The sequence below is a fragment of the Streptomyces sp. NPDC007905 genome (assembly GCF_042959345.1).
GTDB lineage: Bacteria > Actinomycetota > Actinomycetes > Streptomycetales > Streptomycetaceae > Streptomyces.
In genome coordinates this window covers 1-57539 of record NZ_JBIBKS010000026.1, presented here as the reverse complement: position 1 = coordinate 57539, position 57539 = coordinate 1, and the positions used below count along the sequence as shown (strand labels likewise).

Sequence of the window (57539 nt, the reverse complement as noted above, 5' to 3'; positions counted from 1 at the left end):
ATGAGTCGGGCGTTCGACTCTCGACCGGCCGCACCGGCCAGTGCTGGGACAACGCACTGGCCGGTGCGTTCTTCGCCACCCTGCAGAGCGAACTGATCGGCGACCGCCCCTCGCCCGGCCGGGCCGGCCACACCGCGGTCGTCGAATGGGGCGAAGGCTGGTACAACGTGCACCGGCTGTACAGCAGCCCCGGCTACCGCAGTCCCGCCGACTACGAGGCCGCCCTGGCGGCTCGGCCACCACACCGGTGGCGTCCGCCCAAGCGAAGGTCGCTCAGGTCCGCCCGCTGCCCCGGTTCGATGTCAGGGGCACGTCCGAGCCGGGAGACCGCGGATCATGTCCGCCGCCTTTTCCGCGATCATGATCGTGGGCGCGTTGGTGTTGCCCCGCACCACGGTGGGCATCACTGAGGCGTCCACCACCCGCAGGCCCCTCACGCCGTGCACGCTGAGCCGGGAGTCCACGACGGGGCCGATGGAGCAACTGCCCGCCGGGTGGTAGAGGGTCTGCAACTCGCGCCGGGCGAAGTCGAGCAGGCCGGCGTCGTCCGTGGAACGCGGTACGCGGAAGTCGGCTCGGCGGTGCTTGCGCAGGCTGGGCCGGCCGGCGATGTCGAGCAGCATCCGGAGCGCCCGGATCATCGTGGCGCGGTCCTCTTCGGTGGTCAGGTAATTGTGCAGGATGCGCGGTTTGGCGCTGGGGAGCGCCGACCGCAGGGAGACCTTGCCCCGGCTCGTGGGGGCGAGCAGCACCGCACCGAACATGAAGGCGTGGTCGGTCACGGGGCTGATGCCCTCCTCGTAGAACATCACCGGCGTGGCGTGCACCTGGACGTCGGGGGCGTCGAGTCCCTCGCGCGTGCGGTGGAAACCGCCGGCCTCGCCGATGTTCGAGGTGAGCGGGCCGCGGCCCTCGGTCTCCAGCAGGCGCACGTTGTCCGGTGTCTCGGCGGTGAACAGCGACTCCGTGTCAGTCAGGTAGCACAGCCCGACATGCGGATGATCCTGCAGATTCTCCCCCACTGGAAGATCGACGCGGGGCGTGATGCCGTGGGCGGCCAGCTCACCGGCCGGACCGATGCCGGACAGCATGAGCAGCTGCGGCGAGTTGTAGGCACCGGCCGACAGCACGACCTCACCTTCCGCGTGCAGGCACAGCAGTTCGCCGTCCCGTTCCACCTCGACGCCGGTTGCACGCTCGCCGTCGAACAGCACGCGGGTGCACTCAGCACCGGTCAGCACATCGAGGTTCGGCCGGGACAGGGCCGGCCGCAGATACGCGTCCGCCGTGCTGCAGCGCAGACCGTCGCGCTGAGTGAGGTGGTAATAGCCGACGCCGTCCTGTTCGAGGCCGTTGAAATCGCTGGTGGATGGGTGCCCGGCCTCCTGAGCGGCCGCCACGTACGCGTCCGTCAAGGGATGCCGGGAACGGCCCTCGCTCACCGTGAGCGGCCCGCCGGTGGAATGCCACGGGGACGTGGCTCCCGTGAAGTCCTCGGCGCGAAGGAAGTACGGCAGGACTTCCGGCCAGCTCCACCCGTCTGCGCCGGCCGCCGCCCAGGCGTCGTAGTCGCGGCGATTGCCGCGGATGTAGACCATCGCGTTCATCGACGAACAGCCGCCGAGCATCCGGCCGCGGGGCAGATAGCGGCGGCGGCCGTCCAACCCGGGCTCGCACTCGGTGAGGTAACTCCAGTCGTACTTCGTCTGGAAGAGTTTGCTGAACGCGGCCGGAACGTGGATCTCCGGGGCATCGTCCACCGGGCCGGCCTCTATGAGAAGAACGCGCGTCCTCTCGTCCTCGGTCAGACGGCCGGCCAGGACGCACCCCGCCGACCCGGCACCCACAATGATGTAGTCGTACACCTGTCCCCCTCACTCCACGTGTTTGCTCGACTCCCTCACTCAAGCCGCATCGGAGAGCGGACGACACCCTGCTGTCAGCCATTGTCGACGCCGTGCTCCTGTGGTCCGTGGCTGTGCCCCGTACCACCGATCGCAGCGCCGCCCGGCGACGGACGGACCGCTGCGCATCAATCGGCTCTCCCGGTCTCGTGCAGGGAGACGACGGCCTCCACCAGGGCATCGGGATCTTCCCAGTTGATCATGTGTCCGGCGTCCGGCACGGTGACCAGCCGCGCGCCCGGTATCCCTGCGGCCAGGCGCCGGGAGTGGTTCGGCGGTGTACTGCGATCGGCTGTGCCGACCATGACCACGGTGGGCACCGTGATCTCGCCCAGGCGTGGGTAACGGTCCTCGCGGGCGAAGGCTCGCACGATGGGCAGGAGCGGAGTGTGAGCCTGGCGGAGGAAGACTTCCAGGAAGACGGCGATCATCCCTGGGGAGGGGCGCTTGCCGCACTGGAGTGCGCCGAAGAGGATTCCGCCGGTGCGGGTGCGTGCCAGCCGCTGCAGGATGCCCGCCTGCAGCAGGGGGATCTGCAGCCGGTTGCAGGGCGCTCCGTCGTAGATGCGGCCCGCCCACGTCGCGAACAACACCAGACCGCGCAGCCTCCGGCCGACGCCGGGGTGGTCGAGGAGAGCACGTATGGCGAGGAACCCGCCCATGGAATGTCCGACCAGCACCCCGTCCTGTACGTCGAAGTGCTCCAGTACCGCCAGGTAGTCCCGCGCCATGGGGCCGGAGCCGATACCGTCCGAGCCGACCGTCGAACCCCCGTGGCCGCGCTGGTCGAAGACGATGACACGGTGGCCGCGTACCACCAGGGCGTCCTGCACCAGATTCCACTCCAGGAGCGACACGCCGTAACCGTGCGCCAGCACCACCGGTGGCCCCTCCCCCGCGACGACGGCGCGCAACACCGTCCCGTCGGGACGGCGCAGAAACACCCCCTCGCCCTCGGGCTCACGACGGAGCCGCTCGTAGGGAACAGGATCCGGTCGGCGTTCGACCCCGGCAGCCGCTGCCCGTGCGGCGACGACTGCGAGGCCCACCGCGGCGGCACCGCACGCAATGCGCCACTTCATGAGTTCCCCCCTCCACCCTCGACGCCTCCGCGGCGAGCGACAGAGCCGCGCCGCAGAACGTGATGGCTTTCTCCCGGAGAGTCTCTCAGGCACCCAAGTCCCTTGAGACGAGCCGGCCTCCTGCTCCGTCACCTTCCGCCGCACGCCCATCTCACGTCAACACCCCCTGCGCTCGGCCCCGGTGATGATGTGCCCCAACAGCAAGGACGCGATCCCGCTGCGCTTACGTGCCCGGCGTGATGGCATCGACTTCAGTTCCGCGTGGTCCGAATCCAGCCCCTTCACTGCCCCGCAACCCACCAGGCTCTCGCCATCCCTCACCGACCAGAACGTGGTTTCGGGTTTGCGGAGGGCGCCGAGACCGAGGGCGTGCTTTTCTCTCCAGCGGCGAGATGGATACGTTCGGCGGCGAGGGCAAACACGACGGTGCCGGCACGGACGCCGTCTTCGCGAGACCGAGGCGTACGACACCGTCCACGACCGCTGGCGACGACTCACCCCGACGCCGGTGCCGCGCCACGGTACGGCCGCCGTGGCCGTAGGCGGCACGATCCACATCCCCGGAGGCGGCATCGCGGGCGGTGGCAGCCCGGTGGACGTCAACGACGCCTACCGGCCCGCCCAGCGGTGAGCCCGCGGCCATCCGCACCGATGACCCTGTTGGTGACCGGGGACGTCGGTTGCGCTCCACAGGCCGACTGGTGCAGGCGTTGCATTGTCCGGGGACGGTGACAGCGTCATCACGGGTCGACGTTGTTCCTCGTCTCGGCCCGCTCCCCTCCTGCATCGTGGTCACAACGACCGAGCACCACAGGGCACCGGGCATCCGCCACCGGCCCTTTTCATGAACTCATGCAAGAATTCCAGAAAACGGGGACATACCATCATGGCTTCCACCCTCCACACGAGGTCCTTACTCGTCGCCGCCGCATTCCTCGCCGGCACCACGCTGCTGACCGCCTGCCAGGACAATGCCACGGGCGTCCGCTCCTCGGCGAAGACCGATGCTCCCGCGGCGTCGGCGGAGACGACGGCGGCAGCGGCGAAGTCCTCGTCGAGCAAGCCCAAGGGGGTCAGCGGGACCTTCACGGGCGGCACGGTGGAATACCTCGCACCCGGCAAGCACATCGTCAAGGCAGGCGGCAAGGAGCAGCAGTTCTTCGTCGCCGAGGACACCAAGATCTACGGCGCGGGCACCATCTGCGGCAAGTACAACCCCGCCGCCAACACACCCTGCACGGCTGACGACTTGGACAAGGCGCTGAAGAAGGGATCCATCGCCGCAGACGTGATCATGAAGTACGGCGCTGCCGTCACGGTCACCGAGCGCCCGGCACCGGACGAGAGCACCTCTGCCGAGGGCGGGGACGCCAACAGTTCGGACTCGACCATCGACGGCATCAACAAGGGCAAGGGCGTTTCCGGCACCTGGTTCGGCACCGTGACCTACCTGGCGCCGGGCAAATACACGGTGTCGGACCTGAAGGGCACCGAGCAGCAGTTCCTCCTCGCCGAGGACACCAAGATCTGGGGCTGGGGCGACATCTGCGGCGACGCCAACGGCGAGGAGGGCGGCCAGGGCGGCAGCCAGTGCACCGAAGAGGAACTGGAGGCGGCCGCCAAGGGAGGCGGTGTGTCCGCGAAGGTCGTCGTGGTGAACGGCATCGCCACCACCATCACCGACGACCACTGACCCAGATCTCGCCGTGCCGACTGCGGGACGGGTGCCCGGAGACGGAACGGCCGGTGCCGCGTGCCGCGGTGCGGAAGGAACGCCTACGCGACCGCCGTGCGGTGGACGCCGGCTCGTTCGGGAGAACGCGGGGATCGACCGACCGCGACACGCACCTTGATCTTCTCGAGGACGGGGATGAAGCGCGGGCCGTCCGCGTCCTGCCCGGGTGAGCATGATGGACAGCGGGCGGCAGCAGCAGTGCGGTGGGGTGTGGTGTGGTGTGGTGTGGTGTGGTGTGGTGTCGTCCGGGGCGGTTGAGCCGGTCGTGCAGCCCTTGCTCGCCTTCCGCCCGCCAGCGGTGGATCCACTGATGGGCCGTGGCGCGCGAGAAGCCCATCTCGGCCGTCACACGCGCGACCTGACGACCAGGGCAGACACGTGCGACGAGCAGTCGCCTGCCGTGCACGGTCAGCCGGGCATGACGGTGGGACACGAAGACCTCCGGTGCGGGCCCTGACCGCGCCATCGGCACTCGATGACGCTCACGTACACGTGGGCGCCGAGGTCGGGCCGGTTGTCGACGCCCGTGCGCAGTGCGTTGCCGCGGCCGCAGGACGGGCAGCGTCTGCGCTCGGCGCGGCTGCGTTTCGCGGCGTGCTGGGGTCCGCTGTCGCGGCGGGTCTGACCCATCACAGCTGCTCAGCGCGGGTCTGGGTGCCGCGTCTGGCGTGCGGCTGGTCCATCGGGCGGGGTGTGCGTTCGGGGCGTGGCCAGGCGGCCCGGGAGAGGGGGTTGTGTGGTCACCACTCCCCCGCGCCGGTGCCCCCTACCGTGGCGTGGCGGCGGGCAAGGCACGCACCCCTGCCCGCCGGACGCGGCGTGAGGGCCAGAAAGGCGGCCAGCGCGGGGAGGTCGAACCCACCCCGGCTGGGTGTCTCGTCGGACGCGGCTCGCGCCTCTACGCCGACAGCATCAGGACCCAGTGAGTCGTCACCTGGTGCAGGCGATCCCGGTGGTCCGCGATCCAGTCGTCCGCTGGAACCAGTGGCACGCGCACGGTGACCATGGATCCCGACTCGTCCTCCACGACCACCTCTGGACAGTCACGTTCCCCGGTGAGCTGGATGAAGACGGATGGCCCCCTGTCCCGCTCCAACCATGCGACGTCCTCGCCGGCGTCGAGCCTGTCGAGTGCTGCCGCCCACTCCTCCAATCTGGACGCCGAGAGCGCCAAGCCGATGCGGCCGGAAACGAAGGGCGTCCTGACGACGATCTCGGCGTCGAGCCCTGCGGTCCGCCTCGCGCTGCGCCCCAGCACAGTGACCGTGACGCTATTCCCCTCGTCGTCGGCGAGAGAGATCAGCTCCCTCGGCGCGATGTCGCTCACGGCTCCCCCTTCCTCAATGCGTCCGAGTGATCATCGCAGTGTCGGGAACGCGTCCGGACAGTGTCCCGGCAGAAGGTCGCCGGCACCACCTTCGTCCGGGCGTACGTAGCTGAGGAGGTCATATGGGGATGGGTCGCAGGTTGGAGGCTGTCGAAAACGGCACTCGCGGGCATCCTTGGGGCACCTTGATCGCAGCGTTCCTCGCCGTCTACTTGCTGACCGGCACCGTGATGACCGTGACCGGTTCGTCGGTCAGTCAAGCCTGGCTGGCACCGCTGCCCGCGCTGCTCGTGGTCGGAGGCGGCATCGGTGCAACCCGAGCCCGTCCCCGATGATGAGCCGAAGAGGACGTTGCCGATGCGTCAGGTGGCTGTCCCAGGGAACCTGTGCTGCCGATGCCAATGTACGGGGGGGAGCGGTCGTCCCGGTCGCGCAGGTCGCCGATGCGACGGTGCGCCGGAGCGGCCCGTCAGATCCGCACCGGTCGGAAGGGTGAAGCGATGAGCAACACGGAGGACAACGACACGCCGCAGGTCGACGAGGAGACCAGGGAGCGGTCCGCAGAGCAGCGGAACATCACCGCGCCCACCCCGCCGGACGTGCGTGACAAGGGCCAGGACGACGAGACCGATCCGGCGGTGTGGGAGCCTCGGCCCGACGACGGTCACGGATGACGGAAGGGCCGGTGGTGCGAGCGGCAGCCGGCGAACGACTCCGGTCCGAGTGATCGGGCTCGATGCTCATTCGTCCCGCTCAGTGTCGGCGCGGGGTCGGCGGCGGTGGAGCCGGGCCGTCGACCGCCGCGCGTGCAGGACAGCGACCACCTGTTGGGCGCCGAAGTGGAGGTGGGAGGCCCACAGGGACGGGGTGAGAGGCAGCCGGGCCAGGGCGCCGGACCCCTTGAAGCGGGTCCCCAGCGAGTTTCCCGGGGAGTTGAGGAACATGGCGCGGTCGGGGTGGTCGGCGGGGGCCGCTTCCACAGCCCAACGACCGGTGAGGACGGCCTCGTCGAGGTCGGTGAGGGCGTCGGACCTGTCGAAGCGTGCCGCAGGGGGTGCCGATGACGTGGGCGAACCCGGCGAGCTGGAAGGCGGCGGTCAGGTGGATGGACTCGTCGACGCTTCCAGCGTCGGCCTGGGTGAGCAGTGGCGTGAACAACCGCTGCAGTCACCTGCCATCATTCTCTGCATGTCACAGACGACCCCAGGCATAGCCAGACAGGTCATCGCACCCCGCCGTGTCCATCCCGCTCTCGGCACCGCTGTCGGGGCCGTTGCCGGCGCGGCGATCACTGGAACGGTGTGGTGGGCCACCTCGGCGGGGCAGTCGATGCCCCCAGCGGGCCTGCGTTCACGGCGTCCGGCAAGGTCACGGTCTTCCGTTCCTGGGTGAACGGCCAGGAGGGTGAAGGATGCGTCGGCACGGAAGACTTCGCCGATCTGCGTGGCGGCACCCCAGTGACCGTCTTTGATCTGGACGGGGACAAGCTGGCCCAGGCGCGCTCGCCGACGGCGTTCAGGGCGAAGTCGTCGGGGACAGCTGCACTTGGGCTTTGTCCGTCAGAGGCGTCCCCAGCGGGGCCACGCAGTACCGCGTTCAGGTCGGCGACCGGGACCCAGTGGTCAAGGTACCCGAGCGGCTCAAAGCGGGAGTCAAGCTCTCGTACGGTCAGCAACAGTGAATCTCGGCGGCGTTGTGCCGCTGTCAAGGTGCGGGACTCTACTGGCGGTGGGCCAGCACAACCCCGCCCGCACATCCCAGCGGCGGTGCGGGCCGCACTCCGTGCCGCCCTGAGGTGCCCGGTGCCCCCGCTGCTCCCAGCCCCCCGACGTCGGCGAGGGTCTCGGCGCGCACCGCAGCCTCGTGGGCGTCGAGCATGGCCTTCGCCTGGTCGTGGTAGACGGGGCCACCGGCGACCGGGGGCCACGAGGGGGTTGAAGACCGGGCGGCGAGTTCTCTCCCCGTGCCAGTGCACTGCCGGCAGGCTGCTACAGCTCGAACTCCAGGTGCTCGATGTCGGTGAAGCGGACTTCCTCCAGCATTCCGGCGCGGCGGCCGTTGTCCTGGAAGTAGACCTCTTTGAGTGCCTCGGCGGCGATCTCCTGCATCTCCTGGTCGGTGGCGCCGGCTTCCTGGGCCTCGAAGAGGCGGGCGACGTGGCGGGGCGGCAGGGCGACGGTGAGGTGGCGGATGCGGTCCTGGTCCGTCGATCCGATCGGCGCGGTGTAGCCGAGGCGGGCGCGGGTGTCGATGATGATGCCGCCGGTCGTCGCCGCCTTCTGGCGGGCCTTGGCCCGCACCTGGGGCTGCCACCGGCCCTTGACCTCGCGTTCCAGGCGCGCGGCGAGCTCCGGGCGCGGCTTCCTGATCTGGCCCTTGACGTATCGTTCGACGGTGCGCTGGGAGATCCGCAGCATCTGGGCGACCGGCTTGGTGCCCTTGAGCTGCTTGACCAGGTACCGCATCTGCGCGGGCGCGCTCTTGGGCGCCGGGCGGGTGAACGCCTTGTGCACCGCGGCGTCCAGGCCGTCCCCGAACAGGCTCATCGTCGCCTTCTCCTACTCTCCGTTGTCGACGTCGGTGACGGTGCCGTCCTTGATGTACCGGGCGAGGTTGAGCTCCGGGGCATTGAACCGCTCGCGGACCTCTTCGCCCCACAGGACGCTCTGGGTGCCCTCGTGCTTGACCAGTCCGGGGTTGATGCCGAGCTTGAAGCCGCCGGGCAGCGCCTTGCCGTCCCGGTAGGGCAGGAAGTCCAGCGGGCTGGTGCCGTCGGCCGCGTACACGACGCAGTCGGACAGGATCGCCACCGGGTACTGCCCGGTGAACGCCGCGTGCTTGACGATCTTGCGGTGGAGGTTGATCCGTGTGCGGGAGATGACAGCCGCGCGGATGTCCGGCCGCCACGTCGGACGGGACAGCGCCCGCCATGGCTCGCCCGGCCGCCAGCCCCCGCCCCGCGGGCGCTCGCGCAGCTTGCCCAGGCCGCCCTTGACCGTCGCCTTGGTCGCCGAGACGACGATCGCCAGCTCCGGGTCGCGCTCCTGGTAGCCGTCCATCGCGGCCAGGAAGTCGGCCGGCGCCATGTCCGAGTGCACGCCTAGGTCGGCCATCGTGGCCAGGTAGGCGTCGCGCAGCCGGTTGTACCAGCCGTCCAGGTAGCGGCCGTTGTCGTGGCGCACCCACGCCTCGACCGGGTGGACCTCGTATCCGAGCTCGACCGCGTAGGCGACGGTGGGTGTGGCGTACCAAGCCGGACCGTCCGGGCGCTCGCCCTTCGGCGTGAACGGGCTGGGCAACAGTGCGCCGTTCAGCTCCACCCACTTGTCCTTGCCGACCTTCACCCGGGACAGGTCGACGTGAGACAGATCAACCAGCCACGCCCCGGGCAGCTTCGGATCGAACACCGGCGCCTTGACATGGGTGGGCGCACCGAGGCCGACGATGAGGCCGTTGGCGCCGGCGGCGAAGGCCATGTTCACATCGATGCCGACCAGGTAGCGGTGCCGGCATTCGTCGTCGGTCATCGGGCGCGCCCAGTCGTACGCCTCCTCGAACAGCTTCTCGCCGGGGCCGCGGACGTGGAAGCGCGGCAGGTCCTTCAGCAGCGGGTGCCCGTCGGGGGCCTCGCACGGCGCGCAGTCCACCGGGTCCTTGCCCAAGCTGCCGGGGTTGTGCTGGGAATGCCGCTTGCCGTCGGCGTCGGGCTCGGAGGCACGGGTCGGCGGGTGCAGCGCGGTCATCAGCTCCAGGCCCGTCACTGCCGTGGAGCCGCGCGGCGTCATCACGCGAGAGGCGTACACACTCAGCACGCGGGCCAGGTCGGCCGGCGCGAGCTGTCCGACCTGGCCCCAGTGCCGGGAGTCCAGCGCGCGCCAGGACGGAATGCACAGCTGAACGCAGGCCCGCTCCGAGCCCTGCGCGGGGCGGTAGATCCGCGCCCACGGCCCGAAACCGCGCTTGGTCAGCTTCCACTCCGCACGCGCGAGCTGCTTGACGACCTTGTGGCCCTCCGGGATCCGTCCGGCGAGCCGCTCCTCATCCGTGAGGGCGACCGGCAGGCCGTAGCGCTCCAGCGCGGCCTCGGTGAGCACAAGCAGCGGGTCGGCGTCCTTGCCCGGCCCGGACAGCTTCGGCTGCCCAAGCTTCGCTTCCTTGAGCGTCCAATCGACCAGGGCCGGGATGGACTTGGCGGGCACGTCCAGGACGAGGCCGCCGGCGCAGTACGCCAGGACCTGCCCGTCCGTGTCGACGTCGATGACCGCCAGCGGCCCGTTCTCAAAGCGCGGGTCGGTGCCGCCCGCCGGGGTGCCAGCGGGAGCGGCCTTCTTCGCGCCCGGGCGGCGCGAAGAAGGCCTGGTGGTGTGCGCCGGGCTGGAGGCGGCTTCTGAGGCAGAGGCGGGAGCGGGGGCAGGGCGGGACTGGGGGTGCGCAGGCGCCTGCGGCGCTTGCGGTGCCGGGGCTGGGGCGGTGACCGTCTCTGGTACCGCATCGTCATTCTGCGCCGTGCCACTGGAGGCGGGGTAGAGCGTCGCGAGGCCGTCGAGGAGCCGCGCGTACGCATTCCGCTCCGGCGGCCGCGGTTCCGTCTTGCCGGACTCCCAGCCGCTTACCGTTGCCCGACGCACCTGCAGGGCGGCGGCAACTTCCTCGACCGTCAGGCCGTGGGCTCTGCGCAGGCGCTTGCGCTCCTCAGGCGGCGGCAGGGCGGCGCGGGATGCGAGCAACGCGTCGACCGCATCGAACAACTCGGACATGAAACACCTCCTCATGCACACCGTACCCCAGTAACCGCACAGAAGGCGTACGTTGTCCACCCATTCTGCGTTCGAATTACGTCCCTCTACCGGACTGGGGCGCCGGGGCAGTACGAAGCCGGGCGTTCCCGGTAGGGCGGATGTGCGGCCGAGCGGCGGCGGATCGGGCCGGGACGCTCGCTGCGGAGCGAGCTGCGGGCCCGAGATGAGTGCGAGAGGGCGCGCCACTCCGGCGCCCAGGGAGCTGGTCTCCCACTCCGGCGCCCAGAGAGCTGGTCTCCCGTCGATCAGGAGGCATGAGGGGCAAGCCCTGGCACACCTGGTACCAACTAGGTACCCTCGGGGCATGCCATCACTGAATGTGTCTTTCTCCGACGAGGAGATGGAGGGCGTCCGTGCCGCCGCCGCCGCAGAGGGCAAGAGCCTGAAGCAGTACCTGCACGACCTCGGCGTACGCGAGATGCACCGCAAGCGATTCGTCGCCGGCGCCGTCGCATGGGCCGACAGGCTGCGTAGCGAGTTCGACGACGCGTTCCCCGACGAGGTTCCCCCCTCGCAGCGTGGCGACGGAGCTGCGGCAGCCTGATGAATCTGCACATCGACGTCTCGTGGCTCCTCGACGTCCAGGAGGCGGCCCTGGGGCACGAGGACGTGACGGTGACGGACTACTCGGCGCTGGTCGCGGCGGTCGCGCGGCACAAGACCAAGTTGCCGACTCTCGAGACGGCCGATCCGGATGCCGCCTGGCGCGCAGCCGCCCTGTTGCACACGATCGTGCGACTTGAGCCCCTTCCACACCGGAACAGTCTCTTCGCTGCTTTTGTCGCCGCCCAGTACATGGACGAGTCCGGGGAAGGCATCGATCCGCCCTACGGGGCGCTGTCCGATCTTGTGCGCAAGGTCCGGGACACCCGCCTGAGTGTCTATGCCGTCGCCGAGGCACTGCGTTCCTGGAAGCTCTGAAGCCGGCGCCGCGGTGAGCCGGGCCGACCCTGGGCTGCCAGGTGTCGTGTGCGGACGTGCGTGACGGGCGGGCCGTGGCGAAAGCGCCGGGTGGCCGCCGGGCGCGCCGCTGGGCTTCGTGGAGGGCGGTCAGACGGCAGCACGGCGCAGCACGTTCGTCAGGGACTCCCCGTTGGTGGTGATGCGGGCGAAGTGGATGAGGTTGTCGAGGCTGTCCGCGGGATCGGTGGCCGCCAGGTAAAAACAGTCCCGGCGACGATCTGCGTGCGGCGGACGTGGAGGGCGGCCCCACGCTCGACGCCCTGCGCCGGAAGCCGGAGTCGAGTGCAGCCGCCACCGCTGCAGCTCCCACGGAGGAGTCGGAGGCCCGAGGAGTCGGCACATCTCCTCCCAGCGCTCATCCGACCAGAGAGGGGCCTGGAAAAGTGGTGTTGAACCCACTCATGATCTCTCACAGCCTCTTGCTGCCGACGGTGGTCGACCTTGGTCAACTGGTAGGCCGTCAAAGGCACGCCACGGTGTGGATATTCGGCCTCCATCTCAGTGACGGTAGGCGCAACGGAGGGCACCAGTCTGCGACGAGTCCTCAGAAGTCCACCCGTTCGGATGGCGCACTGGGTATCTGTCGCCGAAGGACCCACCGGGAGCATGCGGCTTCTTCCGCGACCGCACCGCTCACCCCGGCCGCCTACGCCGCCCGCGAGGCCACGACCGTCTCCCCTCCTCTGCTTGGTTGACGATCTCGGTGGTTTCCGGCTGGGTCTCAGCTGACGGCTTCGATGGTGACGTCGGCCGTGCCGTCGTACTTCTCGAGGGCATCGGCGGTTTCAGAGCCCGATCGACTACGAACACGACTACAGGGCCAGCCTCGGTGAGGGGCTGGCCGCATAGGAAGGTCTCCACGATTCGAGGGGATTGGCAGGTCTCCGCGGGACTGGCGGAGTAGGAATCGCGTGGTCACGCGCTCAGGGGGTAACGGATCTACCAGGAGATCCCGGAAGGGCCGTCGGCTGGAAGGGCTGCCACGTGGAACGCGCCGACTGGCTGCTCACCCCCACTCAGCGGGGGAATCCCGCGTCGCGGGTGGACCGCCGTCATGCCGACGGTGCGGCGTGGTCCACGGGCAACGACGTCCGCCCCCTGGTACACGGGGCGGTGTACTTCGCCGAGCTGCTCGCGGCCGTGCGGGCGCAGCGGGCCGGCGACATATTGATGTTCACGGACTGGCGGGGTGACCCTGACGAGCTGCTGGATGGTCCGAAGAGCGCTATCGGCCATGTGTTGTGCGACGCCGCACGCCGGGGTGTCGTCGTGAAGGGGCTGGTGTGGCGCTCGCACCTGGATCGGTTCCAGTTCAGCGAACAGGAGAACTATCACCTGGGGGAGGAGATCGAGGAGGCGGGAGGGGAGTGCTTGCTCGACATGCGGGTGCGGCCGGGTGGCTCGCACCATCAAAAGTTCGTGGTGCTGCGCCACCCGGGTCGACCCGAGCGGGACGTCGCCTTCGTCGGCGGGATCGATCTGTGCCACAGCCGTCGGGACGACGCCGCCCATCAAGGTGACCCGCAGGCGCAACGCATCGCCGATGCCTACGGATCCCGTCCGCCCTGGCATGACATCCAGCTGGCGGTGCGCGGGCCCGCCGTGGGCGATATCGAGGCCACGTTCCGTGAGCGGTGGACGGACCCGGCTCCGCTCAGTCGTAGCCCGCGCAGCCGGCTGCGGGCGGCACTCCGGGGCGAGGACACCCAGGCGGATCCGCTCCCGGTACAGCAACCCGACCCGGGCCCCCGCGGTTCCCACACGGTCCAGATCCTGCGCACCTACCCGAACCGCCTCAGGGGCTATCCGTTCGCTCCCGACGGTGAACGCAGCATCGCCCGCGCTTACATGAAGTCCCTGCGGAGGGCACGCCGACTGATCTACCTAGAGGACCAGTACTTGTGGTCAGAGAGTGCCGTCCAGCCGTTCGCTCAGGCTCTCGCAGATCATCCGGGCCTGCGGATGATCGCCGTCCTGCCACCACTGCCGGACCAAGAAGGGCGGATCAGCACACCGATGAATCTGCTGGGCCGGATCCGCGCCCTGGAAGTCCTGCGACGGGCCGGCGGTGACCGGGTGGCCGTCTACAGCCTGGAGAATCACGCCGGGACGCCCGTGTACGTCCATGCCAAGGTCTGTGTCATCGACGATGTCTGGGCCTCGGTCGGTTCCGCCAACGTCAACCGACGCTCCTGGACCCACGATTCGGAACTCAGCTGCGCTGTCCTCGACGAGACCCGTGACCCCCGTGAACCGATGGACCCCGGCGGCCTGGGTGACGGCGCCCGCGTCTTCGCGCGCGAGCTGCGGTTGTCGTTGAATCTCGAACACCTTGACCGCGATGGGGACGGGGAAGCGGCTGCGCTCTGCGACCCGGGCCGCGCCTTTGCGGCCTACGCCGACTCGGCCGCCGCTCTGGACGCGTGGCACGACGGCGGCCGTCACGGTCCACGACCGTCGGGACGGCTGCGCACCTATCACACGCCGCTTCTGTCCCGCATCACACGGGCCCTGACCGACCCGCTCTACCGGGTCGTCGCCGATCCCGACGGCCGACCGCGCTCCCTGCGTCGGCAGGGTGCCTACTGACAGTGTCCCGGAGGTGGACCAGGCAGGACAGCCGGGCATACCCCAGTCCGGAACTCCTGGCGGGGGAATGGCGACTGTCCGACTGGCAGCCGTGGCAGATGATGGTCCTCCGCACCGAGAGCTGAAGCCGCGTCCCAGGATCCTGGTCGATGTCCAGCCCGGACGGGCCGGTGATGTAGCGGTCGTCGTACGGCGAGTACCACTGTCCGCTGGACAAGGCGCAGCGCGGCCCTGTTCGGGTGCGATGACCGCTTCGGCCTTCAGGACCTCGGCAGGGGTGTTGCAGCCGTCGCGGTCCGCGTCGATCCAGTGCTTGAACGTGGAGCGGTCGTAGCCCGGTCCTCCTCCCGCACCGGCAGCCGCGTGAGGGCGTCGCCTACGGGGAGGGTGACCGTCTCCCCCGGCGCGCGCACCTGCCGTGCGGCCATCACAGCACTGCGAACGGCCGGTGTGTGGGCGATGGCGGGGGCGAGGAGGGCGGCGACAGCGGCGGCCGGGGCCGCGGTACGGTGAAAACGCCGGCGAAGGAGCCGAAGATCGGGGCGCGGATGATCAATGCCCGGGTGGAGACCGTGCACGAGAAGCCGGCCTTCCGCCGTGCGTTCGTCAAACGCCGCTGCCTGCTTCCGGCGGACGGCTTCTACGAGTGGGTGCCGGGTAAGGACCCCGCCACCGGCAAGGCCCGCAAGCAGCCGTACTTCATCCACCCCGCGGACAATCAGGTGATGGCGCTCGCCGGCCTGTACGAGTACTGGCGTGACCCGGCCGTCACCCAGGACGACGACCCGGCCGCCTGGCTGATGACCTGCACCATCATCACCACCGAGGCCACCGACGCGGCCGGCCACGTGCATCCGCGCATGCCGCTGGCGCTCACCGAGGACCACTACGAGGCCTGGCTCGACCCCACGCCCCAAGACCCCGACGAACTGCGCGCGCTCCTCGACCAGCCCGCCGGCGGGCACCTCGATGCGCGCCCGGTCTCCACGGCCGTCAACAACGTCCGCAACAACGGCCCTCAATTCCTCGGCGCGATCAGCCTGTAACCGCAGTACGGAGAGGCCGACGACGGGCCGTCCCTCGGACGTCCGAGGGCGCAAGCGACTGAAGCGACCGTGACTGCGGCAACCGGCCGGACGCGGGCGGGGCCACCGTCAGCAGCATGGGCACCCGGCTCGCACCGACTATTAGTTGGTGGCAGACGGGCGCGCGCCGGAAGCAAGTCGGAGGAGGAGGGGAGGTCGCGGGCCGTCGGACGGCGATCAGCAACAGACCTGGTCGAACTGGTCGGCGCGGCGGCTCGCCCAGGACGGGTCAGGCAGCAGCGTGTGTGCCGGGCCAGTGGTCTCCATGGCCGAATCAAAAGCGCACCCAGGAGGGTGCGTCCATCATGCGTTCCTGCCGGTGAGACGACTGCGTTGCGCTGGTGCGCGACTACCCCCATGTGGTTATCTGGCTTCATGACCGTGCTCGTGACCCGCCGCCACGTTGACTACGGGCGTGTCACCACCACGTGTTGTTCTGCCGTGAGCTGAGTCCGCGCTCCGGCCTCCGACCAGTCTTTTCCCACCGCACAGGGCTGCCGCCGCCCGCATTCGGGCACAACTGACAGCCCTGTGGTTCTTTCGCGCCTTTCCGTTTCCCGCACCACGGGCATCTCCGCCTTCCGCACAAGGGAGCACCACCATGAGCCAGCCCATCGACTCTGTCACCGCCGGCCACATTTCTGAGGAACCGTCCGCCGGGCCCGACACCTCGGCCTGGTCGTTCGAGACCAAGCAGATCCATGCCGGGGCGGCGGCCGACCCGACGACCGGAGCCCGGGCGACGCCGATCTACCAGACGACGTCGTTCGTGTTCCGGGACACGCAGCACGCCGCCGATCTGTTCTCGCTGGCCGAACCGGGCAACATCTACACCCGCATCCACAATCCGACCCAGGACGTCTTCGAGCAGCGTATCGCCGCCCTGGAAGGCGGGGTCGCAGCCGTGGCGCTCTCCTCCGGGCAGGCGGCGCAGACCCTGGCGATCCTGACGCTCGCCAGCTCCGGCGACCACATCGTCTCCAGTACGTCGCTGTACGGCGGCACGTACAACCTGTTCCGGCACACGCTGCCGAAACTGGGCATCGAGGTGTCCTTCGTCGACAACCCGGACGACCTCGAGGCCTGGCGGGCGGCGATCGGGCCGAACACCAAGGCGCTGTTCGCGGAGACGCTGGGCAATCCGCGCGGCAACGTGCTCGACGTACGGGCGGTCGCGGACGTGGCGCACGCGGCCGGGCTGCCGCTGATCGTGGACAACACGGTCCCGACGCCCTATCTCCTGCGGCCCATCGAGCACGGCGCGGACATCGTCGTCCACTCGGCGACCAAGTTCCTGGGCGGGCACGGCACGGCCATCGCGGGTGTGGTCGTCGACGGCGGCACCTTCGACTTCGGGGCTCATGCCGAGCGGTTCCCGGACTTCACGGAGCCCGACCCCAGCTACCACGGGCTGCAGTACTGGCCGGCGCTCGGCCCGGGTGCCTTCGCCGTCAAGCTCCGGGTGCAGCTGCTGCGCGACCTCGGGCCGGCCCTCTCCCCGCACTCCGCGTTCCTGCTCCTGCAGGGCGTTGAGACACTCAGCCTCCGCATCGAACGGCATTCCGCCAACGCCCAGGCCCTGGCCGAATGGCTGGAACAGCGGGACGAGGTCGCCGCCGTCCACTATCCGGGGCTGGAGTCCAGCAAGTGGTACGAGGCGGGGCAGAAGTACCTGCCGAGCGGTGCCGGTGCCGTGGTCTCCTTCGAGCTGCGGGACGGTGTCGAGGCGGGCAAACGGTTCGTGGACGCCGTGGAGCTCTTCAGTCACCTCGCCAACATCGGTGATGTGCGCAGCCTCATCATCCACCCGGCGTCCACCACCCACAGCCAGCTCGACGAGGAGCAGTTGGCGGCCACCGGCACCTCCCCCGGCCTGGTGCGCCTGTCGGTCGGCATCGAGAACCTCGCCGACCTGAAGGCCGACCTGGAGGCAGGGTTCCGCGCGGCGAAGGGCGCGTCCTGAACACCGTACTGACGCCGTCCGAGGTCCCCCTCCCGCCGGCCTCCGGGGCCTGGCGGGAGGGGGACCCGCCCGGGCGTCGCCAGTGGTACGAGCGTGACAAACCGCTTCCCCTGGAGGCCGGCGGTGAACTTCCGGGCGTGAGGCTCGCGTTCGAGACATGGGGGCGGCTCGCTCCCGACCGTTCCAACGCGGTGCTGGTCCTGCACGCCCTGACCGGCGACAGCCACGTAGTCGGCCCCGCCGAACCCGGGCACCCCACCGCCGGCTGGTGGGACGGGCTCATCGGCCCCGGGCGCGCGCTCGACACGGGCCGCTGGTTCGTCGTGGCTCCGAACGTGCTCGGCGGCTGCCAGGGCAGCACCGGGCCGGCGTCCTTCACTCCGGATGGACGCCACTGGGGTGGTAGCTTCCCCTTCCTGACGCAACGTGACCAGGTGGCCGCCGAGGCGGGCCTGGCCGACGCACTGGGCATCGACCGCTGGGCACTGGTCGTCGGCGGGTCGATGGGCGGAATGCGGGCGCTGGAATGGGCCGTGTCGCATCCGGGACGGACGCGGGCGCTCCTGCTGCTCGCCACGGCGGCCGCGGCGAGCGCGGAGCAGATCGCCTGGGCGAACATCCAGCTCCATGCCATCCGCAGCGACCCGCACTGGCGCGGCGGCGACTACCACGACGCCGGCCCCGGACTCGGCCCGCATGCGGGACTCGGCCTGGCCCGTCGCCTCGCCCACGTCACCTACCGCAGCGAACGGGAGCTCCAGGTCCGCTTCGGCCGCACGCCGCAGGGCACGGAGGATCCCTGGAACGGCGGCCGGTACCAGGTGGAGTCCTACCTCGACCACCACGCCGCCAAGCTCGTGCGCCGCTTCGACGCGGGCAGCTACGTCGCGCTTGCAGAGGCCATGAACAGTCACGACATCGGTCGCAGCCGAGGCGGTACGCGCGCCGCCCTGAGCCGTGTGACGGCCAGGACCCTCGTCGCAGGCGTCGACTCGGACCGCCTCTATCCGCTGTCCCAGCAAGCGGAGTTGGCGGCCGGGATACTCACAGCGGATCACGTCCGGGTGGTCGAATCCCCATACGGTCACGACGGCTTCCTCATCGAAGTGGAGCAAGTCGCCGCACTCGTACGCGAACTCGTCGGCTAGACCGCGCGGGGTGGCGCGTGGGCTCGCCCTCCGGCCCTCGCCGTCGGCGGTGACGCTGCGCGTCGAATCAAGTGGGCGCGTTCCACCCGCACCAGAACGTCTCACCACACGAGAAGGCCCGCCGACCCCGCCCGCGCGACCAGGACCCGGGGCCGGTCTCGCACGCGGCGAGCAGCGCCGGACCGCCTCGACGACGGCGCCGGTGAGGAAGAGGTCGGCGCCGCGCCGGGCGCTCGCGCTGAGCCGTACCGGAGCGACCGCGGACAGGCCGCCGACCAGGGTCAGCCTTCGGGGTGTTGGCCGCCGGATACGGCGAGCAGCGCGGCGCCCAGTCCGGCGCGGGCCGCGTCGAGGACACCCGCGAGACAGCCGCCTCGACGACGGGGCCGGGGTGCGGTCGGCGGCCAGTGCGGTGAGGGTGCGGCGGCGGATGGCGCAGGGGTCATTGATGGCGACCAGGGGCAGCGGAGCGGGGGCGGCGGGCGGATTCCAGCCGGGGCGGCGTACAGCCGGGCCGAGCGGTCGATCCGCACCCGGACCTCGGCTCCCGGACGCCCTTCCTGTACGGCCTCGGTGAGCACCGGGACGATCTGGTTGGCACATCGAGCGGGTCGCCGATCAGTTCTCCGCTGCGCTCGGCGGACGTGTCGGGCTGGAGGCAGCGGCTTGAGCGATCCCGAGCGTCCGGGAAAACCCGTAACACGCTGGGGCAATGGGCCTCGATCCCGAATATTGAGATAGTCCCGTCCATCATGTGAATGCCCTCTTGGGATGGTTGCCGCCTTCTGCCACGATCCCTAGCAGCCAGGTAGGAAAACTAGGGATCAGGGGGGTGGCGGTGGGAGCGCTCAGCTGCGCAGACCGGGTGCTGCCCGTGCTGACCTCGCGTCGTCACATCGACTTCGGCCGTACGTCCAGTTCCATCTGTCGGCCGGAATGAGACCCCAGCACGCCATTCCACATCTCCTTGATCACCCCTCCTTCCCTGAGAGGACACCTCCGTGTCTGCCGCAAGACCGCTCACCGCCCTGCGCACCCTCGCCGTCATAGCTACGCTTCCACTCCTGCTCACCGCATGCGGCTACGGCTCCAACTCCACCGACGACGACAAGCAGACCGCGCCCGCGGCAGGCGCCAAGAAGCTCTCCGCCGACGAAGTGAAGATCGGCTACTTCCCCAACCTCACGCACGCCACCGCTCTGGTCGGCGTCCAGGAGGGCCTGTTCCAGAAGGAACTCGGCGGCACCACGATCAAGCCGTCGACCTTCAACGCCGGCCCCTCCGAGATCGAGGCGCTGAACGCCGGGTCCATCGACATCGGGTGGATCGGCCCCTCCCCCGCCATCAACGGCTACACCAAGTCGGGCGGCAAGAACCTGCGCATCATCGGTGGTTCCGCCTCCGGCGGTGTGAAGCTCGTCGTCAACCCGAAGAAGATCAAGTCCCTGAAGGACGTCCAGGGCAAGAAGATCGCCACGCCTCAGCTCGGCAACACCCAGGACGTCGCGTTCCTCAACTGGATCGCGGACCAGGGCTGGAAGGTCGACGCCCAGAGCGGCAAGGGCGACGTCTCCGTCGTCCGCACCGACAACAAGATCACCCCGGACGCCTACAAGTCGGGCTCCGTCGACGGCGCCTGGGTGCCGGAGCCGACCGCGTCGAAGCTGGTCGCCGAGGGCGGCAAGGTGCTGCTCGACGAGTCGACACTGTGGCCCGACAAGAAGTTCGTGATCACGAACATCATCGTGTCGCAGAAGTTCCTCAAGGAGCACCCCGACGTCGTCGAGGCCGTACTGCGCGGCTCGGTGAAGACGAACGAATGGATCAACGCCAACCCGGAGAAGGCGAAGGCCTCCGCCAACACGGCGCTGGAGAAGCTGTCGGGCAAGGCGTTGCCCGCCAACGTCATCGACCCGGCCTGGAAGTCGATCGCCTTCCTCGACGACCCGCTGGCCTCGACCCTCAACACCGAGGCGGAGCACGCGGTGAAGGCCGGCCTGCTGGAGAACCCCACCCTGAAGGGCATCTACGACCTCGCACCGCTCAACAAGGTCCTCAAGGCCGAGGGCAAGAACGGGGTCGACGACGCCGGACTCGGCACCGAGTAACGACGACCGGACCTGACGAGTTCCCAGGAGGTGACGACCATGGCCACCACGATCACCAAGGATGCCGAGGACGCCACGGCGGTGACGCACGCCGCCCGTATCGAGCACGTCTCGAAGTCCTTCCCCGCCCCGGGCACGCCCGGCGGACAGCAGCTCGTGCTGGACGACATCACGCTTGATGTCGCACCGGGCGAGTTCGTCACCCTCCTGGGAGCCTCGGGCTGCGGCAAGTCCACCCTGCTCAACCTGGTCGCGGGACTGGACCTGCCGTCTGCCGGCTCCATCGACACGGACGGCCGGCCCGCCCTGATGTTCCAGGAGCACGCCCTGTTCCCGTGGCTGACCGCGGGCAAGAACATCGAACTCGCCCTGAAGCTGCGGGGGATAGCCAAGCCGGAGCGCCGGCAGGAAGCGGAACGGCTGCTGGAACTCGTACGGCTGCAAGGCGCGTACCGCAAGCGGGTGCACGAACTGTCCGGCGGCATGCGGCAGCGCGTCGCGCTGGCCCGGGCGCTGGCCCAGAACAGCCGACTGCTGCTGATGGACGAGCCGTTCGCCGCGCTGGACGCGATCACCCGGGACGTTCTGCACGAGGAACTGACCCGTATCTGGCAGGAGACGGGACTGTCGGTGCTGTTCGTGACGCACAACGTGCGCGAGGCGGTGAAGCTGGCGCAGCGCGTCATCCTGCTCTCCTCCCGCCCGGGGCGGATCGCCCGGGAGTGGACGGTCGGCATTCCACAGCCACGCCGCATTGAGGACAGCGCGGTCGCCGAACTGTCTGTCGAGATCACCGAAGCACTGCGTGGGGAGATCCGCCGCCATGGCCAGCACTGACACCGGCGCCGACACCGAGAAGGACGGCTCCACGGCAGTCGAGGACCCCCAGACGCCGAGTGATCTCGCGGGAGTGGAGGCCGGGCTCGACGCCCTGGACTCCGTGCAGGCCGGTCCTGCGCCGCTGCGCGAGACCCTGGTAGGCAAGGTCCTGCCCCCCGTCATCGCCGTGGCACTGGTGCTGGTCGTCTGGCAACTGCTGGTGTGGGCGAACGTCGCCCCCGGCTACAAGCTGCCCGCGCCCTCCGACGTGTGGGGCGAGGTGCGCGATGCCTGGGTCCAGGGCACTCTGCTCGGCTACATCTGGACCAGCGTCTCGCGCGGTCTGCTCGGCTTCCTGCTGGCGCTCGCCATCGGTACGCCGCTCGGCCTGCTGGTCGCCCGGGTGGCGTTCGTCCGGGCGGCCATCGGCCCCATCCTGTCCGGCCTGCAGTCGCTGCCGTCGGTGGCCTGGGTGCCGCCTGCGGTGATCTGGCTGGGCCTGAACGACTCGATGATGTACGCCGTGATCCTGCTCGGCGCGGTCCCGTCCATCGCCAACGGCCTCGTCGCGGGCATCGACCAGATCCCGCCGCTGTTCCTACGGGCCGGCCGGACGATGGGCGCGACCGGCCTGCGCGGCACGCGGCACATCGTGCTGCCGGGGGCACTTCCCGGCTATCTGGCGGGACTCAAGCAGGGCTGGGCGTTCTCCTGGCGGTCTCTGATGGCCGCCGAGATCATCGCCTCCTCGCCCGATCTGGGTGTCGGCCTGGGCCAGTTGCTGGAGAACGGGCGCAACAACTCCAGCATGTCGCAGGTGTTCCTGGCCATCTTCCTGATCCTGCTCGTCGGCATCGCCATCGACCTGCTGATCTTCAGCCCGCTGGAGCGGTGGGTGCTGCGCAGCCGCGGCCTGCTGGTCACCCGCTGAGCGAACGGATCCCGACCGACACGGAGTGTGCGCCCGACCCGCGGCATCTCGGTCACGCCGAGATCAGCCTCGAGGCGGTGAACGCCGACGCCCACTCCCCCGCCGTACTGCAGGCACCGCGCGGCGCGGCCGTCATGATGCTGGAACGTCCCACCGCGACGACGGACTCGGACGCGGACGTCAGGGCCTATGCGGCGCGGGCGCTGCGACCGCGACGTGCCGTGCGGCCAAGAGGCGTCCCGTGTTCTGCGGGACGTACCGTGCCACGTTCGTGCCGGGCGTGATCCCCGCCTCGTCGGCCGGCCTCGTGTGGATACCGGCGAAGACCCGGGCGTCGAAAGCAGCGCTGGAGTGTCCGGTGGTGGCTACTCGGCCGGTGCTCGTCCAGGCTGCCGCCGACGGCGGCGAGGACCTCCGCACCGGGCAAGATACCGATGCCCGGGATGCGCAGGACGATGCCGGCGAGCCCGAGCTCGCGAGAAACCGGGTCTCGAGGAGCTTGTCCGTCGCGGAGTTCTGCTCGTTTCGTTCACCGGACGGCGGTCAGGGATTCGTCCAGGCCTCGGGGTCCTCCGCGAGGCTCAGGACCTCGTCGGGCAGCTTGGCCGCGGCGACGTGGGCCAGGGTGACCTCGCCGAGGATCTTGCGGACGTTGGCGCGTACGGCGATCCACAGCGGCAGCAGCGACTCCGCGGGACCGCAGTAGGAGAGCTCGGGTGGGCGCACTCCCCGCACCGAGACCAGGGGGCCGTCCGCGACGCGGATGACGTCGGCGATGGCGATCGTCTCCGCCGGGCGGGCGAGCCGGTAGCCGCCCTTGCCGCCCCGCTGGCTGACCACAAGACCGCCCCGGCGCAGGTCGCCGAGGATGCCCTCCAGGAATTTGTGCGGGATGCCCTGCGCCGCGGCGATCGCCTCGGCCTTGAGCGAGGCCTCGCCCCCTGCTGCGGCCAGCTCCAGTGCCGCCCGCACCGCATAGTCCGCCCGCGCCGAGATCCGCATGCCGCGATTATCCATCACTGTCGTGTCCGCCCGCGCGCCGGTCGCCCTCCCGGTCAGGCTGGAAGGGCGAAGGGTGGGTGCGCGCCGTTGAGGAAGTAGTCGCCCACCTCGCGCAGTGTGTGGGCGACCGGCTCGCGCAGGGTGTGTGTCCGGGCGTTACGCCAGAAGCGGTCGAAGCCGTGCCGCGCGGAGGCGGCCTCGGCGCCGATGACGTCCAGGGCACGGGTGGTGATCTCCTGCGCGGCCCGGGAGGCGGCAGAATCGGCCACGCTCGCCAGGACGGAGATCTCCGCGCACTCCTCGTCGTCGAGTTCCTCGCCCTGTACGAGGCCGCGCACCACGGCATCCACCGCCTGCTCGGCGAGGGCGGACGCGGCACGTGCGACGACGGTGAGCTCGCCGTACACGGTCAGCGCGTACGGATCTTGCGGCGGGTTGTCCGGCCAGGGCTGAGGCGAGAAGGGCTGCCAGGGGGGCCTCATGACCCTTCCGTACTCGCGAATCTCGGCCAGCAGGCCCTCTGCCACGCCAAGACAGAACTGGACGGAGACCAGACGCGCGGTCGGCGCGGCCAGAGAGGCGAAGGGTGACAGGACGCCCTCGTCCGGCGAGAGGGAGCCGAGCACGTCGTCGGCCGCCACCGGCACGGAATCGAACTCAACGCCCCCACCGGCCGCCAGCCGCTGGCCGAAGGCGTCCTCGCTGCTGCCGCTCACGACGCCCGAGCGGGCGGGGTCGACCAGGACGGCCAGCGGCTCACCGGTGCCGTACTTGGCGGCTCGAACCACCAGCCTGTCGGCGATCCCGACTCCGGTGGCATACCTCTGATAGCCGTTGAGCAGATAGCCGCCCGACGTGGGGGTCAGGACGAGTGGTGGTTCATGTGAGGCGATACCGCCTCCCCAGCACCACTGCCCCGCCGTCGACTCCCGCTCGATACGGGCAGCAAGGGTGCGGTCGGCGAAGAACCGGGCGCTGCAGGACAGGAAGTAGTGGTTGCCCAGCAGGTGACCGATGGCACCGTCGGCCGCGGCGACGGTCCGGATGACCGCGTAAGCCGTGCGCCAGTCCCCACCGCCTCCCCCGAGTTCGGCCGGTGCCGGCAGTGTCAGCAGTCCCGACTCGCGCAACCGCGCCACCTCGTCGAGCGGTGCCTTGCCGGCCTGTTCACGCTCGACCGCGTCCGTGGCCAGGTCGTCCGCCGTCTCCCGGGCTATGTGCAGCCAGTCGACCTGCCGGGCTCCCGCGTCGGTCACCTCGTCCGCCGTCACCGTCATATCCTCACCCGCTTCATGCGACTGCGGCTGTCGCTACAGCTCAGTGCTGTGGTCATGGCGTCTTCCTTCAGGGGACCGAGTACGACGCGGTGCCCGGCGAGGCGGCGTGGGAGTGCAGGGGTGCGCAGTGACGCGTCGGCTTCATCATCCTCACTCTCCTGTTCGACCACCGTCAACGCTTTCCTAGTAATTCGATAGGAAAACTAGGAAAGCTGGCGTGGTTCCGGCTGCTTCACGCTCTCGGATGGCGCGTTCACGATGGCGGGCGGCCGGGTGGTCGTCCCTGACCCGGGGGCTGCCGACCGCGCCGTGGAGGCGTTCGCGGAGCGTGGCGCCGCCGGACGGGGCCGGGATCCTGCCGCGGTTGCGCAGTTTCGGGTCGAGGTCGACGAAGTCGGCGAAGGTGCCGGGGGTGGTGGCGTAGGCGAGGTTGAAACCGTTGACGTCGGCCTCCTCGACCCAGTGCTCCAGTTCGTCGGCGACCGTCGCCGGGCCCACCACCATGGGGCCGATGCCGCCGATGCCCAGGTAGCGGGGCGACCTGGTCGGGGATCCAGCGGCGGGTCGGATCGGCGGTGGAGAAGATGGCGAGCGCCGAGCGGACCGTGTCGGTGTCGACGTACTCGAGAGGTTGGTCCGGCGCAAGTTCGGACAGGTCGAGGCCGCTTCGGCCGCCGTAGAAGGCGAGGGCGCCCTCGTAGGAGGCGCAGGAGATGAGGTCGTCGTACTCGGCGCGGGCCTCCTCGCCAGTGGGGGGGATGGCCTGAACAGGAGGAAGATCTTGCTGCTGTACGGGTCGCGGCCCTCGGCGGCGGCCCGCGGACGCCGGTGACTTCGAGGATCCGGTCAGTGATGTCGAGGGGGGCACGGGTCGCGGCGACCTCGACGGTGGCGGCGGTGACGGCGATCTCGCCACGCTCGTCGTCGGTGAGGTCCGGGCGTGGTCGAGGCCTCGCTGGACCGCTTCGGACGCGTGGTCGACGAGGAGGCGCGCCGAGCGTGCCGGACGGCGAGTTCGCCGTAGGTGGCCAGTGTGTAGGGGTCCTGGGTGGTGGAGTCGACGCCCGACAGCAGCCAGGGACGGGTGGTGCTGCGGGTCTGGTCGGCCGCGGCGGCGAGCGCACTCTCGGCGATGCCCAGCCAGAAGTAGACGAAGACCAGCTGGAGCCGGGGTCACCAGCGTGGCGAACGAGCAGTGGTTCTGCGGGGTCCGGCCGATTGTGAGTCGATCGCCGACAGCATCGGACGACCTCGCCGAGGGTGCGGGCACTCATCTCGGCATCTCCGTGGGAGCGGGGCACGGTGATGCCCGGCAGCCCGGAGTCCGACCGTTCGCCGAGTTCTGTGCGCGGCAGAACACCGTCAGCGTCGCGCAGGGCGGCCTCGCGGGCGCTTGGCGACCGCCTCGGCGTCGTCGGCGATCACCTGGGTCATCGCGCGCTCCCGGAACCGGCGAAGGGGACCTGGGCGGCGGGGGCCACCTGCTGCCCGTACGGGTGCCGCCACAGCCCCTGCGCCTGAAGCTTCGGCAGCACGCCCTCGCCGAACCAGTACGCCTCCTCCAGATGCGGATACCCGGAGAAGATGAACTCCTCGATCCCCAACGCGGCGTACTCCTTGATCCGCTCGGCAACCTCGGTGTGACTGCCGACCAGGGCGGTCCCCGCCCCACCCCGCACCAGCCCGATGCCCGCCCACAGGTTGGGATGGATCTCCAGCCCGTCCCGGCTCCCACCCCCGTGCAGGGCCAGCATCCGCTGCTGACCCTGCGACTCACTGCGGGCAAGCCCGGCCTGAACCTGCCGCACGGTCTCCGCGTCGAAGCCCGCCAGCAGCCGCTCGGCCTCGGCCCAGGCCTGCTCGGAGGTGTCGCGGGTGATGATGTGCAACCGGATTCCGAAGCGGACGCTGCGGCCCTCCTGCGCGGCCAGCTTCCTGATCCAGGCGATCTTCCCGGCGACGGCGGTGGGCGGCTCGCCCCAGGTGAGGTAGACGTCGACATGCCTGGCGGCAATCTCTCCGGCGATCGGTGAGGAGCCCCCGAAGTACACCTCGGGCACCGGGTCGGGCACCCGGGCGAGCCTGGCGTCCTCGACCCGGAGGTGCTCACCGGACAGGTCGACGGTCTTGCCCTCCCACAACCCCCGGACGATTTCCAGGAATTCGCCGGTACGGCGATACCGCTCGTCCTTGTCCAGGAAGTCACCATAGGCCCGCTGCTCGTGGCTCTCGCCCCCGGTGACGACGTTGAGCAGGAGCCGTCCGCCGGTCTGCCGCTGGAAGGTGGAGGCCATCTGCGCCGCGAGCGTCGGCGAGACGAAGCCGGGGCGGAAGGCGACGAGGAACTTCAGCCGCTCGGTGTTCTGGCTGACCATGGCGGTGGTCAGCCACGCGTCCTCGCACCACGCGCCCGTCGGCGTGAGCGCGCCGACGAAGCCGAGGTCCTCGGCGGCGCGCGCGATCTGGCTCAGGTAGGCGACCGTCGGCGGCCGGTCGCGCCCGGACTCCGTGGCGGGGGTGCCGTGGCCGCCGCCGACGACGTGACGGCTGTCGCCGTTGGTGGGCAGGAACCAGTGGAAAGTGAGGGACACGCGGGGGCTCCGATCAGTGTTCGTCAGCGTGAGTCAAAGGAGGCCGTGCCGGGGCGGCTTGGTGCCGCCCAGCACGTAACGGCCGATGTGCTGGACCTTCCAGCGGGCCGGGTCGTGCAGGGTGTGGGTGCGCGCGTCGCGCCAGTGGCGATGCAGGCCCAGGGAGTCGAGCGCCGAGCGGGTGCCGGAGACCTCGAAGAGGGCGCTGGCCACTTCCACGGCGGCCTCGGCCGCCGTCACTTTCGCGGCGGCCACCGCGATCGAGGCCTCGGCGGCCGAGTCGTCGGTCAGGTCGGCGCGGGCGTCGTCGACCGCACGGGCGGCCGCGCGAAGCAACGCTTCGGCAGCCCGTTCTCTGATCGCCAGTTCGCCGAACCGCTGGATCAGCAGCGGATCCTCCGCGGCGGTCGCGTGCCCCTCGATGGCGCTCTCGAACCAGGGGCGGCTCTTCGTACGGACGAAGTCCACCGCCTCGGCCAGCGCCCCGGAGGCGATCCCGGCATCGATGGCCGCGTGCAGCAACTGAGCTACCGCGCCGTGGAGTTGGGGGCCTTGGAAGGTGAGGTGGTGCGGCACGACGCGGTCGGCGGGCACGGGCACCGACTCCAGGCGGACGGTTCCGCTGGCGGTGGTGCGCTGTCCCATGCCGTCCCAGTCGTCCACGACCGTGAGGCCGGGCGCGTCGCGCGGGACGTACGCCACGTGCAAGGTGTCGTCCTCGGTGCGGGCGAGAACGGGGATCCAGTGGGCGAACAGCGCGCCGGTGGAGTAGTGCTTGACGCCGTCGAGGACGTACGACCCGTCCGGGAGCCGGGCGAGGCGGGTTCGGATGTCCTGGACATGCTGGGTGCCCGCCTCGGACTGGGCGTTGCCGAACCGCTTGCCGGCCAGTACCTCGCCGAAGAAGAACTCCTGCTGCGCGTCGGTTCCCTGCTGACGCAGCACGTTGACGTACACGAAGTGGCTCTGCGGTATCTGGGCCAGGCTGGCATCGGCGGCGGCCAGCAGCCGGAAGATCTCGGCGAGCGTGTCCGCGTGGACGTCCGCGCCGCCGAACCGGGCGGGCACGGTCACGGCGAGCAGCCCGGAGGCGGACAGCCGCTCCAGCTCCGCGTGGGGGAGCCTGCGCCGCGCGTCCCGCTCGGCGGCGCCCTTGCGGAAGTCCGCGGCCAGCTCCGCGGCCACGGCAAGGGCCTCCGCGTCGTCCGCGATGACGTGCACGACGCTCATCCGGCGGCCGCCAGCAGCGCCGTCCGCCCGCCCAGCGCGGCCGAGAACTGGTCCGTGACCTGCGCCAGAGCCTCGGCCGATCCGGGCGCGACGGTCAGCGTGCCGTCCTCGCCCACCGTGATGTCCTTGTCGAGCGTGAACCAGCCCGGCGTGATGTGCGCAGGGCCCATGGAGGCCAGCACCGGGCGCAGGGCGTAGTCGATGGCCAGGACGTGGGCGGTGGTGCCGCCGGTGGCCAGCGGGAGGACCGTCTTGCCCGCCAGGGCGTACTGCGGGAGCAGGTCGAGCAGGGACTTCAGCAGTCCGGAGTAGGCGGCCTTGTAGACGGGGGTACCGATCACCACCCCGTCCGCCTGCTCGAACAGGGCGGTGGCCCGGACGATCGCCGGGTGACCGAAGTCGGCCCCGAGCAGCGCCTCGGCAGGCAGGGTACGAACGTCCAGCGCAATCACCTCGTGCCCCTGCGCGAGGAGCCGCTCGTCCAGATGGCGCAGCAGCCGAGCGGTGCGGGAGGTGGCCGAGGGGCTTCCGGAGACGGACAGGACAGTGGCCATGGGAGGACCTTTCGGTTCGTCGTTTCGTGTACGGTCTGCGGTCAGGCGTGGGCGGCGGCGGGCTCGGACGCGGCTTCCTGTGCCTCCAGTTCGCGCACGAGGGGCAGCACCCGCTTGCCGAAGTACTCGACCTCCTCCAGGTAGTGCAGGAAGCCGAGGAGGAAGAGGTCGACGCCGAGCCGCTTGTAGGCGACGATCCGCTCGGCGATCTGTTCAGGGGTGCCGATCAGACCCGTGCGGAAGCCGTCGTTGTACTGGACGAGGTCCTCGAACGTGGAGTCCTGCCACATGCCCTTGCCGTCGCCGGTGGACGGACCGGCCTGCTGGACGGCGTCACGGAAGCCGTGCACGGCCTGTGTGTCGGCCTTGGCGACGATCTCGCGGAGCGTCTCGCGGGCCTCGGCCTCGGTGTCGCGGGCGATGAGGAAGCCGTTGAGACCGAACTTCGGTGCGCTGCGGCCCGCTTGGGCGGCGGAGGCACGGACGTCGTCGATCTGCTCGGTGACGCCGTCGAAGTCCTTGCCGTTGGAGAAGTACCAGTCGGAGACGCGGCCGGCCATGGCCCGGGCGGCGGTGGAGTTACCGCCCTGGAAGATCTCCGGGTGCGGACGCTCGGGACTGTTCAGCGGCTTGGGCTTGAGGGAGAAGTCACGCAACCGGTAGAAGTCACCGGCGAGCTCGGCGTGGTCCTCGGTCCAGATCTTCCGCAGGGCGCGGATGAACTCCTCCGAGCGCCGGTAACGCTCGTCGTGCTCCAGCCAGGGCTCGCCCAGCGCGGTGAACTCGCCCTTGAACCAGCCGCTCACGACGTTGACGGCGAAGCGGCCGTTCGACAAGTGGTCGGCGGTGGCGCCGAGTTTGGCGAGGACGCCCGGGTGCCACAGGCCGGGATGCACGGCGGCGATGACCTTCAGCCGCTGGGTGGCGAGCAGCAGGGCGAGGCTGAAACTGGTCGACTCGTGCTGGTACTCGGCGCCGTAGCTCGCCATGTAGCGGACCTGGCTGAGCGCGTAGTCGAAGCCGTTGTTCTCGGCGAGGACGGCGAGTTCGCGGTTGTAGTCGTAGCCCCAGTCGGTGCGCTGCTCGACGGTGCTGGTGACCAGACCGCCACTGACGTTCGGCACCCAGTAGGCGAAGCGGACGGGATCGGATCCGGGGTATGCGGAGGATGCGGGCATGGGAACTCCTGGCAGGAGAATGCTTCGCGGGCAGGACGAATGAGCTCCGCGGAATTCAGGCACACTGGAGCGGCGTTTCCGGGAAAGCCGTCGTCATGACGGACATGAGCCGGAACCGGAATTCACGGAAAAAAGAAGAGGGAGCGGGTGGGAGGGTTTCCCTCGGGTGCGCTCAGACCCGACAGCGACAGAAGGCGCTGGAAACACGCGCAAGGTCGACGTGGCGTCGCCGCGTGAGGTCCTGTCGCTTCATGCCACCGATCGAACCAGGAGGGACTCCGGCCGGTCAAGAATGCCCGGATGTGATTCCACATGGTGAGAGTCGGTATTCACGAGGTTGTGACAGGGATTCCCTTGAACCCGGTCCCGGGAGGGCGCAGTCTCCTGTTCGTGCGTATCGAACAGCTCGAATACATCGCTGCCGTCACACGGCTCGGTTCGCTCCGACGCGCGGCCGAGGAACTTCATCTGTCCCAGCCGGCGCTCAGCGAGACCGTACGCAATCTCGAGCGCGAGCTCGGCGTGGACCTGCTGGAGCGCAAGCGGACCGGGGCGAAGATCAGTGACGAGGGCCGGGAGCTGCTGCCGCACATCATGAGTGTGCTGGACGCTGTGGACCGGCTGCGCGGCGCGGCCGGCGACCAGCACCGCGTCAGCCGCATGGTCCGGCTCGGCACGGTGAACACGGCTACCGTGCCGCTGGTCATCCCGACCGTGCGCGAGTTCCGGGCCTCACATCCGGTCACCCAGGTGGAGTTGGTCGGCGCGCAGCAGGCCGACATCCACCGTGGGCTGTTGGAGGGCGCCTTCGACCTGGGACTGGTTAACTACCTGCGGGGCGACGACATGCCGCCCGGCTTCGAGACGACGGAGTTGCTCTGCGGCCGGCCGGTGGTGTGCGTGCGTCCGGACAGTCCGCTGGCGGCCATGGATGCGGTGGACGCGGACAGTCTCCTGGCCGAGCCACTGGTCGTGATGCGGGCCGGCTATGTGATGCACCGTTTCCTGCACCGGCTGCTCCGCGGCCGGACTCCGTCCTTCTCGTACTCCACCGACGGCGCGGAGATGGGCAAACTGATGGTGGCCGAGGGGCTGGGGGCCACGGTGCTGCCCGACTTCAGCGTCGTCGGCGACCCTCTGGAGCGACGGGGCGCGATCACTGTGCGGCCGCTCGCGGGGGATGCGACCGACGTACTGCTGGTACTGCAGCGCCGCCATTCCGGCTCCGTTCCGCGGGCGGTCCGCGACCTGCACGAGCTCTTCGTGCGCAACGCCCAGGCGTACGGCGATTCTTGACGGCTGACGGCGAGCACGACCGCCCCCGCCTCGATGCGGACAGTCTCACCCGTCGTGCGGTCGAGCGCCCGCGCCCCCGAGACGACGCCGTCGGCGTCGGTCAGGAGTTCCAGCGCCGGAGTGTGGTCGAGGATGCGGACGCCGAGCCGCTGTACCCGGGTCCGCTGCCGGCGCATGTACTCGGGTCCCTGGAGGTCGCCGCGCAGCTGACGGCCGTGGGCGTCGACGGGGAACGGGTAGCGCTGGACGCGAGCGAGTTCGTCCATGCGCGATCACGCCGACCTGTGCGGCGACCAGAAGCACCCCCAGCGTGCCGAGCAGCAGGACGAGAGGGCGGGCCGGGGCGCCGCCGTGGGTGAGCGGGAGCGCCACCGCGAGGAGGCCCGTGCCCACGACGACGCCTCGGGCGATGCCGCCGCCCACCAGTGCCGCGTTGATCTCCCACCACCTGAGTGGGCTCGCGTACACGTCGTTGATGTACTGGTCGCGGCGGGCCTCGAACAGGCTGGTCGTCCCGTTGAAGAAGCCGACATTGACGATCGCCTGGGTGAAGAGGCCGGGCACGATGAAGCTGCCGTAGCCGATGCCGTCGATCGTGTCGACGTGCCGGCCGAGGGCCGACCCGAAGACGACGACGAAGAGCACGGTCGAAAGCACCGGGCCGACGACGCTGTAGCGCCAGATCGTGAGGAAGCGCAGGACCTCGCGCTCCAGGAGCCAGAGGAACGGCGACCGCTCCGCCCGGAACGGTTCGTCGTACGCCGGGAGGGCCGGGGTCTCGGTGCCGCTCACGAGGCGACCTCCTCCGCCGTGATCACCCGGTTGTAGACCTCCGAGATGTCCCGGGCCGCGTACCGTTTCCGCAGGGAGGTGGCGGAGCCGCGGTCGACGATCCGGCCCGCGCGCAGCAGCGCGATCTCGTCGCACAAGGTCTCCGCCTCCTCCAGGTTGTGCGTCGTCAGCAGGACGGTCGTGCCAGCCGCGTTGAGGCCCTTGACGTGCCGCCAGATCTCCGAGCGGAGCTCCACGTCGACGCCCGCCGTCGGCTCGTCGAGGATGAGCAGGCGGGGACGATGCATGAGGGCCCGCGCGAGGACGAGGCGCCGTTGCATGCCCCGGACAGTTCGTAGGCGCGTACGTCGGCCTTGTCGTCAAGGCGGAACAGGGCGAGCAGTTCGTCGGCGCGCCGGGCGGCCGCCTTCCGGCCGATGCCGTGGTATCCGGCGTGGTGGATCAGGATCTGCCGGATGGACAGGAACCGGTCGACGTTGATCTCCTGCGCGGCCAGACCCAGCAGCCTGCGGGCCTGACGGCTGCGATGGTCGTGGCCGAAGACGGACAGAGTGCCTGCGGTGGGTCGGACGATGTTGCACATCGAGCCGATCAGTGTGGTCTTCCCGGCGCCGTTCGGGCCGAGCAGCCCGAAGAAGGCGCCGTCCGGTATCTCCAGGTCGAGCCCGGCCACCGCCGTGAAGCCGTCGTCGTAGGTCTTGCGAAGGCCCTCTACCCGCAGTGCGGGCGGGCTCCCGCCGCTCCGGGAAGTGGAAGCGGCGGGAGTCGCGAGCGGACCGCCCACGGGAAGCGGTTCAGCCATGGAACTGGTTCGCCGGGACCGGGAGGCCGTAGTGCTCACGCAGGGTCGTACCCTCGTACTCCTCGCGGAACAGGCCCTTGCCGCGCAGGATCGGCAGCACGTGCTCGGCGAAGGCCGCGAGGCCGGACGGCAGGGCGGGGGCCATGATGTTGAACCCGTCCGCCGCACCTCCCTCGAACCAGGCGATGATCGTGTCCGCGATCTGCTCGGGCGTGCCGACGAACTCGAAGTGGCCGCGTCCGCCGCCGAGCCGGGAGATGATCTGCCGGACCGTCAGCTGCTCACGCACCGCGAGTTCGATGATCAGGTCGGAACGGCTCTGCGAGCCTTCCAGCTTCGGCCTGGCGAGGATGAAGTCCGGCAGGGGCGCGTCGAGGTGGAAGACGGACGGCTCGGTCTCGAACACGGCGGCCAGCTGGCGCAGCCCGTACTCCGGGACGCGCAGCTCGTCGAACTGCCGCGCGAGCGCACGGGCCTCGTCCTCGGTCGACCCGATGTACGGGACGATGCCCGGCAGGACGATCACTCCGTTCGGGTCGCGGCCCGCGGCCCTGGTGCGGGCCTTGATGTCGGCGTAGAAGGCGGCCGCCCGCTCGTACGTCGTGTGCGCGGTGAAGATGGCCTCGGCGTGGCTGGCCGCGAAGTCCTTGCCGTCCTCCGAGGAGCCGGCCTGGACGAGCAGCGGGTAGCCCTGCGGCGGACGCTCGACGTTGAGCGGGCCGGCCACCTTGAAGTACCTGCCCTGGTGGCCGAGCCGGTGCAGCCGCTCGGGGTCGGCGTAGCGTCCGGTGGCCCTGTCCGCTACGACGGCCTTGGACTCCCAGCTGTCCCACAGTGCCTTGGCGACCTTCAGGAACTCGTCGGCGCGGGCGTAGCGTTCGGCGTGGCCGGGGCGGTCGTCGAGGCCGAAGTTGGCCGCCTCGTCGGCCCCTGCCGAGGTGACGATGTTCCAGCCGGCGCGGCCGCCGCTGACGTGGTCGACGGACGCGAGCCGGCGGGCGAGGTTGTACGGCTCGTTGTACGTCGACGACACGGTCGCGATGAGGCCGATCCTGCTGGTCGCCTGGGACAGCGCGGTCAGCAGGGTCAAGGGTTCGAGCTGGCCCGGCGGCCGGAACTCGCCGGTGCCGATGAGGGCCGGTCCGTCCGCGAGGAACAGCGAGTCGAACTTGGCGCTCTCGGCAAGCTGCGCCAGCTCGATCCAGTGCCGCAGGTCGAAGTCCGCCCGGGGGTTGCTGTGCGGGAGCCGCCACGCAGCCTCGTGGTGGCCCGCTTCCATGAGGAAGGCGTTGAGGTGGAGCCGCCGTCTCTCGCTCATGAGGTGACCTTCAGCTTGGAGCTGTCGTAGCCGGCCGGGAGGAGGTTGTCGGTGATCGACTTGGCGTCGACCTTCTTGGTGATCTGGCCCGCATCCAGGAAGGCGTCGGCGAGCTTCTGCTCCAGCTCGATGTCCGACTGCTCCACCGGGGTCACCCGGTTCGAGTAGGCGGCCAGGGACGCCTTGGCGTCGGCCAGCGGGATGCCCTGCTCCTTGGAGAGCGCCTGCGCGTACTTGTCGGGGTTCTTGACGGCCCAGGCGAACTCCCGTGACAGCCTCTTCAGGACGTCCGTGAGAGCCGCACGCTTGGTCTCGTCCTTCAGCGACGTGTCACTGGCGACGTAGTAGCTGCTCGTCTGGTCGATCGGCGGCAGACCCTTCACCAGGATCCGCGCGCCGTTCTTGACCGCGATCGCGGACTGCGGGTTCCAGATCGACCAGGCGTCCACCTTACCGGTGTTGAACGCCGTCGCGCCTGCCGCCGGGTCGAGGAAGACCAGCTTCACGTCCTTGGGGGTGAGGCCGACGCTTTTCAGCGCGTTCAGGGCCAGGCCGTGGGCCGAACTGCCCTGCGGCACAGCGATCCTCTTGCCCTTGAGGTCGGCGGCCGTCTTCAGCTTCGAGCCCTTCGGCACGATGATGTTCTCCACCGCCTGGTCGGGTGTGAGCGAGCGGTTGACGGCGACGACCTTGAAGCCGTACTCCTTCGCGGCACCGGTGATCGGCGGCACGTCGCCGACGCTGCCGAGGTCGATGTCGCCCGAGGCCGCGGCCTGCACGAGCGGGGGGCCGAAGGTGAACCGGGCGAACTTCACCTTGTAGGGCGCGTTGTCGAACACGCCGGTGATCTTCGCCAGCTCCTGGCTGCCGTCACCGCCGTTGTCGCCGATGGTGAAGGTGTACTTGCTCCACTCGGGGTGCTTGGCGTCGCTCGCGTCGGCGGCGTTGCTCAGGGGCGCGGCGGTGTCCGAGTCCGATCCGCAGGCGACGAGGGTGCCCGCGAGGGCGAGCGAGCCGACGGCGCCGATGAGTCTGGTGGTTCTCTTTCGCATGGGTTGTCGTGCTTTCTGTGCTGGGTGAGGGTATTCGGGCAGGTCAGTGCCGGCCGGCGACGCCGAGGTCTTCCAGGAGCCGGGCGCGGAGTTCCTCGCGTGCGACGCTCGCTTCGCGGTCCGCGGCGCAGAGGTGCACCTCGTGCGAGGTGCCGATGCGGCCGCTGCTCATGACGACGATGCGGTCCGCCAGGGCGATCGCCTCGTCGACGTCGTGCGTGACGAGCAGCATCGCGGCGTGGTGCTTGCTGCGCAGCGCGCGTACGAGGTCGTGCATGCGCAGCCGTGTGATGGCGTCGAGGGCCGCGAACGGCTCGTCGAGCAGGACCAGTTCGGGCTCCGACACCAGTGCCCGCGCGAGCGACACCCGCTGGGCCTCGCCGCCGGAGAGTTCCTTGGGCCACGCTTTCTCACGGCCCGGGAGTCCGACCTCGGCGAGCACATCGAGGGCCCGCTGTTCCGCGTCGGGTCCGTGCAGGCCGAGCGTGATGTTGGGCAGGACCCGCTGCCACGGCAGCAGCCGGTCGGCCTGGAAGACGATCGCACGCCGTGCCGGGACCTCCACGCGCCCTGCGTCGGGCCGGTCGAGTCCGGCGAGCAGACGCAGCAGGGTGCTCTTGCCGCAGCCGGAGGGGCCGAGCAGGATCACCAACTCCTCGTCGGCGATGGTGAGGTCGAGGTGGTCGAGCACCACCCGGTCACCGAACCGACGGAGCACCTGCTCGACGGCGACCCCGGTCTGCCGACGGGGCTCCGTGGCTACTGCGTTGCTCATGACGCCTCATAACTGGGTCGCCACCGCAGCAGCACCCGCTCGAGAACCCGGACGAACTGGTCGGCGAGCAGACCGAGGAGCGAGTAGATCACCAGCCCCACGAAGACCTGGTTGGTCTGCAGATAGGTCTGCCCCTGAGTGATGAGGAAGCCAAGTCCCTTGTCGGCGTTGACCGTTTCGGCGGCGACCAGGCCCAGGACGCTGTACGCCAGGGAGAACCGGAGGCCGACGAGGAACCCCGGCAGGGCTCCGGGCACCAGCACCCGCGTCACCAGGCGCCAGGTGCCCGCGCCCGTCGTGCGCGCCATCTCGATCAGCCGCTGGTCGACGCCCCGGATCGCGGCGAACAAATTGAGATACATCGGCACGCCGGCGCCGAAGGAGATCAGCAGCACCTTCGTCAGCTCGTCGATGCCGAACCACACGATCATCAGCGGCAGCACCGCGAGGAGGGGGATCGTGTTGAGCACCTGCACGACGCCGTTGAACAGGTACTCACCGCTGCGCAGCAGCCCGCCGAGCACTCCGGTGACGATGCCCACCGTCAGACCGATCGCGAGACCGATGCCGGCCCGTTGCAGTGAGATGGCCAGGTCCGGCCCCAGGACGCCCTGTTGCCACAGGTCGGCGGTGGACTTCATGATCGAGGTCGGCGCCGGAGCGTAGGTCTTCGACACCACTCCGGCCCGGGCGAGTACCTCCCAGGCGACCAGTATCACGACCGGAGTCGTATAGATGCCCACCGGCCAGCGCAGGCGCTCGCGGAGTGTGCTGAGCCGCGAACTGCGGCGGGCGTCACGCGGCAGGAACACCTCACGCTCGCGCGCGCTCGTCGTCTCGGCGTCCGGGCCCTCGGTGATGGCAGGGGCTTTGAGGCTGAGCTCGGTCATGCCGCCACCGCCGGCAGGCTGCTGTAGTGCGAGGCATCGCCCACGAGCTGCTCGCTGCGGCGGCCGTCGACACCGACCGGCACCTCTCCGGCGACCGTCACCCGGTTGAGGCGGCGCGGGTGGCCGTCGTAGTTGTCCACCCCGTAGTGCTGGGTGATCCGGTTGTCGAAGATCAGCAGCTGGTTCGGGGACCAGGTCCAGCGCACGATGTTCTCCGGACGGGTCACATAAGACTGCAGGATGCGCAGCAGATCCGCCGAGTCGCCGCTCGACAGACCGACGATCCGCTTGGCGAACCCCCCGATGAACAGCCCGCGTTCGCCCGTCAGCGGATGCACCCGCACGACCGGGTGCTCCGCCTCGTACGGCGTCGACACGAAGACTCGGTCGTACTCCTGCCGTTGTCCGGTCGTGGCCGCGGGGCGGGCGTAGTCGTACTGGTTGGTGTGCACGACGCGCAGCGTGTCCGCGAGGGCCCGCAGCGGTGCGGGCAGATCGCGGTACGCCGCGGCGGCGTTGGCGATGAGCGTCTCGCCGCCGTACGGCGTGGTCACGATCGACCGGAGTGTGGTGAGCTGCGGCGGATTGATCACGAAGGTGACGTCCGTGTGCCATTCGTTGGCCTTGGACGTCTCGCTGTCGACGGCGAGCACGTTCGTCGTGCCGTCGGTGGCCGGCACGTTGGGGTGAGCGGTGGTGAGGTCGCCGAACCACCCGGCCACACGCTCCTGACCGGCATTGTCGAGGTTCACCTCGTCGAACACGATCGCCTTGTGCTCGTTGAGGGCGTCACGGAGCGCCGTGACCGTCAAGGGGTCGGGCGGCGCAGAGAGGTCGACGCCCTCGACGACCGCGCCGATGCGGCCAGTGAGTTTGCGGATGGACGGAGGCATGAGGCAGTCCCTCCCGGACAGCTGGGGCACGCCAAGGGGTGCTGGAGATCGGGCGTTGGGTAATGGGCTGGTACTGCGCAGGGCTGATCGACCACACGCGCAACGCTGGGCTGGGCGGACCGGAGAGAAGAACACGTGGCCACAGGACCGCTACAGCCGCATTCTCAGCGACCGCGTCGGCGTGCGCGCACAGGCTCCCGGCTCACACGAGAAGGAGAGGAGACGGGGAGCCCTCAGGAGGTGGAGACGACGACGATCCCGCGGGGAGGCATCGGAGTGTCGGCGGCTTTACACCGCCGCTGCCAGGCACGCGCCATGGGCGCACACCGGCCGCCGCCGGGGAGCACTTCCCGGGTCAGCGACAACAAAACGCGCTGGAGACGTGCGCCAGATCGATGTGGCGCCGCCGGGTCAGGTCCACGCGCGGGTTCATGGGACGGGAGTCCAGCAGACGTCCACCAGGCTGGTCAAGAACTTCCCGGGCAGGTCTCGCATTGCGGACTCGGAGAATGTCTCAGCCTCTTCGGGACACGCTCACGCCACCTTCCGGCAGCAACGAACGAGAGGGCACGCCCACGGGGTCGGGCGCGACCGCCCCGCAAGTCGCCGGTCTCCTGGCCGCTGTACGAACGGCACGGCGTCTTCCGCTACACCGGCACCTCCGCTCGGTCACCTACCGCCCGGGCGCCCCGGGACCGGACTCCCCGGCGGCCGTGGCCGAGGCCCTGCGTGACGCGGCGGCGGCGTTCGAGTGAGCGCCACCGCCGCGATGCCGGTGAGTGCACGGAGGGTCAGCGCGGAGCGAGGAGCCGTCCCGGTATGTGTAGCAGGAAGTTGAGGGACGATCGTTGCAGCTGCATGAAAATTCCTCGGAACCGGTCGGGTCGCCGGGCAGGAAGCGGCTCAGAAGCCCACGCTGTCCACGTCCTGGACCGGGTCGGCTCAAATGGTCACTGACCGTCATGGCACCGGCGCCGGATCGGGCATCGGAGTACCACCGCACTCAAGTGCGCGCCTCGGGCCCGGCTCTCGTCGCCTACATCGACCAGGCCCGGGCCGAGGTAGCTGAGTGATGCGGTGTCAGCCTGATGATGGGAATTCTTTCGTGGATCCCCATCAGCCGCATTCCACAGTGCGTCGTCACGGGCATGGCGGTAGATAGCGCAGCGTGCCCACGTATTGCTGCCATTGCTTCCGTGTCAGACGGGGCGTGACGGCGGTGCAGATCCGCTGGATGGCTCGCTCGGCATCGGTCTCCCAGAAGAGGGTTGCGCTCTGACCGCCGGTGGCCAAGGTGTGGCCGTCGGGACTGAATGCCAGCGTATGAACGCCCGTGGTAGCGACTCGCAGGGGGGCGGTCAGGGGCCTGAGGTGGTGACCGGTGAGGTCCCACAGCCGCCAGGTGTCGTCATCGGCAGCTGTGGCCAGCACCTGGCCGTCAGGGCTGAACGCCGCGGCCACGGCGGTGGTCCCGAGGGCGCCCCCGACGTCCCGGGGGTGCGCGGGGTCGTGTACGTCCCACAATCTGACGTGACTGCCCTCCTCGGCATTGCCCACGGCGAGGAGGCGGCCGTCAGGGCTGAAGACCGGGCTGCTCCCCTCGAAGGAGCGGCCGATCCGCCGCGGGTGCGCGGGGTCACCCAGGTCCCACAGGCTCGCCCTGTTGGTGTCACTGGTCACTGCCAGCACGTGCCCGTGAGGGCTGAACGCAAGGTGCTCGATGACGCCGTCCGAAGGGTCGGAGGGAAATCCGGGGAGGCGCCGCGGGTGCGCCAGGTCATGCAGATCCCACAGTTGCACCGGGTTGTCTGCGCTGTCATCGAGGTGGCCGGTGACGACAGCAGCCAGGATGTGACCGTCAAAGCTGATGGTGAGCGTGCCGATGCCTGTGGGGGCGGGCAGCGGTGTGGTCAGGGGGGTGGGGGTCAGGGGGGCGGTGACGTCCCACAGACGTAGCGTGCCGGCGTCGGTTGCCGTTGCCAGGACCGGGCCGGCCGGGCTGAAGGCCAGCGCCCCGATGTGGTCCTCCGGGACCACGGCGGCGTTGTTCACCCGTCGGGGATCGGTGGGATCGCGCATGTCCCACAGCCGGAGGATGCTGTCCTCACCTTGCGTGACCAGCACTTGTCCGTCGGGGCTGAAGACCACTTCGGAACTGCCGGAGTAGGCCAGCTTGGTGAACGGCAGAGCCCAGATCTGAAGCTTGTCGCCGTTCCCTACGGCCAGATGCCGCCTGTCGGGGTCGAGTGCCATCGAGAACGCCTCTTGCCTCGAGTGGCCAAGGGGTCGGCCCAACGGAACAGGGTTCGCGGGATCGGTGATGTTCCACAGGCGGACGGCGTCCTCCTGGGCGAGAGCGAGGATGTTGCCGTCGGGGCTGAACATCGCGTCCGTGCTGGTGGCGTCGTCTGACAGGGGGGTATCGATCCGGTGGGCGTTCGACGGGTTCCGCACGTTCCAGAGGGCGACTGTGGCGGTGTCGCTCACGGTGGCCATCGTGCTTCCATCAGGACTGAACGCGATCGACATGGCGTCGCTACTGAACCGATGGCCGACGCGCCGGGGGTGGTCTGGATGACGGGTGTCCCACAGCCGCAGGGTGAAGTCGTCTCCCGCGGCGGCCAGGAGGTGCCCATGGGGGCTGAACGCCACGATGGTCCCCGGCAGCGGACGGCCCATCACCCGCGGGCGTGCAGGGGCGCGGATGTCCCACAACTGGACCTTGTTGTCATCGGTCGCGGTGGCCAAGACGTGCCCGTCGGGGCTGAACGTCAGGGCCACGGTCCCGACAGCTCGGGCGGTGTTGAAGGGGGAGCCCAGCAACCGGGGTCGAGCGGGATCAGTGACGTCCCACAACCGAGCGGCGCCTGTATCGCCCTGGGCGGCAGTGGCCAGGAGGTGCCCACGGGGGCTGAACGCCATGGTCGTACCCGGCAGGGGGCGGCCCACGCGCTGCGGGTGGGCGGAGCCGCGAACATCCCATAACCGGATCCGGTCATCGGATCCCACCGAGCCCAGGACCTGGCCGTCAGGGCTGTAGCCCACCTGGTAGACGGCAGCGCCGGCACCATGAACGGTACTGGCCAACGGGGTGGTGGCGGCGCTGATCAATCGCGTGTAGGTCTGCGGTGATCGGCGCAGGCGGTAGGCGGTGATGTCGAGCTGTGCGGCCAGCGACACATCCTGACTTTCAGGGGGCACATCCGTACCGCGCAGCTGGTCGGCTTCGGCTGTGATTTGCCGGGATACGGCGGTGTCGCGTTGTCTGTGGGCCGTGGTGCGTTGCTGGAACGCGGTGACGGCAGCGCCTACGGCGATCAGGGCCAGGACGGACAGGGCTGCGACGAGCGACTGCAGCCGCCGCGTGGTACGGGCGGCTGCGCGCTGGTCACGCAGGCGTGCGTCGACGCTGGCGGCCAGGAACGCCTGCTCCAGCTCGGTGAGGTAGCGGCTGCGGTCGGCGGCGGGGAAGGCTTCCTCGGCTGTGGCAAGGCGGGTGCCGCGGTACAGGGCACCGGAGTCGCGGCCCACATCGTCCCAGCCGGTGGCAGCGGACGTGAGCTGCCTGTGCAGGCGCAGGCGGTCGCGTTCGGCGTCGATCCAGCCACGCAGGCGGGGCCAGGCGGTGATGAGGGCTTCGTGGGCGAGGTCCACGGCGTCGCCGTTGAGGGTGAGCAGCCTTGCGCGGGCGAGGTGTTCCAGGACGGTGATGGCATCGTTCGGATCGCCCAGTTCGAGTTCGGCGCGCGGGGTGGGGCGTCGGGTGTCGGCAGTGCCGTCGCCGGGCGTGATCAGACGGAGCATGATGCGCCGGGCAAGGTCGGCCTGAGCGACGGTGAGAGCGGTGTAGAGGTCTTCTGCGGTGCGGGCGATGGCGCCGTGGAGGCCGCCGGCCGCCTCGTAGGTCTCGACGGTGAGGGCGCGGCCCTTGCGGCGGTGCCAGGTCTCCCGCAGGGCGTGGGACATCATCGGCAGCGCGCCGGGTTCGCCGTCGACCTCGTCAAGAATCCTTGTGGTCAGGGCGCGCTCCACGATCGTCCCCCGGCTCTGAGCGGGTTTGACGATGGCCTCACGCAGCTCGTCGCGGCTCATCGGTCCGGCCAGCACGGTGCCGTCCTGCAACGCAGCCGTCAGTCCAGGGTGTTCCGCACAGTGGCCGAGGAAGTCCGCGCGTACGGCGAGGACGACGCGCAGCCTGCTGGCGGGATCGATGGCGGTGAGGAGGCGGTCGATGAACTCGTTGCGTTCGGCGGAGTCGGTGCACAGGGTGTAGAGCTCCTCGAACTGGTCGACGATCAGCCAGGTGTCGCCGTCGGTGTCCTTCGGTATCAGACGCTGCTCGTGGGTGCGCAGGGGATGTTCGCCCGGGGTCAGGACGCGCAGCGCCGCCGGCTGCTCAGCGGCCGGGTCCGGGGTGCGCAGACGGGGGATGAGGCCGGCACGCAGCAGGGAGGACTTGCCGCTGCCGGAGGGGCCGAAGACGGCGGTGAAGCGGCGGCTGCGGGTCAGCTCGAGGAGGCGGTCGGTGAGCTGGGTACGGCCGAAGAACAGGTCGGCGTCGCCGGGTTCGAAGCGGGCCAGGCCCCGGTAGGGCGGCTCGGCGTTCTCGTCGTCGGTGCGTGGCTCGGCCGCCACTTCCGCGGCCGCCTGGCGCCAGAGCTCCTCCCACTCCCCCGTAACACCGTCGCAGGCGCGGACGTAGGCCAGGACGACCGGCAGGGTCGGCAGCCGCTCCCCGGCCGCGGCCTGCGACAGGGTGCTCGCCCCCTGCCCGGAGCGCTCGGCCATCACCCGGTACGTCGGACTGCCCGCCTCCCTGCGGAGCTTGCGTAACTGGGCCGCGAACCGCTGAACCGGTCCCGCACTCGGATCCAGCGCACTCTCCGGACGCCCGGGCATCACACCTCCACCGCCGGCCCGCCTCCCCCGTGGACACGGCCCGATGGTCCGGCACGCTACAAACGCCCGCGGCACGAGAGCAAACCAGACGTCCCCTTTGCATGGTCAGCGGCCCACGCTGCGCCCATGACCTGCGATGCGGCCATTGATCACAGTGGCAGCACCGGCTGTCCATTCAATTCACGGACGGCTGAACTCGATGGTGCAAGGCGGTCCCGGGCTCCAGCGCCTACCGCCGGAATCGTCGACGGACCTCCGGCACAAGCACCTGGCCAGGCGACCCACCACCCGAAGAAATGACAAGGAGTCAGCGTTCATGACCGAGAACGAGCAGGCCCCTCCGTACCCGGAGGGCGGCGCCGGCATCTTCGACGTCGACCCCGACCAGGCCGGAGTCAGCCAGGACCCCGACCACGAGGTCACCTCCGATCTCGACGCCCTCCCCGACGACATGGAGCTCTGAGACCTGCCATGGGAACCGCACAGGGAATGATCGCCGCCGCACGCAAGCTGCTGGGCACCACCGAGCACCCGCCCGGCTCGAACCACAACCTCATCACCACCTGGTACGGCTTCTCCGGACCGTGGTGCGACATGTCCATCAGCTACGAGGCCGCCCACTCCGGCAACCTCACAGCCGTGATGGGCAAGTTCGCCCTCACCACCGCCCACGCCCGCGCCTTCCAGAACCGGGGCCGCTGGCACTACGGCATCGGCGGCATCCGCCCCGGCGACGTCGTCTTCTTCGACTTCTCCGGCGGCCGCTCCATCAGCTCCATCAAGCACGTCGGCCTGGTCGAGGCCGTCCACTCCAACGGCACCATCACCACCCTGGAGGGCAACACCTCCGACGCGTTCCGCCGCCGGGTCCGAGGCCGCGCCTGCGTGGTCGGCTACGGCCGCCCCGCCTACGACAACGCCGCCCCGATGCCGAGCCACGACGGCATCCTGCGCCTGGGCTCGACCGGCAACGCCGTCAAGGCCCTGCAGAAGAACCTCAACACCGTACAGAAGGCCGGCCTCACCGTCGACGGCCAGTTCGGCCCCGCCACCGGCAAGGCCGTCCGTACCTTCCAGACCAAGCACAAGCTGACCGTGGACGGCGAGTACGGCCCGCACACCGCCGCCGTCATGAAGGCAGCCCTCGCCGGCCACACCAGCGTGATCAAGCCGAAGGCCCTCGTCGCCCCGCCCGCCCTGCTGGTCGTCGACGGGCAGTTCGGACCGGCCACCTGCGCAGCCCTGCAGCGGGTGCTGAACACCAAGACATCCGCCGGGCTGGAAGTCGACGGCGCCTTCGGACCACTGACTGTCACAGCCCTTCAGACCTACCTGCACGTGACCGCCGACGGCATCACCGGACCCGACACCACCACCGCCCTCAACAAGCACCTCGGACTCACCCCCCAGGACATCTGGGACACCAACACCACCAGCCAACTCCAGAAGGCCCTCAACGCAAACACCTTCTGACCAGACCCGGTGCCGGGCACCCCACCAGGCGCCCGGCACCGGCCGTCCCAGACGGTTCGGATCACGGAAAGAACACGCCGCATACCAGCCTCCGCCAAGCCGTCTCTGCCTGACACGCCCGAGCTGCTGGCCGGGCCGGGCGCCCCACGGGGGTGGACGCTCGGCCACCCAACCGCTTCAAGCCCTGAGCGGTGGTCGTCCCATAGCAACGGGCAGACGGCGACGGGCCGCACGGGATCCTCCGCGCGGCCCGTCACCACGTCAGGACAAGGTTGCGTGATGAGCCACGCGAAGGGCCACTGCCGCCCCTCGGTCACGTTGTCGCGGGTCATCGATGCATCTTCCATGATCGGGAGTTACACCGAACGTTTTACAGTGCCTACTAGACCCCGCCTCGGGCCCCGCCTCGCTGACCCGGGCGGACGTCGCCTCACTTGTGGGAGGCGCAGTCGTAGAGGGTGAAGCTGCCGTCGGTGCGGAGGCCGTATGCGGTGGGTCGGATGCGATGGCAGTGGGAGTGCACCCAGCTGGTGGCAGCAGTGGTGGGACGCTGGCTGGTGAGCAGCGCGTAGCGCACCTCGTGGGCGGTGACGAGTCCGCCTAGCTGCTGGGCGGTCGGGAAAGGAGTGCTGCCGGTGAACCCGCCCATGACGAGGATGGGCTCGGACTTCGCGCGCAGCAGGGGCTCGGCAGTGTAGGCGGCCTGGGTGGCGAGCAGGTACTTCTCGCCGTGGCGGTGCGTGGTGAGGTAGTCGAGCAGGGCGGTGTCGCGGGTGCTGGGCCGGCTCAGCCCTCTTCTGCGCGGAGCGTGACGCTGGTGCTCGTAGTACGACTTGCCGACCGGACCGGCCATCGGCGAGGTCGCGGCGCCCGCGTAGAGCGGGTCGAGGGTGGAGAAGGCCCAGCCGGCCGGTACGACCAGGATGGCCGCGATCCCGGCGGCGAGGGCGGCGTCGACCTTCCGTGGGGAGGTGCGCGGTCCGCGGCTCCACAGGCCCACCACGCCGGTCAGGGCGAGCATCACGGCGACGGGCAGCAGCCAAGAGACGAAATGGGTCGGCCAGTCGATCACCAGCGCCCAGGCCGCTGTCAAGGCGATCGCCGCGGGCAGCGCCATGTACCGCCGGCCGGTCGCTTCGTGGCCGGGCTCGTGCAGTGCCTCGTACTCCGATCGGAAGAGTGCGAGTCCGCCACCGGCGAGTGCGGCGATGGCGGGGGCGATGACGGCCGTGTAGTAGGCGTGGTTGCCGTTGGAGATGCCGAAGATCACGGTGTGCACGGCAAGCCAGCCACCCCACATCACAAATCCCGCGCGGGTGAGGTCGGTTCGCGGCCGGCCGGCCTGCCAGACGACGCCCAGCACCGCGGCGAGCACGGCGAGCGGCAGCAGCCAGGAGACCTGCGGACCGACCGTGTCGTTGATCAGCATGTCCCAGCCGGTGTTGCCGGTGGTGCGGCTGGCGGCGGTGCCCGCGACGGCGCCGAACGCGGTGGGATCGCTGCTGAAGCGGCTCAGGCCGTTGTAGCCGAAGACCAGGGCGAACGGATTGTTGTCGGAGGTCCCGTCGAGGTAGGGGCGGTCGGCTGCCGGTGTCACCCAGACGATGAGCATCCAGGAGCAGGAGACCGCCAGGGCGACCGCTCCGCTCAGCAGGACCCGTACAGCGCGCTTCAATGCCGTTCCTGGTGCCACGAGTTGGTACACGGCGGCGAAGACCGGCAGCACCAGCCACGCCTGCAGCATCTTCGCCTGGAAGGCGAGCCCGACCCAGACCCCGCAGGTGATCAGTGGCAGCAGCCGCTCCGTGCGGACCGCCTTCTGCAGCGCTCCGGCGGCCGCCACCAGGAGCAGGGTGAGGGTGGTGTCCGGGATGGTGGCGCGGTTGAGCGCCACGGTGACCGGGGTGAGGGTGAGCACGAGCGCGGCGGTCAGCGCGGCGAAGGGGCCGGCCCAGGCTCGCACGACACGGTGCAGCAGCCACACGGTGAGCACGCCCTCGACGACCTGCGGAAGCGCGGCCGCCCAGGTGTGCTCGCCGAACAGCCAGACGGAGACGGCGTCGGGCCAGAAGGCGCCGGGCAGCTTGTCGATGGTGATCGAACCCGCGGTGTCGAGCCCGCCGAAGAAGAACGCGCGCCAACTGCCGGCCATCGAGCGTATCGCCGCACCGTAGAACGGGTGGAGCGCGGCATGCCCGATGCCCCAGGAGTACAGCACCGTGGCGACGGCGAGCACCGCGGTGAGCGCGGGGCGCTCCCAGCGCGGGGCGGCTTCCGGCTCGTCGGTACGTCGGCTCGCCGCCCGGCGGCCGCGCCGCGATCCGGTGGACTGGGCGGCGGGGATGGCTGTCATGACAGTGGTCCTCGGGTCAGCAGTTCAGGTGGAGCGGCCGTGCACACGCGGCACGGTCACAGGCGGCGGGCCGCCCGGAAACCGCGGGCGTAGAAGTCGGTGCCGTCCAGCAGTGAGCGGCCGGACAGGTCGCCCATGGTCGGGCCGTTGGCGGCGGAGCGGCTGGAGTAGAAGCGGTGCCGGCCCTGGTCGTCGAGGCCCATGTACATGCCGCAGTGGTCGATGAAGTTCGGCCGGTCCTTGATGATGGCGAAGAAGACCAGGTCGCCGGGTTGCAGCGCGTCCAGATCGGTGGGCTGCGCGCCGGTGTCGGGGATCACCAGGCGGCCGGGGCCGTAGGCGGCGATGGCGAACGCGCGGCGCGGCAGCCCGTTGCCGCGGGCGTTGGTGTTGTGCAGGGGGATGCCCATGCGGTAGCCCCACACCAGACGCTGGAAGCCGGAACAGTCGACGTCGCCGTAGCGGGCCTTCTCGGGCTGCACGCGGGTGCCGTCCGGGAAGGTCCAGTCGATGCCCAGATAGTCGTAGAAGTCGGACTGCTCGTCGTGGTAGGCGAAGTCCAGCGGGTTGTTGACCGCGGCGTTGCGCGGGCCGAAGTGCGCGGTGCCCGCGTAGCGGACACCGGCGCCGTTGTGCTTGTCGGGCGCGCCGGCGCTGCTGTACTGGAACGCCACGGCGAAGACGTCCGGGCTGCTGTCACCGAGGGTCTTGCGGAACCAGGTGGTGAACCAGGCGGACTTCTCCATGCCCTGCTGCCACGCGTGCGGAAGCACGCGGACCCAGGCGTCCGTTGTCACCTTGGCCTCGGTCGTCCGCGGCTCACCGAAGGTGCGGCTGGGACCGGTGAGCACGGCCGTACGGGCTCCGTCGGTGAACGTGGCGAGCGTGCCGCCGTCACCGGCGCGGACCACGGTGCGGTCGGGGGCGGACAGCCGCTCGAAGGTGTGGGGCCCGTGGAGCCGGGCGCTCGAGCCGGAGTTCTTGCCGTCGGCGTCCGTAGCACCCCCGCCGTCGCCGTGCCCGAGGCGTTCCCAGGCGTATCCGCCCGCCACGCCTGCGGCCGCCACGCCTGCGATGGTCCGGAAAACGGCACGGCGAGTCGGGCGGCTCCGCCTGCCGACGGGTTCGTGGCGCATGGCCGGTCCTCCTGGAAGTGTGAGACGAGCGGGTGGGTGGTGGACAGGTGCGGGTACGGGTCAGCCGGTGGGCAGGACGCCGATCAGAAGACCGGAGACCAGCACCACGTACGTCGCCAGGGTCACCGCCGTGGTCGAGATGACCGTGGCCGCCAACGGCTGGCGGGACATCTGGTAGGAGACCAGGCCCGGGACGATGAAGCCAAGGGTCTGAGACGTGTACAACAGCGGGAACTCGTGGCTGAGGGCGAGCATCACGGTGGTCTGCAGCAGGACCGCGCACAGCACGACGGCGGCGAACAGCCTCTTGCCGTAGAGGATGACCGTGCGCTGGAGCAGCTTCGTCATGAAGTACGTCGCCGCCGCCACCGCCACCATCAGCCCGGCCATGCGCACGTCGGTGACGAGCGTGAGGGCGATCCAGCCAGGGGTGATCATCCCTCCGGGAGAGAGGTTGGTGGTCAGGTAGCAGACGAGGGAGAAGACCAGTCCGAGGGCGATCCCGAGTGCGGCGGTCTGTGCGTTGAGGTGGGCGGGGATCACGGGTTCCTCGTGAACTGGTACGGATCATGGGAGTGGTGCGGGTCGTCCGCTGTGCTGCGGTCGTCGGGCGGCCAGTCCTGGCGTTCGGCTGACCGCCGGTCCGGGTCGCGTTGCAACGGGATACGGAAGGCGTACGTGGGTGTCTCGAGCGGCGCCACCCAGCTGTACGGCTCCGGCTCGGGTGGCCGGGCCACCGAGATCCGCGGCCGCGGGATGGCGATCTGCATGGTTTCCTGGTCCAGGCCGTCGCCGTCGGGAACGACGTCGAGCGGGTCAGCGGAGTCGTCCAGCGGCAGCTCGGCCAGACACTCCAGGAACAGCTCGCCCTGGCCGTGGATGTTGCCGATCGCCACCAGCGAGGCGACGGGGTCGAGTTCCGCGAGGATCGCCGCGGTCAGCTCCGCGGGGTCCCGGCGGTCGCCGCCGAGATCCACCACCCTGCCGGTGAAGCCCTCCGGAATCGCGTCGCGGGCGCTCTTGGTCGGGTGGCCGATCAGGAACACCGTCTCTGCGGCGAGATCGGGCACGATCGTGCCCATCTGGCCGTTGCGCTCCACCCGGTCGGGGCGGCAGTTGATGATCACGCTGAGCGGCCGCCGGATCGCGCCCAGATCCTCCAGCTGCTTGACGTTCATCAGCGTCGACTCGGGGTCGTTGGCCGCGAAGACGTTGGCGAACCGCAGCCGCTTGCCGTCGGGGGTGACATAGCGCTCCACGGACAGCACGCCCGGGTCGGGCGGCGCGTCCCACATGCCCTGCATCGCGGTCTGCCGCTCCACACCGAGCAGTTCGGCAACGGCGAGCGCGATCGCCACGTTCTCCTTGAACGTGAACCAGCTGAAGCCCCGCAGTTCGGCGTCGGTCACCGTCTCGGGATCGACCGCGATCAGCCGGCAGTTCCGCTTGTCGGCCTCCTCCTGGAGGATGTGCAGCCGGTCCTTCTCCGCCGTCACACACACCCCACCCACCGGCATCGACCGGGAGAGCGAGCGCGCGACGTCGTCGAGCGTGGGCCCCATCTCCTCCAGATGGTCTTCGCGGACATTGCACAGCACGCCGATCGTGGAGCGGATCAGCTTCTCCTGATTGATCTCCTGCAGCGCGGGCATGACCGCCATGCACTCGATCACCAGCGCGTCCGGCCGGTAGGTCGCCGCCCGTCGTACGATGCCGATCTGCTCGACGATGTTGGAGATGTTGAACTTCCGGTACACCGGCTCCTCGGTGGCATCCGGATGGATGAACCGGGCCGCGGTACCGGTGGTCTTGGCAACTGTGACCAAGCCGCCGCCGCGCAGCGCTCCCGCGCACAGCCGGGTGATCGAACTCTTGCCGCGGATGCCGTTGACCAGCACCCGCGTGGGTATCTGCTCCAGCGAGGCGAAGTGCCGGCGCTGCTCCAGGATTCCGGCGATCCACAGCCCGGCGCAGCACAGCAGGACTATGACATAGAGGAAGAGCATGTCGGTTTCCGTCCTTCTACCGCTGAGGAGTGTGCTCACGCAGGGACCCTGGGGGGCGCGCGGTGTGGCCGGACCTGGCCGCCCGATCGCGTTCCGCCAGGGCCTGACGCACCAGTTCCAGGCTGCGGGTGACCGAGCCGATCTCGTCGTGGTTGACCGGATGCAGCACGGTGCGGCGGTCTCCCCCGGCGAGCCGCTCGACGAGGACGGCCACCGCGCGCAGCGGCCGGATCACCACGACGTGCAGCCAGCCCAGGCAGGCCGCACCGACGGCGAGGGCCAGGATGCCGGCGAGCATGGTGCGCTGCTGGGCCTGCACCGCGGGGATCTGGAGCGCAGCGGCGGGCTCCGAGGTCACCAGGTGCCATCCGAGATGGGCCGTCGGGCCGCTCTTGGCCAGCGGCGCGGCGGCGTCCACCGATGGGCCGGACGACGTGAGGTGCACCGCCGAGGTCGCGCTGCCCGCGGTCCCCGGGGCGCCCTGGGTGGCGCGGGCGAGACGCGTCAGGGCCAGGTCGGGCAGCGGCTCGAAGGCCTCGTAGCCCTCGCTCGCCGCCAGCACCCTGTCGTGGTCGTCCGTCACCCATACAGTTCCCAGTTTCGGCCTGGGCAGGATGGAGTTGAGCGCCTGCACGTCGATCTCACCGAACAGGACCACCCCGGCCGTCGGGACCTTGCCCTTGGCGGCCGGGACCTGCGCGTAAGCGGCGATCGCCGGGATTCGGCCCGATGTGTTGACGTTGGTGATCCCGCCGCCGTGGGGTACGTGGACGAGAGTCCGCAGCGGTGTGCCGCCAACCCTCAGCGTGATGCCCCCGGAGCGGTCCAGCAGGTACAGCGAGCGGTACTGCTTGTGTTCGGCGAGGGTCTGCCGCAGCACCTGGGTCTGAGCGGCCCGGCTCCCGCCCGCCAGAGTCGCGGCCGCGTCGTTCAGTTCGGTGTACGACTGGTCGAGGGACTGCTGGATCCGGTGCGTCGCGAGGACGGTACGCGCCTGCTGGTCCGCGAGGACCGGTGCGGGTACCGCGGTCGCGGTGTCGGCACGGTCCAGGAGGAAGATCATCGGCACCGCCCAGCAGGCCACCACCACGACGCCGGCCACGGCCAGCGCCCGGTAACCCGGTCCGCGCCGGGCCGGGATCTCCTGCGGGCCGCTCTCACCGAGCAGTTGTGTGCGCAGCGAGTCCAGGGCCCGCCCGATCCGGGCCAGTTCCCCGAAGCCGTGCACCGGTACCGGCCGGGACAGCTCCGCCGACGCGGCCGGGCCGCCGGTCGCGCCCCGGGCCAGACGGCCGGCGGACAGGAACAGCCGCAGCAGTGGCTGCTGCACGACGAAGTGCAGCACAAGCCAGAGCAGCAGCGCGACCCCGGCGAGCGCCCCGGCGGCCAGGAACGCGAAGCGCGAGTAGTCGACGGCGGTGGCCGTGGCGGGCACCGTGCGGGAGGTGAGCACCACCAGACCGAGGTCGTCGGTTTCGCCCGGACCGGTCGACGAGGCCACCTGGGCCCAGCCGGTCACGATGCGCCGGCTACCGGTGGCAGCGCCCAGCAGGCTCCCCGAGGCGTCGGTGTCCGACCCCGACTCGTGCGCCGCGCGGGTCACCTTCCCCGGCAGACCGCCGTCGACTGCCGGCGACGCCGCGCCGTGGACCGCGGTGGCGAGCACGGTGCCGTCGGCGTCCAGCATCTCGGCCTTGCGTCCGTCGCCGTACGCCGCGAGGGCGGGGAGCGCCTCGGAAACCACCAGCAGCCACTGCCGGTCGGCCCCGCCCCGCGCCTGGTACTGGTCCTGGTCGGGATCCTCCTGCTGCGCGGGCAGCGTGACCCGGGCGAAGTAGAGAAGTTCCCGGGTGCCGCTCGCCGTCACCAGCCGGGGCGGGATCTCGCCGTGTCCGGACGCCGTCCTGGCGACGTCGACGCCGGCCAGCGGCACCGTCTTTCCGCCGGTCGCCAGCAGTTTGCCGGTGTGCGCGTCGAGGAGCACACGACCGGCGACCGCCTTGCCGGCGGGGGTCAGCGCCTTGAGCGCGGTCGTGGGAGTCGACGCGCTGGTCGCCGGGTAGGCGCGTGCCTTGCGTCGTACCGCGTTCGCTTCGGCTTCGATCGAGGTACGCATCGACAGCGCGGTGTCCGCGGCGATCTGCTGCTCCCCGTTCAGCACGGCCTGCGGGACACCCGTGGTGGGGACGCCGTCGAGGCAGATGACGGTCAGCGCGGCAACTACCAGAAGAAGCAGGACAAGTGAGGCTATCGGCGGGCGGACCCCACCGAGCAGCGGCATATCGGCGCGGCGACGAATGCGGTGTCGGCGCGGCGCCCGTGGTGCGGAGGGCAGGGGAGCGGGTCCTTCCTCAACTGGCGTCGAGCGCACAGGTATTCCACAATGCGGATACTTTAGCCCCTCGTCATCACATGGCCATCACATTTTCGTGCGACAACCGTACGAGTGAGCAAGATCACGGGGCGGCGGCGCACGTGGGCGGTACCGCCGCCACTGACACGCCGAAGGGTGCCGAAGGGTGCCCCCGTGGAGGGGGCCGGCCCTTCGGCTGTCCGGTCAGCGGACGAAGGAGATCTCCGGATAGCTGCTGTGCGGCCCATCGAGCAGAGTGCTGTGCTTGTGACGCAGCTCCTGATCGAAGAAGGCGGCGAGGTAGACACGCTGGACCTGCACCGCCCGGTCGGGGTCGATCGTGCCGTACTGCTGCTGGATCTGACTCTGGGAGAGCCCGAGCCAGTCGGCCCACTGCGGCACCAACCACTCGTTGTCGCTGAACGACAGGTGCGCCGCGCCGTGCAGCTTGATGTCGACCCTGTAGCCCTTCAGATGTGACCACAGCGTCCGCCACGAGCTGTCGTTGTTGCGGTTGTGGCTACCGGAGCTGAACAGCATGAAGGGGCGGTCCAGGTCCTTGCTCGGCGCCGTCCCGAAGAACTGGCCGTCCAGGTTGGCGCCGGCGGCGATGCGGTGGTCGAGTTGCATCGCGGTGTCCACCGCCGCGCCGCCCAACGACCAGCCGAACATCCCGATACGGGAGGTGTCCACCGACTGCGACAGCCCGGAGGGGAGCGTCGCGTGGCCCACGTCCGGGTTGCCGCCCCTGCTGATCGTGCCGAGCGCGTTGATCACGAACCGCACGTCGGCCGCTCGCACCTTGAGCGTGTCGGAGGAATGGGAGCCCGCCGGCATCGTGTTGACCTCGAGCCGGTTGCCGGGGAACTGCACCTCGTTGGCGTCGTGGGTGTGGTCGACCGTGACGACCAGGTAGCCGCGGCTGGCGAGGTCCTGGGCGAGCGCGGTGCCCATCGCGCGGTCCGAGTGCAACCCGGTCGAGTAGAGCAGGACGGGCAGCTTGCCGATCTTGGTGTTCACCGGGGCGAGTACATGGCCCGCGGTCTTCGGGAGGGTCACCTCCTGCGGCGACAACCCGCGCGAGGCGAGGAAGTGGTCACCGGAGATTGACGGCATCCAGGGCGCCTGATAGTGCCCGGACGTGGAAGTGGCCGGGTACCAGAGCGACACCATCAACTCGCGGGGCTTGTTGCCGGGTACGTACGGATCCGTACGGGACTTGTCGAGCAGGTGCAGGCCGACCATGCCCACGCTGTACGGCCCGGTCGGCGCGGGCATGGTGAGCTGCTGGGCGGAGGGGGCCGTGCGGGCGGACGAGAGCGCCTCAGGGTGCACGGGCTTGTGGTGCAGGGGCACCTCGTCGTTCTCGGGTGCCCAGGGCACGTCCGGGTCGGGCTCGTCGGCAGAGAACCCGGCGGCCGAAGGCTTGCCGGACGTCGTCCCGGCGGCCATGGCCGGCGAACTACCCATGGCCAGCGCGACGGCCAGCGCACCCGCCGGGCCGACCGCCCTGGAGATCAGGCTGCGACGGTGGCGCGGGCGGCGATGTTTCATGAACTCCCCCTTGCTGGTCAGCGATCACGGAACGCGCGATCGACTGCCGCACACCGTACCGCCACGACGGCGTGCGTATTCACCCGCCCGTGTACCGTCGCAGCGATCTTCACGCGCCGGATGCCTGGAGCTGCCCGCAACGCGCCTTGTCTCAAGACGGCGGCCCACCACTTCCCCAGTCGCCGGTGCCCCAGCAGCCGATCACCGTCGCTCTGCCGACTGCTGCGAGGCTGCCACTGCCTCACCGGGCCGCCGACCTGGAAGTACGAGGTAAGGATGAGGTAAGCTTTCCCCTGCAAACCTCGAGGAAAGCACTTTGTACTTTGCCAGGCGTTCGAGAAGGATCGCGGGTGCTCGCGACTGCCGTCCCGATTCGCGGAGTTGTGGCGACCTACCGGGTCGCTGCCAATCGCCGCGTGGATTGAGTACTCCACAGGCGGGGCGGCGGCGCCAGCTCTGTTGCTGGCCGCAGCAATCTACGCGGCTGGTATCCGAGGAGAGGTACAAAGACTGTGAGGCCCTACTTCTACCTGGCACCCACCTATGCCTGGCACCAGTAGACCAAATCGAGAGCGCCACCCCAGGCTGTCTGCGGTCGCGTCTCTCCGCTCTTCGTTCGTCGGTAGAGCCTCGCTCTTCTTCGGAGTCGTCGGCATCTGTGTCTGGATTCCCGGGACTGCTGTCTGGTTCTTCCGAGGGCATGTTGGCGAGGTAGACGTGCTGATGCGCATCCTGTGCCCACTGATGGAGGGCGTAGCGATATTGCTTGTCTATCTCCATCGCCGACGGGCTATGCCGCGCCAAACATGGCCGCACAGGGTCAACGAATGGACGGCCCGCCGAAAGTCTCACCTTCGGCGGGCCGCAAGCACCACTTCACCCTGCTCTACACCAGCCAGACTTGCCGCCCGCCCCTGACCTCCGCACGACCGCGGCCCTTCCCCCGCAACCAGGGGGCGGGCCGTTCCGCGTTCGATTCCGCTCATGGGGTCACTCGTCTCCACAGCAGGCCGCGCACCGGCCCAGCTTTCCCTGCCCGCATACAGGAGGCCCAGCCGGGCCAAGCCAGCAGTTTTACGGTTTGGGCGCTGCGACTGCGAGGGGTGAGTCGTGCCGCCAAAAAACGGCCCTCCCGCCCCCAGCGCCCGGGCGTGGTCGAGTCCCGGCCAAGAGACACCCCTGCCCATGCCGCTTCATCGGCGCATCCACCGCTCGTCCCGCTTCCCGGCCTCACCGCGTGCCGGCACCGGCGCACCCGCTCAAGCCCCGTACCCGCGTGAGCTGAACCCCGCTGTTGCCGCGCTTACCGGTCCTGCTCCCACGGTCCTTCCCCGCCCACCCGGCCGGCCGGCGAAGAAGCAGTCGGCACGGCAGATGGGAACACCGACCCCCGCCGATGTCCTCAGCGTCTCACCGCCTACCGTGCGCGAGCTCGTTACAAATCCGGTCCTCCACGCTCTGCTTTTCTCGGTGCGGGATGCCACATGCCAGGGCGTACCAGCGGGGAGGAGTCGTCACCGCTCCCCCGCTGCGGGCCCGCACCGTGGCGTGGCGGCCGGCAAGGGCCGCAACGTGGAGGCCCTCGCCCGGCCCCGGCCCTGGGCCTCGCCCGATAGCGGGGCCCAGGGCCGGGGGATGCAGGTTGCGGGCGGGTCAGCCGGGGAGTTCACCGCGCTCGCGCATGACGTCGGTCGGGGCGTTCAGCCGCAGGTCGTCGTTGCTATGGATGGAGAACAGGCTTCTCCTTAGTACTGCAACGGTGCTTACAGTGACTGCTGGCCAGTTCCGTCGTCGGTCTGGTTATGGGTGGGGACCTTGCTGATGGCAGGTTGTGGGCGGGTGAACTGGGCGCAGTGCATGAGCGGTTTCTGCACAGGTTCAGCTGTGGGCCGACCGCTACCGGGCGACCGGTGCCGCCGGTATGGCCAACCGCTCCAGCCGCCCGCACAGCAGTCCTGGGCGGACACCGAGCCGTACCGAGCGACGGATCATCAAGGTGCGTCTCCTGCGCCGCTGGGGTCCGGCCCGCATCGCGCACCTGCTGCACCTGGTCCCCTCGACCGTGCACCGTGTGCTGACCCGCTTCGGCCTGGCCCGCCTGGCGCACCTGGACCGGGCCACCGGCCGCGTCATACGCCGCTACGACCGTGACAAGCCAGGCGAGTTGGTGAACGTGGACATCAAGAAGCTCGGCAACATCGCCGACGACGGCGCCACAAGGCCCTGGGACGGCAGGTGGGACGCAAGTAGCGCTCCGGCGTCGGCTACAGCTACATCCACACCGCCGTCGACGACCACTCCCGCTTGGCCTACAGCGAGATCCACGCGGACGAGAAGAAGGAGACGCCGACAACCGCCGCATCGGGTACATGGCGTGCTGGAACGCGCGGGACCGCCGCACCACGTGGGTGCGGCGGTCCTGTGACGCCCGCAGTACCTGCGGTCAGTCCCTCCGGATCCGTTGCTCGATCCCGAGGAGGTGGAACTCGCCGTATCCGAGCCGTCGGGCGACGGCTTCGCACTCGGCGTACTGCCCCTTTGTGAGGGGCACGTCCATCGCCTCCAGGCCCGCAGAACCAGCCGGAACCCCAGGTCGCAATCGACCCCGGTGATGACCTGTTCGAGTGCCGCCAGGACGGTGGTGCCCGGTACGGGGCGCCAGGACGGGCTGACGGACCGGTCGGCCAGCTCCGGTCCGAGCTCCCGGAGCTGGGCCAGCACGGTCGCGGTCGGTTCTGTGTCCACCGGCCGCGGGACAGGCGTGTACGCGGGAGCGACCTGGGCAGCCGGGCCGTTGCGGAGGTGCCGGTGCCAGCCGCCCTCATCCCGTGGGAGAGGCGCGCTTTCCGGCCAGTACTCGCAGGTAGCGGTGCGGGAGGCCGGTTGGTGGGGGCATGATCGCGGTTGTGTTACGCGAAGACATGCCCTGCTGCGTGCGGTGGGAGATCCTGATGCACGAACGGTTCAGCGGCGTGTGGATCTGCAAGGACTTCGGCCGCGTGACCACCGGCGCGGACCCCACCGAGCTGGGCCAGGCCGTCCTCGCCGCCTACCTCGCCGGCCGGGACAGCCGGGGCGAAACGTTCCGCATCGTCGTCCGCACCGACACCGGCAGCCACTCCGTCATCACTGCCGACCAGCTCGCCGACCCCGCCTGGAAGGCGGACCCAGCCGTCTGCCAGGCACTGCCCGCCTACCTCCGCAACGCCCTCGCCTGACGTGGCGGCCGTGGGGCGGCCTTCTTGGCCGCCCCGGCGGGCTGCCGGTGGCTGGTACTTGCCGGATACCGCAGCGCCCCGCCACCAGCACCGTCGCGCGCGCCCTGAACGCCTACCGCTCGCCTCGACGCGACCGCGGGGTCTGTCCGGCCGGTGCGTCAGGAAAGAGTCGTGCGCAGCGGCCCCGCAGGCAGGAGGAGCAGGGTTCCACTGCTGGGCCTGCGGGGCCGGTGCATGACTCACGTACCCCGCGATGCGTCCGATACGCCCGATCCCTCCCAACCGCCCGCGCAGCTAGTCTTCTTACGCGAGTGGGGTGCGGCCCCCGCCCGCCCGCCCCCCCCCCCCCGCGGCCCCCCCCCCCCCCCCCCCCCGGCCCGGAGGGAAAAAACCGGACCCCCCGCCCCCGGGGGCCCCCCCCGCCCCCCCCCCGACCCCCCCAAC

Annotated in this window: 46 protein-coding genes and 6 pseudogenes (1 of these 52 running past the window's edge); 19 read left to right on the top strand and 33 right to left on the bottom strand. The window is 70.0% G+C overall.

Going from position 1 to position 57539, the window contains the following annotated elements:
* Positions 1-96 carry the end of a hypothetical protein gene (locus tag ACFZDC_RS34715; protein WP_391330100.1) on the top strand. 288 nt of this gene lie to the left of the window's left edge, so 96 of the gene's 384 nt are visible here — the last part of the coding sequence; the start codon falls outside the window, past its left edge; the stop codon is at positions 94-96.
* Positions 97-302: 206 nt separating this feature from the next.
* On the opposite strand, the gene ACFZDC_RS34710 is transcribed toward ACFZDC_RS34715, so the two are convergent.
* The 3 genes from ACFZDC_RS34710 to ACFZDC_RS34700 all read right to left on the bottom strand — a co-directional run bounded on the left by ACFZDC_RS34710 (position 303) and on the right by ACFZDC_RS34700 (position 3544).
* Positions 303-1865, bottom strand: a complete 1563-nt coding sequence (locus ACFZDC_RS34710; RefSeq protein WP_391330098.1) for a GMC family oxidoreductase N-terminal domain-containing protein — start codon at positions 1863-1865, stop codon at positions 303-305.
* Positions 1866-2032: 167 nt separating this feature from the next.
* Positions 2033-2986 carry an alpha/beta fold hydrolase gene (locus tag ACFZDC_RS34705; RefSeq protein WP_391330096.1) on the bottom strand — a complete coding sequence of 318 codons (954 nt, stop codon included), beginning with the start codon at positions 2984-2986 and terminating at the stop codon, positions 2033-2035.
* A 156-nt stretch (positions 2987-3142) separates the two neighbouring features.
* Positions 3143-3544, bottom strand: coding sequence for a GNAT family N-acetyltransferase (locus tag ACFZDC_RS34700; protein WP_391330094.1), 402 nt, complete (start codon positions 3542-3544; stop codon positions 3143-3145).
* On the opposite strand from ACFZDC_RS34700, the gene ACFZDC_RS34695 reads away from it, so the two are divergent.
* Both ACFZDC_RS34695 and ACFZDC_RS34690 read left to right on the top strand, forming a co-directional pair.
* Positions 3495-3617, top strand: a complete 123-nt coding sequence (locus tag ACFZDC_RS34695; protein WP_391330195.1) for a hypothetical protein — start codon at positions 3495-3497, stop codon at positions 3615-3617. The two genes, ACFZDC_RS34700 and ACFZDC_RS34695, sit on opposite strands and share 50 nt — an antisense overlap.
* A gap of 255 nt (positions 3618-3872) precedes the next feature.
* The gene (locus tag ACFZDC_RS34690) at positions 3873-4679 is read left to right on the top strand and encodes a hypothetical protein (RefSeq protein WP_391330093.1); all 807 of its coding nucleotides are present in this window, start codon (positions 3873-3875) and stop codon (positions 4677-4679) included.
* Positions 4680-4938: 259 nt separating this feature from the next.
* On the opposite strand, the pseudogene ACFZDC_RS34685 reads toward ACFZDC_RS34690, so the two are convergent.
* The 3 genes and pseudogenes from ACFZDC_RS34685 to ACFZDC_RS34675 form a co-directional block, all read right to left on the bottom strand.
* Positions 4939-5154 (bottom strand): annotated as a pseudogene (locus ACFZDC_RS34685) (leucine zipper domain-containing protein); the annotation flags it as partial.
* Positions 5130-5351: a hypothetical protein gene (locus tag ACFZDC_RS34680; protein ID WP_391330194.1), complete on the bottom strand. Its 222-nt coding sequence runs from the start codon at positions 5349-5351 to the stop codon at positions 5130-5132. The gene ACFZDC_RS34680 and the pseudogene ACFZDC_RS34685, both read right to left, overlap by 25 nt.
* A gap of 268 nt (positions 5352-5619) precedes the next feature.
* A complete protein-coding gene (locus tag ACFZDC_RS34675; protein ID WP_391330091.1) occupies positions 5620-6048 on the bottom strand; it encodes a DUF5959 family protein in 429 nt (142 codons plus the stop codon).
* 500 nt (positions 6049-6548) lie between these two features.
* On the opposite strand from ACFZDC_RS34675, the gene ACFZDC_RS34670 reads away from it, so the two are divergent.
* Positions 6549-6722: a hypothetical protein gene (locus tag ACFZDC_RS34670; RefSeq protein ID WP_391330089.1), complete on the top strand. Its 174-nt coding sequence runs from the start codon at positions 6549-6551 to the stop codon at positions 6720-6722.
* Positions 6723-6788: 66 nt separating this feature from the next.
* Here ACFZDC_RS34670 and ACFZDC_RS34665 read toward each other — a convergent pair whose 3' ends face one another.
* The 3 genes from ACFZDC_RS34665 to tap all read right to left on the bottom strand — a co-directional run bounded on the left by ACFZDC_RS34665 (position 6789) and on the right by tap (position 10805).
* Complete coding sequence (locus tag ACFZDC_RS34665) at positions 6789-7028, bottom strand: hypothetical protein (protein ID WP_391330088.1); 240 nt, start codon at positions 7026-7028, stop codon at positions 6789-6791.
* Between the two features lie 1008 nt (positions 7029-8036).
* Positions 8037-8594, bottom strand: a complete 558-nt coding sequence (gene tpg, locus ACFZDC_RS34660; protein ID WP_391330086.1) for a telomere-protecting terminal protein Tpg — start codon at positions 8592-8594, stop codon at positions 8037-8039.
* Between the two features lie 12 nt (positions 8595-8606).
* A complete protein-coding gene (gene tap, locus ACFZDC_RS34655) occupies positions 8607-10805 on the bottom strand; it encodes a telomere-associated protein Tap (protein ID WP_391330085.1) in 2199 nt (732 codons plus the stop codon).
* A 346-nt stretch (positions 10806-11151) separates the two neighbouring features.
* Between tap and ACFZDC_RS34650 the strand changes: the two genes are divergently transcribed.
* The 10 genes and pseudogenes from ACFZDC_RS34650 to ACFZDC_RS34605 all read left to right on the top strand — a co-directional run.
* Positions 11152-11391 carry a hypothetical protein gene (locus tag ACFZDC_RS34650; protein ID WP_358940499.1) on the top strand — a complete coding sequence of 80 codons (240 nt, stop codon included), beginning with the start codon at positions 11152-11154 and terminating at the stop codon, positions 11389-11391.
* On the top strand, positions 11391-11768 hold the full coding sequence (locus ACFZDC_RS34645) for a toxin Doc (RefSeq protein WP_391330082.1): 378 nt from the start codon (positions 11391-11393) through the stop codon (positions 11766-11768). The genes ACFZDC_RS34650 and ACFZDC_RS34645 overlap by 1 nt, the downstream gene beginning before the upstream one ends.
* Positions 11769-12794: 1026 nt before the next feature.
* On the top strand, positions 12795-14399 hold the full coding sequence (locus ACFZDC_RS34640) for a phospholipase D-like domain-containing protein (protein WP_391330080.1): 1605 nt from the start codon (positions 12795-12797) through the stop codon (positions 14397-14399).
* A gap of 452 nt (positions 14400-14851) precedes the next feature.
* Positions 14852-15445: an SOS response-associated peptidase family protein gene (locus ACFZDC_RS34635; protein ID WP_391330078.1), complete on the top strand. Its 594-nt coding sequence runs from the start codon at positions 14852-14854 to the stop codon at positions 15443-15445.
* 640 nt (positions 15446-16085) lie between these two features.
* Positions 16086-17447: a bifunctional o-acetylhomoserine/o-acetylserine sulfhydrylase gene (locus ACFZDC_RS34630; RefSeq protein ID WP_391330076.1), complete on the top strand. Its 1362-nt coding sequence runs from the start codon at positions 16086-16088 to the stop codon at positions 17445-17447.
* Positions 17444-18595, top strand: coding sequence for a homoserine O-acetyltransferase (locus tag ACFZDC_RS34625; protein WP_391330182.1), 1152 nt, complete (start codon positions 17444-17446; stop codon positions 18593-18595). Before ACFZDC_RS34630 ends, ACFZDC_RS34625 begins: the two co-directional genes overlap by 4 nt.
* 1001 nt (positions 18596-19596) lie before the next feature.
* Positions 19597-20703 carry an aliphatic sulfonate ABC transporter substrate-binding protein gene (locus tag ACFZDC_RS34620; RefSeq protein WP_391330074.1) on the top strand — a complete coding sequence of 369 codons (1107 nt, stop codon included), beginning with the start codon at positions 19597-19599 and terminating at the stop codon, positions 20701-20703.
* Between the two features lie 39 nt (positions 20704-20742).
* A complete protein-coding gene (locus tag ACFZDC_RS34615; RefSeq protein ID WP_391330072.1) occupies positions 20743-21540 on the top strand; it encodes an ATP-binding cassette domain-containing protein in 798 nt (265 codons plus the stop codon).
* Entirely contained in the window at positions 21527-22453 is a 927-nt protein-coding gene (locus ACFZDC_RS34610) for an ABC transporter permease subunit (protein WP_391330070.1), read from the top strand. The genes ACFZDC_RS34615 and ACFZDC_RS34610 overlap by 14 nt, the downstream gene beginning before the upstream one ends.
* Positions 22454-22500: 47 nt before the next feature.
* A pseudogene (locus tag ACFZDC_RS34605) lies at positions 22501-22620 on the top strand (GntR family transcriptional regulator); the annotation flags it as partial.
* Between the two features lie 376 nt (positions 22621-22996).
* Here ACFZDC_RS34605 and ACFZDC_RS34600 read toward each other — a convergent pair.
* From ACFZDC_RS34600 to ACFZDC_RS34565, 8 genes are all read right to left on the bottom strand, one after another.
* Positions 22997-23455, bottom strand: coding sequence for an Rrf2 family transcriptional regulator (locus ACFZDC_RS34600; protein WP_391330068.1), 459 nt, complete (start codon positions 23453-23455; stop codon positions 22997-22999).
* Between the two features lie 53 nt (positions 23456-23508).
* Positions 23509-24732 (bottom strand): acyl-CoA dehydrogenase family protein, encoded by a 1224-nt coding sequence (locus tag ACFZDC_RS34595; RefSeq protein ID WP_391330066.1) that lies wholly within the window; start codon positions 24730-24732, stop codon positions 23509-23511.
* 183 nt (positions 24733-24915) lie between these two features.
* Positions 24916-25236 carry a hypothetical protein gene (locus tag ACFZDC_RS34590; RefSeq protein WP_391330064.1) on the bottom strand — a complete coding sequence of 107 codons (321 nt, stop codon included), beginning with the start codon at positions 25234-25236 and terminating at the stop codon, positions 24916-24918.
* Between the two features lie 926 nt (positions 25237-26162).
* Positions 26163-27323, bottom strand: a complete 1161-nt coding sequence (locus ACFZDC_RS34585; protein ID WP_391330062.1) for an LLM class flavin-dependent oxidoreductase — start codon at positions 27321-27323, stop codon at positions 26163-26165.
* Positions 27324-27356: 33 nt separating this feature from the next.
* Positions 27357-28553, bottom strand: a complete 1197-nt coding sequence (locus ACFZDC_RS34580; RefSeq protein ID WP_391330060.1) for an SfnB family sulfur acquisition oxidoreductase — start codon at positions 28551-28553, stop codon at positions 27357-27359.
* Positions 28550-29107, bottom strand: a complete 558-nt coding sequence (ssuE, locus tag ACFZDC_RS34575) for an NADPH-dependent FMN reductase (protein WP_391330058.1) — start codon at positions 29105-29107, stop codon at positions 28550-28552. Before ssuE ends, ACFZDC_RS34580 begins: the two co-directional genes overlap by 4 nt.
* Positions 29108-29148: 41 nt before the next feature.
* A complete protein-coding gene (gene sfnG, locus ACFZDC_RS34570) occupies positions 29149-30285 on the bottom strand; it encodes a dimethylsulfone monooxygenase SfnG (protein WP_391330056.1) in 1137 nt (378 codons plus the stop codon).
* Between the two features lie 172 nt (positions 30286-30457).
* Positions 30458-30538 carry a putative leader peptide gene (locus tag ACFZDC_RS34565; RefSeq protein WP_351225063.1) on the bottom strand — a complete coding sequence of 27 codons (81 nt, stop codon included), beginning with the start codon at positions 30536-30538 and terminating at the stop codon, positions 30458-30460.
* Positions 30539-30675: 137 nt separating this feature from the next.
* Here ACFZDC_RS34565 and ACFZDC_RS34560 point away from each other — a divergent pair, with 137 nt between their 5' ends.
* Positions 30676-31581 carry a LysR substrate-binding domain-containing protein gene (locus ACFZDC_RS34560; protein ID WP_391330054.1) on the top strand — a complete coding sequence of 302 codons (906 nt, stop codon included), beginning with the start codon at positions 30676-30678 and terminating at the stop codon, positions 31579-31581.
* 65 nt (positions 31582-31646) lie between these two features.
* On the opposite strand, the pseudogene ACFZDC_RS34555 reads toward ACFZDC_RS34560, so the two are convergent.
* The 10 genes and pseudogenes from ACFZDC_RS34555 to ACFZDC_RS34510 all read right to left on the bottom strand — a co-directional run.
* A pseudogene (locus ACFZDC_RS34555) lies at positions 31647-31757 on the bottom strand (hypothetical protein); the annotation flags it as partial.
* 106 nt (positions 31758-31863) lie between these two features.
* Positions 31864-32373, bottom strand: a pseudogene (locus tag ACFZDC_RS34550) (ABC transporter permease); the annotation flags it as partial.
* Entirely contained in the window at positions 32370-32510 is a 141-nt protein-coding gene (locus ACFZDC_RS34545) for a hypothetical protein (RefSeq protein WP_391330192.1), read from the bottom strand. The pseudogene ACFZDC_RS34550 and the gene ACFZDC_RS34545, both read right to left, overlap by 4 nt.
* 168 nt (positions 32511-32678) lie before the next feature.
* Positions 32679-33175: pseudogene (locus ACFZDC_RS34540) on the bottom strand (ATP-binding cassette domain-containing protein); the annotation flags it as partial.
* Positions 33168-34493 carry an NtaA/DmoA family FMN-dependent monooxygenase gene (locus tag ACFZDC_RS34535; RefSeq protein WP_391330052.1) on the bottom strand — a complete coding sequence of 442 codons (1326 nt, stop codon included), beginning with the start codon at positions 34491-34493 and terminating at the stop codon, positions 33168-33170. The gene ACFZDC_RS34535 and the pseudogene ACFZDC_RS34540, both read right to left, overlap by 8 nt.
* Positions 34490-35545, bottom strand: a complete 1056-nt coding sequence (locus ACFZDC_RS34530) for an aliphatic sulfonate ABC transporter substrate-binding protein (protein ID WP_391330050.1) — start codon at positions 35543-35545, stop codon at positions 34490-34492. The genes ACFZDC_RS34535 and ACFZDC_RS34530 overlap by 4 nt, the downstream gene beginning before the upstream one ends.
* A 43-nt stretch (positions 35546-35588) precedes the next feature.
* The gene (locus tag ACFZDC_RS34525; RefSeq protein WP_391330048.1) at positions 35589-36320 is read right to left on the bottom strand and encodes an ATP-binding cassette domain-containing protein; all 732 of its coding nucleotides are present in this window, start codon (positions 36318-36320) and stop codon (positions 35589-35591) included.
* On the bottom strand, positions 36317-37210 hold the full coding sequence (locus ACFZDC_RS34520; protein ID WP_391330046.1) for an ABC transporter permease subunit: 894 nt from the start codon (positions 37208-37210) through the stop codon (positions 36317-36319). The genes ACFZDC_RS34525 and ACFZDC_RS34520 overlap by 4 nt, the downstream gene beginning before the upstream one ends.
* Positions 37207-38103: a TauD/TfdA family dioxygenase gene (locus ACFZDC_RS34515; protein WP_391330044.1), complete on the bottom strand. Its 897-nt coding sequence runs from the start codon at positions 38101-38103 to the stop codon at positions 37207-37209. Before ACFZDC_RS34515 ends, ACFZDC_RS34520 begins: the two co-directional genes overlap by 4 nt.
* A 1140-nt stretch (positions 38104-39243) precedes the next feature.
* A complete protein-coding gene (locus ACFZDC_RS34510; RefSeq protein ID WP_391330043.1) occupies positions 39244-43002 on the bottom strand; it encodes a hypothetical protein in 3759 nt (1252 codons plus the stop codon).
* A 316-nt stretch (positions 43003-43318) separates the two neighbouring features.
* Between ACFZDC_RS34510 and ACFZDC_RS34505 the strand changes: the two genes are divergently transcribed.
* The gene (locus ACFZDC_RS34505) at positions 43319-43465 is read left to right on the top strand and encodes a hypothetical protein (RefSeq protein WP_391330041.1); all 147 of its coding nucleotides are present in this window, start codon (positions 43319-43321) and stop codon (positions 43463-43465) included.
* Positions 43466-43473: 8 nt separating this feature from the next.
* Positions 43474-44475 (top strand): peptidoglycan-binding protein, encoded by a 1002-nt coding sequence (locus tag ACFZDC_RS34500; RefSeq protein ID WP_391330039.1) that lies wholly within the window; start codon positions 43474-43476, stop codon positions 44473-44475.
* A 430-nt stretch (positions 44476-44905) separates the two neighbouring features.
* On the opposite strand, the gene ACFZDC_RS34495 is transcribed toward ACFZDC_RS34500, so the two are convergent.
* The 6 genes from ACFZDC_RS34495 to ACFZDC_RS34470 form a co-directional block, all read right to left on the bottom strand.
* Positions 44906-46828: a glycosyltransferase family 39 protein gene (locus ACFZDC_RS34495; RefSeq protein WP_391330038.1), complete on the bottom strand. Its 1923-nt coding sequence runs from the start codon at positions 46826-46828 to the stop codon at positions 44906-44908.
* Positions 46829-46884: 56 nt separating this feature from the next.
* Positions 46885-47895, bottom strand: coding sequence for an NlpC/P60 family protein (locus ACFZDC_RS34490; RefSeq protein WP_391330036.1), 1011 nt, complete (start codon positions 47893-47895; stop codon positions 46885-46887).
* Positions 47896-48024: 129 nt separating this feature from the next.
* Positions 48025-48507, bottom strand: coding sequence for a poly-gamma-glutamate biosynthesis protein PgsC/CapC (locus ACFZDC_RS34485; protein WP_317441179.1), 483 nt, complete (start codon positions 48505-48507; stop codon positions 48025-48027).
* Positions 48504-49970 (bottom strand): poly-gamma-glutamate synthase PgsB, encoded by a 1467-nt coding sequence (gene pgsB, locus ACFZDC_RS34480; protein WP_391330034.1) that lies wholly within the window; start codon positions 49968-49970, stop codon positions 48504-48506. The genes ACFZDC_RS34485 and pgsB overlap by 4 nt, the downstream gene beginning before the upstream one ends.
* 16 nt (positions 49971-49986) lie before the next feature.
* Entirely contained in the window at positions 49987-52251 is a 2265-nt protein-coding gene (locus ACFZDC_RS34475) for a HAMP domain-containing protein (RefSeq protein ID WP_391330032.1), read from the bottom strand.
* A 276-nt stretch (positions 52252-52527) separates the two neighbouring features.
* Positions 52528-53877 (bottom strand): hydrolase, encoded by a 1350-nt coding sequence (locus ACFZDC_RS34470; RefSeq protein WP_391330030.1) that lies wholly within the window; start codon positions 53875-53877, stop codon positions 52528-52530.
* A gap of 1885 nt (positions 53878-55762) precedes the next feature.
* On the opposite strand from ACFZDC_RS34470, the pseudogene ACFZDC_RS34465 reads away from it, so the two are divergent.
* Both ACFZDC_RS34465 and ACFZDC_RS34460 read left to right on the top strand, forming a co-directional pair.
* Positions 55763-56250: pseudogene (locus tag ACFZDC_RS34465) on the top strand (helix-turn-helix domain-containing protein); the annotation flags it as partial.
* Between the two features lie 578 nt (positions 56251-56828).
* Positions 56829-57095: a hypothetical protein gene (locus tag ACFZDC_RS34460; protein ID WP_391330028.1), complete on the top strand. Its 267-nt coding sequence runs from the start codon at positions 56829-56831 to the stop codon at positions 57093-57095.
* The last annotated feature ends 444 nt before the right edge of the window (positions 57096-57539 follow it).

Bases quoted from the DNA above. Each gene is read 5' to 3' on its own strand.
- ACFZDC_RS34645 (WP_391330082.1), top strand. From the start codon at position 11,391: ATGAATCTGCACATCGACGTCTCGTGGCTCCTCGACGTCCAGGAGGCG.
- ACFZDC_RS34615 (WP_391330072.1), top strand. From the start codon at position 20,743: ATGGCCACCACGATCACCAAGGATGCCGAGGACGCCACGGCGGTGACG.
- ACFZDC_RS34690 (WP_391330093.1), top strand. From the start codon at position 3,873: ATGGCTTCCACCCTCCACACGAGGTCCTTACTCGTCGCCGCCGCATTC.
- ACFZDC_RS34630 (WP_391330076.1), top strand. From the start codon at position 16,086: ATGAGCCAGCCCATCGACTCTGTCACCGCCGGCCACATTTCTGAGGAA.
- ACFZDC_RS34525 (WP_391330048.1), bottom strand. From the start codon at position 36,320: ATGAGCAACGCAGTAGCCACGGAGCCCCGTCGGCAGACCGGGGTCGCC.
- ACFZDC_RS34705 (WP_391330096.1), bottom strand. From the start codon at position 2,986: ATGAAGTGGCGCATTGCGTGCGGTGCCGCCGCGGTGGGCCTCGCAGTC.
- ACFZDC_RS34670 (WP_391330089.1), top strand. From the start codon at position 6,549: ATGAGCAACACGGAGGACAACGACACGCCGCAGGTCGACGAGGAGACC.
- ACFZDC_RS34595 (WP_391330066.1), bottom strand. From the start codon at position 24,732: ATGACGGTGACGGCGGACGAGGTGACCGACGCGGGAGCCCGGCAGGTC.
- ACFZDC_RS34650 (WP_358940499.1), top strand. From the start codon at position 11,152: ATGCCATCACTGAATGTGTCTTTCTCCGACGAGGAGATGGAGGGCGTC.
- ssuE (WP_391330058.1), bottom strand. From the start codon at position 29,107: ATGGCCACTGTCCTGTCCGTCTCCGGAAGCCCCTCGGCCACCTCCCGC.
- ACFZDC_RS34475 (WP_391330032.1), bottom strand. From the start codon at position 52,251: ATGCCGCTGCTCGGTGGGGTCCGCCCGCCGATAGCCTCACTTGTCCTG.
- pgsB (WP_391330034.1), bottom strand. From the start codon at position 49,970: ATGCTCTTCCTCTATGTCATAGTCCTGCTGTGCTGCGCCGGGCTGTGG.
- ACFZDC_RS34610 (WP_391330070.1), top strand. From the start codon at position 21,527: ATGGCCAGCACTGACACCGGCGCCGACACCGAGAAGGACGGCTCCACG.
- ACFZDC_RS34495 (WP_391330038.1), bottom strand. From the start codon at position 46,828: ATGACAGCCATCCCCGCCGCCCAGTCCACCGGATCGCGGCGCGGCCGC.
- ACFZDC_RS34500 (WP_391330039.1), top strand. From the start codon at position 43,474: ATGGGAACCGCACAGGGAATGATCGCCGCCGCACGCAAGCTGCTGGGC.
- ACFZDC_RS34510 (WP_391330043.1), bottom strand. From the start codon at position 43,002: ATGCCCGGGCGTCCGGAGAGTGCGCTGGATCCGAGTGCGGGACCGGTT.
- ACFZDC_RS34700 (WP_391330094.1), bottom strand. From the start codon at position 3,544: ATGTGGATCGTGCCGCCTACGGCCACGGCGGCCGTACCGTGGCGCGGC.
- ACFZDC_RS34590 (WP_391330064.1), bottom strand. From the start codon at position 25,236: ATGGTGGTGGGCCCGGCGACGGTCGCCGACGAACTGGAGCACTGGGTC.
- ACFZDC_RS34460 (WP_391330028.1), top strand. From the start codon at position 56,829: ATGCACGAACGGTTCAGCGGCGTGTGGATCTGCAAGGACTTCGGCCGC.
- ACFZDC_RS34520 (WP_391330046.1), bottom strand. From the start codon at position 37,210: ATGACCGAGCTCAGCCTCAAAGCCCCTGCCATCACCGAGGGCCCGGAC.
- ACFZDC_RS34515 (WP_391330044.1), bottom strand. From the start codon at position 38,103: ATGCCTCCGTCCATCCGCAAACTCACTGGCCGCATCGGCGCGGTCGTC.
- ACFZDC_RS34535 (WP_391330052.1), bottom strand. From the start codon at position 34,493: ATGAGCGAGAGACGGCGGCTCCACCTCAACGCCTTCCTCATGGAAGCG.
- ACFZDC_RS34680 (WP_391330194.1), bottom strand. From the start codon at position 5,351: ATGGGTCAGACCCGCCGCGACAGCGGACCCCAGCACGCCGCGAAACGC.
- ACFZDC_RS34580 (WP_391330060.1), bottom strand. From the start codon at position 28,553: ATGAGCGTCGTGCACGTCATCGCGGACGACGCGGAGGCCCTTGCCGTG.
- sfnG (WP_391330056.1), bottom strand. From the start codon at position 30,285: ATGCCCGCATCCTCCGCATACCCCGGATCCGATCCCGTCCGCTTCGCC.
- ACFZDC_RS34530 (WP_391330050.1), bottom strand. From the start codon at position 35,545: ATGCGAAAGAGAACCACCAGACTCATCGGCGCCGTCGGCTCGCTCGCC.
- tap (WP_391330085.1), bottom strand. From the start codon at position 10,805: ATGTCCGAGTTGTTCGATGCGGTCGACGCGTTGCTCGCATCCCGCGCC.
- ACFZDC_RS34600 (WP_391330068.1), bottom strand. From the start codon at position 23,455: ATGCGGATCTCGGCGCGGGCGGACTATGCGGTGCGGGCGGCACTGGAG.
- ACFZDC_RS34565 (WP_351225063.1), bottom strand. From the start codon at position 30,538: ATGAAGCGACAGGACCTCACGCGGCGACGCCACGTCGACCTTGCGCGT.
- ACFZDC_RS34505 (WP_391330041.1), top strand. From the start codon at position 43,319: ATGACCGAGAACGAGCAGGCCCCTCCGTACCCGGAGGGCGGCGCCGGC.
- ACFZDC_RS34470 (WP_391330030.1), bottom strand. From the start codon at position 53,877: ATGAAACATCGCCGCCCGCGCCACCGTCGCAGCCTGATCTCCAGGGCG.
- tpg (WP_391330086.1), bottom strand. From the start codon at position 8,594: ATGAGCCTGTTCGGGGACGGCCTGGACGCCGCGGTGCACAAGGCGTTC.